Genomic DNA, 56,097 nt, shown 5'->3' with positions numbered 1-56,097 from the left:
CCTGCTGCCGCTGCTGCCGCTCGACGGTGGACACATCGCGGTCACTTGGTACGAACGGGTCAGGGACTGGGTCCGGAAGTTGGCAGGGAAGGCCGCCGGGGGCCCGGTGGACTACACAAAGTTGTCCGCGATCACGATGGTCCTGGTGTTCATCGGCGGAGCGGTAACGTTGCTCACCGTGACGGCTGACATCGTCAACCCCATCCGTCTGCAGTAGGTAGGCTGGTCGCGTACGCATTCCTTCGCAGCCGTAGAGGATTCGATGAGCGTCGCGCTTGGCATGCCTGCCCTCCCGCCCCCCGTTCTCGCCGAGCGCCGGCCCACCCGGCAGCTGATGGTCGGTTCCGTCGGGGTCGGCAGCGACTACCCGATCTCCGTCCAGTCGATGACCACCACGTTGACGGCGGACGTCAACGCGACGCTGCAGCAGATCGCGGAGCTGACCGCCGCGGGCTGCGACATCGTGCGCGTCGCGTGCCCGTCGGCGGACGACGCCGCCGCGCTGCCCGCCATCGCGAAGAAGTCGCAGATCCCGGTGATCGCCGACATCCACTTCCAGCCGAAGTACGTGTTCGCCGCGATCGAGGCCGGGTGCGCGGCGGTCCGCGTCAACCCGGGCAACATCAAGAAGTTCGACGACAAGGTCAAGGAGATCGCGCAGGCCGCGAAGGACCACGGCACGCCGATCCGCATCGGGGTCAACGCGGGCTCGCTCGACCCGCGGCTGCTCAAGAAGTACGGCAAGGCCACGCCGGAGGCGCTCGCGGAGTCGGCGCTGTGGGAGGCCTCGCTGTTCGCCGAGCACGACTTCCACGACATCAAGATCTCGGTCAAGCACAACGACCCGGTGGTCATGGTGCGGGCGTACGAGATCCTCGCCGAGCAGTGCGACTACCCGCTGCACCTCGGCGTGACCGAGGCCGGCCCGGCGTTCCAGGGCACGATCAAGTCGGCCGTGGCGTTCGGTGCGCTGCTGCGGCAGGGCATCGGGGACACGATCCGCGTGTCCCTGTCGGCGCCGCCGGTCGAGGAGGTCAAGGTCGGCACGCAGATCCTGCAGTCGCTGAACCTGCGGCCGCGGAAGCTGGAGATCGTGTCGTGCCCGTCGTGCGGGCGTGCGCAGGTCGACGTGTACAAGCTGGCCGAGGAGGTCACCGCCGGGCTCGAGGGCATGGAGGTGCCGCTGCGGGTCGCGGTGATGGGCTGCGTCGTGAACGGTCCCGGTGAGGCGCGCGAGGCCGACCTCGGCGTGGCGAGCGGCAACGGCAAGGGCCAGATCTTCGTCAAGGGCGAGGTCATCAAGACCGTGCCGGAGCACCAGATCGTCGAGACGCTGATCGAAGAGGCGATGCGCATCGCCGAGGAGGCGGGGGAGCAGGGCGAGGGCTCGCCGGTCGTCAGCGTCGGCTGACGCGGAGTGGGGTGGCGGGCCGCGGCCAGGGCCTGGTCGCGGGCGGTTCAGCCTCGGGGCGGTGAGCAGCTGGAACGGCCTGCTGGACGTCTGGCGTGAGCTGGAGGTCCCCAGGGGATGGCGGCCGGAGGCGGCGGTCGAGGGCATTTCGCGAGGTGATTCCGCACGGCGTCGACCCGGGACCGGCTGAGCAGGTGCTGCTCGCTGTCGAGATCACCTCGAAATGCACGGCCTGGCGCGATCGATCGAAGCGCCGGGCCTACGAGCCGATCACGATCGGTGCCCCCTTCGACGTCGTCCTCGACACGGCGCGGTTCTGATCACGCCCTCGGTTTCCCGTAACCGGGGTTCATCTGGCAATCTGGACCACGTGTTGCGGCTTGCCGGTGCACGGCTGCTCGGTGATCGGGACTACCCGGCGGTGCGTGCCGTCCTGGATGCCGATCCGGTGGCCAGCTGCATGGTCAGCGCCCGGGTCGAGGTTGCCGGTCTGGACCCCTGGCGCCTCGGCGGCGAACTGTGGGCCGCCGACTACCGGGGCACCCGCTCCAGCCGCCTGCCGGGCCTCTGCTTCTCCGGCCCGAACCTGATCCCCTTGCGCGGCAACGCTTCCGCGATGCGCTCGTTCGCCGACCGGGCCCTGCGCAGGCAGCGCATCTGCTCCTCGCTCGTCGGCCCGGCCGAACAGGTGCTGGCGCTGTGGGACGAGCTGGCTCCCGAGTGGGGACCGGCCCGTGAGATCCGGCCGGACCAGCCGTTGATGGCGATGGACGGCCCCCCGGCCATCGCCGCGGACCCGCTCGTGCGGCCCGTGCGACCGGACGAGCTGGACCGGTACCTGCCCGCCGCGATCTCCATGTTCATCGAGGAGGTCGGCGTCGACCCGCGTGCCGGTGACGGCGGTGCCAGCTACCGCGCCCGCGTGGCCGAGCTGATCGCGGGCGGCCGGGCGTTCGCGCGCTTCGAGGGGCGCGAAGTCGTGTTCAAGGCCGAAATCGGGGCGTTGTCCCGCAGCGTCGGGCAGATCCAGGGGGTGTGGGTGCACCCCGACCGGCGCGGCCAGGGCCTCGGCACGGCGGGCACCGCGGCGGTCGTGAACCGGCTCGTGCACGGGATGGGCCGCACGGCGAGCCTCTACGTGAACTCCTTCAACAGCCCCGCGCTGGCCGCGTACCGGCGGGTCGGGTTCCACCAGGTCGGCCGCTACGCCACGGTTCTGTTCTGAGTCGTAGGCTGGACGCATGTCCTTGCGTGCTCCACTGAAGCCCGGCGTGCAGACGCCACGTCGTCCCGTTCCGGCCAGCATTCCCCGTCCCGAATACGTGGACAAGCCGGCGCCGAAGCGGGACACCGGCAACGGGGTGCGCACGCCGGAGCAGATCGAGGCGATGCGCGTCGCGTGCCGCATCGCCGCGCAGGCGCTGGAGGAGGGCGGCAAAGCCGTCAAACCGGGCAACACCACCGACGACGTCGACAAGGTCGTGCACGAGTTCCTGCTGGACCACAAGGCGTACCCGTCGACCCTGGGCTACCGGCACTTCCCGAAGTCGTGCTGCACCTCGCTGAACGAGGTGATCTGCCACGGCATCCCGGACTCGACGGTCATCGAGGACGGCGACATCTGCAACATCGACGTGACCGCGTACATCGGTGGCGTGCACGGCGACACCAACGCCACGTTCCTCGCCGGTGACGTGTCGGAGGAGGCGCGGCTGCTCGTCGAGCGCACGCACGAGGCGACGATGCGCGCGATCAAGGCCGTCCGCCCCGGCCGTCAGCTGAACGTCATCGGCCGCGTCATCGAGTCCTACGCCAAGCGCTTCGGCTACGGCGTGGTCCGCGACTTCACCGGCCACGGCGTCGGCCCCGGCTTCCACACGTTCCCGACCGTCCTGCACTACGAGGACCCGTCCGTCACCACGGAGATCGTGGAGGGCATGACGTTCACGATCGAGCCGATGATCACGCTCGGCTCGATCGACTACGACATCTGGGACGACGACTGGACGGTCACGACGAAGGACAAGAGCTGGACCGCCCAGTTCGAGCACACGATCCTCGTCACGCCGACGGGTTCGGAGATCCTGACCCTTCCCTGAGCAGCAGCTGGTCCAGGAAGCCGCCGGCCTCGGCCACCGCACGCGCGGGGTCGCGGTCGGCGATCGCCTCCAGCAGGCCGTGGTGCCCGATCGGCACGTGTTCGGTGAGGTGGTCCTCCGACGTCGCGGCCACGCTCGCCGTGATCGCCTCCGTCAGCCCGCGGTACAGCTCGGTCAGCAGCTCGTTCCGTCCACATCGGACGACCGTGAGGTGGAACTCCGTGTCGGCGCGGACGAAATCCGCCAGTGAGCGTTCGTGCTGCGCCCGGTCCCGCTCGTCGAGCAGCTCACGCAGCCGGGCCAGGTCCTCCTCCGTGCGCTCGGTCGCCGCCAGCCGCGCGCCCTCGACCTCCAGGCCGCGCCGCACCTGCAGCACCTCCCGCAGCTCCGAGCCGCACAGCCGCCGGATCGCCCCGGATACCTCGCTCGTCGCGCGCACATAGGTGCCGTCGCCCTGCCGGACCTCCAGCAGACCGCTGTGCGCGAGCGCGCGTACCGCTTCCCGCACCGTGTTGCGGCCCACGCCCAGTGTCTCCGCCAGCGCCCCCTCGGTCGGGATCCGCTGGCCCACGGCCCATTCGCCCTGGCTGATGGCTTCGCGCAGCTGACCGATCACCTGGTCGACGAGCCCGGTGCGGCGCGTGGTGGCTAATGGCACAACAAATGTCCCTTCACCCAATCATCCGACGTCTGCGATAGTAACGGGCGTGGTTGAAACACCGGTGAAACAAACTTCGCGTGTCCTCGTCGGCGGCGGCTTGCTGGGCTTCGCCGTCGTCCTCGCCGCCCTGAACCTGCGGCCCGCGGTCACCGCGGCCGGTTCGGTGCTCGACGAGATGCGCGAGACGCTCGGCGCGACCTCCACCTGGGCGGGCGCACTGACCACCATGCCGGGCCTGTGTTTCGCCCTAGCCGGTTCGACCGCGCCGTGGGTCGCCAAGAAGATCGGGATCGGCGGCGCCGTCGCGGCCGCACTGGCCCTGCTGACCGCCGGGCTCGTCATCAGGGTGCTGGACGGGCAGCTCGTCGTGCTCGGCGGCACCCTCGTCGCGACCGCCGGTATCGCGCTGGCCAACGTGCTGATCCCCGTCGTGGTCAAGGAGTCCTTCACCACGCGGATCGGGTTGATCACCGGGCTGTACACCGGTGCGCTGCAGGCGGGAGGTGCGCTGGGGTCGGCGGTGACGCCGCAGCTCGACGGCGCCTTCGGTGGCTGGCGCCCCGGCCTGGCGAGCTGGGCGGTGTTGTCGGGGGTGGCGCTGGTCGTGTGGCTGGTGTCGGTCCGGACGCGACCGGGTGCGCCGGCGGGCGCCGGTTCACCGCAGAGCACCGGGCGGTCGCTGTTGCGCAGCCCGCTCGCCTGGATCGTCACCCTGTTCTTCGGGCTGCAGGCGTGCCTGGCCTACGTCGTGATGGGCTGGCTGCCGGAGGTGTTCATCGACGCGGGCGTCAGCCGCGGCGACGCGGGCCTGCTGCTCGGCCTGATCTCCATCATCGGGCTGCCGGTGAGCCTCGTCGTGCCGCCGCTGGCCGGCCGCGGCGGCAGTCAGAGCTGGTGGATCGTCGGGCTGGCGGCGTTCGGCTTCGCCGGGGTGGTCGGCGTGATGGTCGCGCCCGCGGCGGCGCCGGTTCTGTGGGCGGTGCTCATCGGGCTGGGCATGAGCGTTTTCTCGCTCGCGCTCACCACGATCGCCCTGCGGGCCCGCACCGGCGGGGACACCGCGCGGTTGTCGGGCATGGCGCAGGGCTTCGGGTACCTGCTGGCCGCGCTCGTGCCGTTCCTGTTCGGCCTGCTGCACGACCTGACCGGCGCCTGGACCGTGCCGTTCCTGATGCTGCTGGTCCTGGTCGTCGTGCAGATGGTGTTCGGGTTCCTAGCGGGACGCCCCAGGTACGTTTAGGTTCAGCAGCGCGTTCTCGACCAGCTCCGGCATCGCCGGGTGGATCCAGTACTGGCCGCGCGCCATGGTGTGCGCGTCGAGGCCGAAGCTCATCGCCTGGATCAGCGGCTGGATCACCGTGGGCGCCTGCGGGCCGATGATGTGCGCGCCCAGCAGCTGCCCGGTTTCCGGGTCGGCCAGCAGCTTCGCGAACCCGGTGGTGTCCTCCATCGCCCAGCCGTACGCGATCGCGGCGTAGTCCTGTTTGGACGTCGTGTACTTGAGACCCCGTTGGCGCGCCTGCTGTTCGGTGACGCCGACGGAGGCGATCTGTGGTGAGCCGAACACGGCGTGCGGCACGAACCGGTGGTCTGCCTCAATGCGCTCGTCCGGGTGCAGCAGGTTGTGCTGCACGACACGGGCTTCGTGGTTCGCGACGTGCTTCAACTCGTACGGCGACGACAGGTCACCCAGCGCGTAGATGCCCTCGACCGACGTCTGCTGGTAGGCGTCCACCTTGACGTGGCCACTGTCCAAAGTGGCCACCCCGGTGGCGGCGACGTCGAGCAGGTCCGAGTTCGGCCGGCGGCCGACGGCGATGAGCAGCTGGTCGGCTTCGACGGTCTCGCCCTCGGCGAGGTCGAGCGCGAGGCCGGTCTCGGTCCGCCGCGCCCGCAGCACCTTCCGGTTGAGGCGGACGTCGTAGCGCTGGGTGGCCAGTTCCGTGTAGCGCGCGCTGATGTCCTCGTCCTCGCTGCGCAGCAGGGCGCCGGACCGCGCGATCACCGTGACCTCGACGCCGAACGACGAGAACACGTGCGCGAACTCCGCGGCGACGAACCCGCTGCCGACGATCACGAGCCGCCGGGGCAGCTCGTCGAGCCGCATGATCGAGTCCGACGTGTGGTACGGCACCTGGTCCAGACCTTCGATGTCCGGGACGACCGGACGGCCGCCCGCGGCGAGCACGAAGCGGTCCGCGGTGATCGTCTCGGTCCGGTCGGGCAGCGAGACGGTCAGCTCCTTGTGTCCCGTGAAGCGGCCTTCGCCCTCGTACACCGTCACGTTCGCGTTGTCGGCGTGGCTGGTGCGGTACTCGCGGCCGCCCTCGGCGATCGGGTCGATGCGCCCGAAGATGCGGTCGCGCACGTCACGCCACCGGACGTTCAGCAGCTCCTCGTCCACCCCGAACCGGCCGCTGATCGACGGCGTCGCGGCGAGGTCGGCGGTGTGCACGAACATCTTCGTCGGGATGCAGCCCACGTTGAGGCACGTGCCGCCGAACACGCCCTTTTCGACGATCGCCGTCTTCCAGTCGGCGAAGCGCGGGTCCAGTATCGAGTTCCCGGAGCCGGTACCGACGATCACCAGGTCGTAGTGGGGCACTGTGTCTTCCTTCGCCGTGTGGGGTTCTCCTTGCAAGAACCCGAGTTTCGCGGGAGTTGTTCCCTCAGCCGCCGGTCGCGGTGAAGTGCATGCGGTCGGTCGGGCTGTGCCACGCCCCGCCCCAGCTCCACCCGATCGCCGCGAAGTCCCGCACCGTGGCGTCTCCCGCTTCCACCATGCCGGGCCGCCGCCACGACCGGTCCAGGTACGCCGAGGCGAGTTCGGGCAGCACCAGGTCGTCCTTGGTGTAGGGGTTGCAGAACGGGTTCAGGTCGATCGCCAGCCCGTACGCGTGCGCCGACCAGTTCTGCTGCCCGCGCACGGGGCGGCAGACGAACGCGCTCGTGTTGTTCCCGTCGCCGGTCGGCGGGGCGTCGAGTTCGGCGGGAGCGGTGACCCGCATCTCCTCGATGGGGAACTTCGCGGCGTACAGCTGCCCGAACACCCGTGTCACGTCCTCCGCGACCGAGGCGTTCACCAGCATCTCGCCGGTGTGCGCCCGGCCGTCGAAACCCCAGAACGACATCGTCAGGTACCGCAGGTCGCTCGCCTTGACCGGGCACGCGGGCTGCCACGTGCTGCGGGCGAGGACGTCGGCGGGCACCGGTGCGACGGTCGAGGCGTAGCGGCCGTCGGCGGGTGGCGGCAGGAGGTCCCGGGTGGGCAGGCTGCGGTCCCGCAGCACTGCCGGTGTCGGCTCGACGCGGCCGTAGCCGTCGGGGCGCAGCGGCAACGGGTGCGCGCCGACGACCCACTGCGGCACCGCTGAAGTGCTGGTGGCGGGTGCCGGGGCGGGCGGCGGTTGCTGTTCCGGCGTGCCGCACGCGACCAGTCCGAGGAGGGCCGTCAGCGCGGCGAGACGGGACATGCGCACGTCTGCCAGCTTGACAGACGGACGAGACCACCCGATCAAGTGACACCACGGGAGGTCGATGTCCACTAGGGTGGCCTGTGCACTCTTACGCGCTGGAGTCCGTCGAACGCGGCGCGTGACATCACGTGGCTGAATTCCAGGGGAGAGAAGGGCACACCCATGGCTAAGCACGCCCGCCGCAACCGCAAGGTCCGCTTCCTGCTCGCGGCGGCCGCTGCCCTGGCCACCTCGCTGCCCGTCGCGGCCATCGCCGCCACCAGCGGGTCCGTCCCGGAGGCCCAGCCGCGGATCGTGGGCGGCGGTGAGGCGTCCGTCCGTGACTACCCGTACGCGGTGTTCCTCACCGACGCGAACGGCAACCAGTTCTGCGGCGGCACGCTCGTCACGTCGTCCGCCGTGGTCACCGCGGCGCACTGCGCGGCCGCCGTGTCGCAGTCCGACCTGCGCGTGGTCATCGGCCGTCAGCAGAAGACGGGCACCGACGGCGTGGTCGCGAACGTCCGGCGGGTCTGGAAGGACCCGAACTTCAGCGACCCCGGCAAGGGGGACGACGTGGCGGTGCTGAACCTCGACCGCCAGGTGTCCTACCGCCCGGCCTCGCTGCCCAAGAAGTCCGACACGTCGCTGTACGCGGAGGGCACCAACGCCACCGTCCTCGGCTGGGGCCGCACCGCCGACGGCGGCGCCCGCGCGACCTCGCTGCGCAGCGCGGTCGTCCCCGTGGTCAGTGACGCCAGCTGCTCGTCCAGCTACGGCAACTACAACTCCACCAGCATGGTGTGCGCCGGCTACCCGGACGGCGGGATCGACGCCTGCCAGGGTGACTCCGGTGGCCCGCTCGTGGTCGGGGACACCCTCATCGGCATCGTGTCGTGGGGCGACGGCTGCGCGAAGCCCGGCAAGCCCGGCGTGTACACGCGCGTGAGCACCTACGCCGACGACATCAGGGCGCAGTCCCAGCAGCGATCCCTGCTCTGGTAGCAAGGACCGGTGAACGTCGCCGGAACCGAGCTGACCCCGAGCCAGCTGTACGACATCCTCCACCTGCGCGCCGACGTGTTCGTCGTCGAGCAGGACTGCCCCTACCTCGACCTCGACGGCCGTGACCTGCTGCCGGACACCCGGCACCTGTGGCTGACCGACGACCGGGGCATCTCGTCCTACCTGCGCCTGCTGACCGAGCCCGGCCACTACCGGATCGGCCGGGTCGTGACCGCGCGCCACGCCCGCGGGCAGGGGCTCGCCGCCCGGCTGATGACCGAAGCGCTCGAAATCGTCGGTGACGCCGACAGCGTCCTCGACGCGCAGACTTACGCGCAGGGCTTCTACGCGAAGTTCGGTTACGTGCCCGAGGGCGACGAGTTCGACGAGGACGGCATCATGCACATCACGATGTGGCGGCGCGTGGCGGCGCGGACGCGCTGACCACCTTCACCGCGGTGTCCACATCGGACTCGCTGAGGTCGGCGCGGGCGGTCAGCCGCAGCCGGGAGATCCCGTCGGGCACCGACGGCGGCCGGAAGCAGCCGACCCGCACGCCGTTCTCGGCGCAGCGGGCCGCCCACGTCACCGCGTCCTCCGGCGACGGCGCCTGCACCGAGACGACGGCGGCATCCGGCCTGCTGGCGCGGAAACCCGCGTCGGTCAGCTGCTCCGCCAGCCGCGTCGCGTTGGCCAGCACCTTCCCCGGCAGCTCCGGTTCGGACTTGAGCACGCCCAGCGCGGCCAGCGCGGCGGCGGCGCTGGCCGGGGCGAGGCCGGTGTCGAAGATGAAGCTGCGCGAGGTCTCGACGAGGTGCCGGATGACCCGCCGGGACCCGAGCACAGCGCCGCCCTGAGCGCCGAGGGACTTCGACAGCGTCACCGTCATCACGACGTCCGGCTCGCCGGCGAGCCCGGCGGCGTGCACCGCGCCACGGCCGCCGTCGCCGAGCACGCCGAAGCCGTGTGCGTCGTCCACGAGCAGCGCGGCGCCGTGTTCCCGGCACGCGGCGGACAACTCGGGCAGCGGCGCGAGATCACCGTCCACCGAGAACACCGAGTCCGTCACCACGAGGGCGCGCTGCGTCCGGCGTGTCGCCAGCGCGTGCTTGATCGCGGCGACGTCGTTGTGGCCGATCGCGGCGATGCCCGCACGGGACAGGCGGCAACCCTCGATGAGCGACGCGTGGATGTACTTGTCGGTCACGATGGCCGAGTCCTTGCCGGAAAGCGCTGTCACGGCGCCCAGGTTCGCGGTGAAGCCCGACGAGAACACCAGCGCGGCCTGGAACCCGCAGAACCGCGCCAGCTCGTGCTCCAGCTCGGCGTGCAGCTCCGTCGAGCCCGTCACCAGCCGGGAACCCGTCGAACCGGCACCCCACCGCAGTGCGGCGGCGGCAGCGGCACCGGCGACGCGCTTGTCCCGCGCCAGGCCGAGGTAGTCGTTGCCCGCGAGGTCCAGTTCCGTGCTCGTCGCGGGCCGGGGCCGCAGCCTGCGGGTCAGCCCGGCGTCCGCCCTGCGTTCGGCTTCCGCGTCCAGCCAGTCGAAAACCTGCTCGGGCGGCACGGCCGCGGGCTTCTGCGCTGCATCCACCCCGGCAGTCTCTCAGGCCGGACCCGGAACGCAGTGGAGGCCACCGTCACAACGGACGATGGCCTCCCTGAACTGCTGCGATCAGTCCCGCGCGCGTCGCGAGGGACCGCGGCCGTCACGCCGCGGCGGACGAGCGCCGCCTTCGCGGTAGCCGCCCTGGCGGTGGCCGCTGCCGAAGCCGCGGGCCCTGCCCTGCCGGTCACCACGGGGACCGCCGGCGCGCCGCGGCTGCGGCTCACGGCGGCGCTCGACGACCGGCTCACCGCTCGGCTCGCGGGCACCGGTGATGCGGGCGAGGTCGGCGTCACCCGGCCGCACGGTGGCGGACTGGGCGCGCACGCCGGCCTTCTCCGTCATGCGGCGCACGGTGCGGCGCTGGTCGTGCGTGACCAGCGTGACCACGGTGCCCGACGCGCCCGCACGGGCCGTGCGGCCCGCCCGGTGCAGGTAGTCCTTGTGGTCGGCCGCCGGGTCGACGTGCAGCACCAGGCTGACGTCGTCGACGTGGATGCCGCGCGCGGCGACGTCCGTGGCGACCAGCACCGGGGTGTGGCCGTCCTTGAAGTCCGACAGCACGCGGTTGCGCTGGCCCTGCGTCTTGCCGCCGTGCAGCGCACCGGCCGCCACGCCCTTGGCGCGCAGCCGCTCGGCGAGCCGGTCGACGTGGTGCTTGGTGCGCACGAACATGATCGTGCGGCCCTCGCGGGCGCCGATCTCGGTGACGATGGCCTGCTTGTCCTGGTGGGTCACCTGGAACACGTAGTGGTCCATCGTGTCCACGCTCGCCGTGGCGGGCGCGACCGAGTGCTCGACCGGGTCGGTCAGGTAGCGGTCCACCAGCTTCTTCACGTCACCGTCGAGGGTGGCCGAGAACAGCAGGCGCTGGCCGCCGGGCGGGGTCAGGTCCAGGATCTCGCGGACCTGCGGCAGGAAGCCCATGTCGGCCATCTGGTCGGCCTCGTCGAGGGCGACGAAGTTCACGTCGGAGAGCACGCAGGTGCCCTGGCGGACGTGGTCGGACAGCCGGCCGGGGGTGGCGATCAGCAGGTCCACGCCCCGGTTGAGGACGTCGGCCTGGCGGGTGAAGGCCATGCCGCCGACGGCGACGCGGCACCACAGGCCCATCGCCTTGGCAAGCGGGCTGAGCGAGTCGGCGACCTGCATCGCCAGCTCACGGGTCGGCACGAGCACGAGGGCGCGTGGCCGCTTCGGACGGGCCTTGCCGCCGCCGAGCCTGCCCAGCAGCGCCAGGCCGAAGGCCAGCGTCTTGCCGGAACCGGTCTGGGCGCGGCCCAGCACGTCACGCCCGGCGAGCGCGTCGGGCAGGGTGGCCGACTGGATCGGGAACGGGGCGTCGATGCCCTGGTCGCGCAGCGCCGTCAGCAGCGGCTGCGGAAGGTTGAAATCTTCGAACGAGGTCACCGAAGTGGACTCGAGGGTGATGCTCACTAACTGCCTCTCGGACGTGGCACGTCGCAAGGAGGCCCAACTGCCCGCTTGGCGCAGGGCGCAGTGTTGTCCTGGGCGTTCACAAGGACGGACCCGGCGCATTCCGTGCGCCGTTGGTGGGTGGATTACCGCGAGCCGTGTCAGTCGGCTTGGCCGCGAAGAACAACACTTGTCCACGCCGCCGGTTGCGGTCTGTGATGAGTCTACCCGAACATCCGCGATCACCGGAGCCCGGCCCGTTCGGACAGCTCCGAAGTGAGCGAAGGCACGTCGACGTCCAGGCCGCGGGCGGTGAACCAGCGGGCCAGGTTCGCCGCGTCGCGCGCCAGGAACTCGGGGCCCGCGGGGTTGGCGAACAGGTCCACCACCTGCGGCAGGTCGATGAGCACGAGCCTGCCGCGGTGCACCAGGACGTTGTACGGCGAGAGGTCGCCGTGCGCGAGCCCCTCGCCGGCGAGCAGTTCGAGCGCCCGGCGCGCCTGGAACCACAGTGACTCCAGCTCGTCCGCGTCCGGGCGCAGCTGTTCGAGGCGTGGCGCGGCGGTACCGTCCTCTTCGCCGAGGAACTCCAGCAGCAGTTCCGTCCCGTTGCGCTGCACCGGGTACGGCACCGGGAGCCCGACCGTCCACAAGCGACACAGGTACCCGAACTCGGCGACCGCCCACTGCTCGGCGATCAGGTTGCGGCCGAAGGACGTCCGGTTGGCCATCGCGCGGGTCTCGCGTGACCGGCGCATCCGGCGCCCTTCGAGGTAACTCGCGTCACGGTGGAACTGCCGGTGCTCGTTCGAGCGGTACCGCTTCGCGGCGAGCAGGCACGCGCGGGAACCGTCGGGCAGACCGCGCCGCAGCAGGTGGACGTCGGCCTCCTTGCCCGCCTTGAGCACACCCAGCTCGGTGTCGACGGCGGCCAGCTCGGTCACCAGCCAGTCCGGGTACGGCCGCGGGCCGCGTTCGCCCGTGTCCCACGTCGAGTAGCGGTCACCGGGAATCTCGGGTTCGTAGGCGTCTTCGCGCAGTGCGGCCAGGCGGGCGCGTTCGTGCTCGGTCAGGCGGCCGCGGCGGGCGTACGGGGTTTCGTCGTCGAAACTGCGACGGTTGGCCATCGGTGGGTTCTCCTCGGGAAGGTGCCCCACCGGCTGCGGTCAGCCGCGGGGCGGACGGAAAAGGGCACGGTTCAGCACGGGGACAGCCATCGTGTGCCTCCTTCCTTCCGTCGGAGCTTCGGATTCTGGCCGGGCACGGGTGCGGGGGCAACTGAATTACCGGCAGACTCGTGACCATGCGGGTAGTGGTCATCGGATCGGGGATCGCGGGCGCGAGCACCGCGTACCAGCTGGCGCGCCGGGGCGCGGAGGTCGTCGTCGTGGACGCGGCGCGGACGGGGGTCGCGACGGCGGCCGGAGCGGGCATCGTGAGCCCGTGGACGTCGCGGGCGGAGGAGGAGCACTTCCGCGCGGCGTCGGCGGCGGCCGTGTACTACCGCACGCTCGTGGCGGAGCTGGCCGAGGACGGCGAGGCGGACTCGTCGTTCGAGGTGGTCGGCGCCATGGTGGTGTCGGCCGACGAGGGTGAGCTGTCCGAGGCCTTCGAGCGGGTGAGCCGGCGAGCGGCGGCGGTACCGGAGGCGGGCGCGGTGCGGCGGCTGGACCCCGGGCAGGCGCGGGAGCTGTTCCCGGCGCTCGCCCCGGACCTCGGCGCGGTGCACGTGGAGGGCGGTGGCCGGGTCGACGGCCGCCGCCTGCGGGAGGCGCTGCTCGCGGCGGCCGCCCGGCGTGGCGCGTCCAGCGTGTCGGGACAGGCGGAGCTGTCGTCCGAGGGCGCGGTGCTCGTGGACGGCGAGCCGCTGGCGGCGGACAAGGTGGTGGTAGCGGCGGGTGCGTGGAGCGGTGAACTGGTCGCCCCGCTCGGCGTGCGACTGGGTGTGGAGCCGCAACGTGGGCAGATCAGCCACTTCGAGCTGCCCGGCGTGGAGACGGGGCCGTGGCCGGTCGTGCTACCGGTGTCGAGCCACTACCTGCTGGCGTTCCCCGGTTCGCGGGTGGTCGCCGGTGCGACGCGCGAAACCGGTTCCGGCTTCGACTACCGCGTGACGGCGGCAGGGCAGCGTGAGGTGCTGGACAACGCGCTCGCCGTCGCGCCGGGCCTCGCGGACGCGACCCTGCTGGAGACGCGCGTCGGCTTCCGCCCGGCCTCGGAGGACGGGCTGCCGCTGCTCGGCGCGCTTCCCGGGACGCCGGACGTCCTGGTGGCGACGGGGTTCGGCGCAGGCGGCCTGACGCTGGCGCCGTTCGCGGGTGCGCTCGTCGCGTCACTGGCCCTGGGCGAGGAACCCGCGCTCGACCTGGCGCCGTACGCGCCGGACCGGTTCAGGGCTCGATGACGAGGTCGAGCTCGCGCTCCCCGGTTCGCCGCACGTCGAACCCGGCCTTGGCCGCCACGCGCAGCAAACCCTCCACAGTGGACAGTTCACGGGGAGCCTTCGCGAGTGCGGCCGCGAGCCTGCCCTTGTAGGCCTTGTTGAAGTGGCTGATCGTCTTGCCGCTCGACGTCACCACGCGCACGCTCACCGCGCCGGGGATGCGCGCAAGCGCGGCGTAAGCGCCGGAGCGGAGGTCGACGACCAGTTCGTCCAGACCGGCCAGCACGGGTTCCAGCGCCGGGCGCCAGAGCGTGCGCAGGGCGCCGAGTGAGGGCAGCGACGTGCCACCGGAGAGGCGGTAGGCGGGGATCCGGTCGTCGCCACGCGCGATGCCGAAGAGCGCGGACGCGACGGCGAGGCGGCGCTGTGCCTTGGCCAGCTGCGCCTTGGTGAACCCGCCGATGTCCAGCGCGTCGTAGAGCACGCCGGTGTAGCGCTCCAGCGCGGGAAGCGTCGGCGACGACCACAGGACGGCGTTGCGCGCGACCTCGTCCTCCTGCCGCGGCGAAAGCCCCAGGGCGTCGAGGCTCGCCGGGACGTCGGCCGCGAGGTCGACGAGGGCGTCGGCGAGCTTGCGGCGGACCGGGTTCAGCTCGGGGTAGGACAGTTCGTCGAGCTGCAGCGGCGGTCCGTCCCCACCGGGGGCCTTGGTTTCGGAAGGGGGCAGCAGCACGAGCACGACCAGCAGGTTAACGGTTGCCGGAAAATCGATGGGACGGGTGTCCGGCTCCCCATAGGCTCGTCCGGTGGACGAGATCTGGCGGCCGTTGACGGCCGGCGACGCGGAACCGGTGGCCGGGCTGCTGCGGGCGGCGGAGGCGGTGGAGCCGACGCACGAGCACCACAGCGTCGAGGACGTGCGCGAGGAGCTGACCGCCCCCAACGTGCGGCTGCGGGATGGGAGCACCTCCGTGTGGAGCGGCGAGCGGCTGCTCGGGTACGCGATGGCCGTGCCACGGGTGGAGGCGAACCCGGAGCACCGGATGCGCGTCGAACTGCAGCTGCACCCCGATCACCGCGAGTCCGGGCTGGGGGAGAAGCTGGTCGGATGGCTGCTGCGCACCGGTCCTCAGCTGCACGCGCAGACGTTCCCCGACGCGGACCTGGAGCTGCACGGGCGTGCTCACGAGAACCAACGGTGGTACGCCCGGCTGCTGGAAGCGAACGGTTTCGCCAGGCTGCGTTCGTTCGCGACCATGCGGATGGACCTGGGGGAGCAGCCCGTCCCGCGTCCGCTGCCCGGGGAGCTGCGCCTGGTGGGCTACGCGCCGGAGCACGACGAGGCGATCAGGGACGCGCTGAACGACACCTTCGCCGGGCACTGGGGCATGACGGCGTACTCGCCGGAGCTGTTCCGGCACCGGGTGACGGGCAGTCCGGCGTTCCGGCCGGAGACGTCGTTCCTGCTTCTGGGTGAACATGGCGAGGTCGCGGCGTTCGTGTTGTCGGCGTTCTACGAGTCCGACGCCGCGGCGACGGGTGTCCGCGAGCTGCTGGTGTCGTACGTCGGGACGCGCGGCGAGCTGCGTGGACGCGGCATCGCGACGGCTCTGCTGACGCACACGGTCACCGTCGCCCGGGAGCAGGGTTACGAGCGCGCGACGCTGGGGGTCGACGAGAGCAACGCCCACAACGCCTTGGGCGTCTACCAGCGTGTCGGTTTCGAGGTGACCGACCGCGCCTACGCGTACGTCCGTCCGGTGCCGTGACGGCCGTCGCCCGGGTCGATAATGTCTCGCCGGAGAGCCGGGAGGGGTGGCGACGACGTGACAACGGGAGAGGAACAACGCGTAGGTGGGCCGTATTCGCCGAACGCCCACTGCTTTACTTCACCTATGGAACCCAGTGGGTCACTGACGCTCCGGTATGCCGTCGCGACCGATGTCGGCCAGCGGCGGGATGCGAACGAGGACTCGGTCTTCACCAGCTCGCGGCTGCTCGCGGTCGCCGACGGGATGGGCGGGCACGTCGCCGGTGAGGTCGCCAGCTCGGCGGCGATCGCGGCGGTCACCGACCTGGACGGGCGGCTCGCCGAGGAGGACGCGGACCCGGCCGAGGCACTCGAGGAGACGGTGACCGACGCCGTGCGGCGGCTGACGTCGCTGGCGGAGGAGGACCCTGCGCTGCAGGGCATGGGCACCACGTTGACCGCCCTGCTGTGGCGCGGCAAGGAGTTCGTGGTCGCGCACGTCGGTGATTCGCGGGCCTACCGGCTGCGGAGCGGGGAACTGGAGCAGATCACCCGCGACCACACGGTGGTGCAGGAGCTGGTCGACCAGGGCCGGATCACGCCGGAGGCGGCCATGACCCACCCGAGCCGTTCGGTGCTGACGCGGGCGCTGCAGAGCGGCGGCCAGGCGGACCCGGACGTGTTCGTGGTCGAGGCCCAGCCCGGCGACCGGTATCTCATCTGTTCGGACGGGCTGTCCGACGTCGTCCCGCCGGAGCTGATCGCGGAAACGCTGACCACGGTCACCGACCCGGACGCCACGGTGCAGAAGCTCGTCGAGCTGGCCAACGCCGGCGGCGGTCCGGACAACATCACCTGCGTCGTCGCCGACGTCAGCTGAGCTGTCCGTAGCTAGACTCGGCGGGTGTGGGGGCAGCCTCAACCTGCCCCCACACCCTCGTGCCCCGATCAGGCGGCGGCGAACCTCATCCTGCGCCGCAGGACGTCGATCTCAGCCACCCGGACCCGCACGGTCGAACCGGGTGCCGGCTCCGCGGGCCACTCGTCGGACGGCAGCAGGCCGTGCACGCCTGGTGCGACCTCGAGGAGCGCGCCGAAAGGCAGCACCTTCGTCACGGTCGCTTCGACGGCTCCGCCTTCACTGCTGTTCGCGACGAACTCGTGCCACGTCGTGGACTGGGACATCTTTCACCTCCTTCCGCTGTCCCGGAGAAACATCGAGGAACGCGAAGGAGGGCGGCGGGCCCCTGGCCCGCCGGAGGATCACGGAGCGGCCGGGAAACCTGTCCGCTCGCGGCTTGTCGCCGACCCGGCAGTCACGCGCCCATGATAGCAGCGCGCCACTGCGGCATCAACGAGTCGCGCGGGCTTCTCCGGTTGTAGGGTGCCGAGCGTGATCGACGCCGAGCCCGAAGAAGTCTGCCCCCGCCCGCAACTGGTCCGGCAGGACTGGATCACCCTCTGCGGCCCGTGGGGTTTCGCGTTCGACGACAGCGACCGTGGCCTTGCCGAATGCTGGCAGCACGGCGCGGACGCGTTCGACCGCACGATCGTCGTGCCGTACCCGCCGGAGTCGGAGCTGTCCGGGGTGCACGAGCCCGAACCGCACGCCGTGGTGTGGTACCGGCGCGAGTTCGACGCTCCCCGGCCGGCTCCCGGGCAGCGGTTGCTGCTGCACTTCGGCGCTGTCGACTACCGCGCGTCCGTGTGGGTCAACGGCGCGCTGGTCGGTACGCACGAGGGTGGCCAGACCCCGTTTTCCTTTGACATCACGGGAGTTCTCGGCGCGGGAGCACAGTCCATTGTGGTCCGCGCGGAGGACCGGCCTGCGGATGTGGCGCAGCCGCGCGGAAAGCAGGACTGGCGCGCCGAGCCGCACGACATCTGGTACCACCGCACGACCGGCATCTGGCAGCCCGTGTGGGCGGAGGTGGTGCCGGAAGTGCACCTGCGTGAGCTGCACTGGACGCCGGACCTCCTGCGGGCCTCGGTCACGTGTGAAGGCGAACTTTCCGGCCCGGCGGCCACTGTGCGGGTCGTCCTCAGGCACGACGACGAGGTGCTGGCGGACCAGTCCGTCCGGGTCGAGGACAGCGCTTTCCGGTTCGACATCGCGATTCCCGCGCTGCGTCACGGGCAGGACCGCAACCGTCTGCTGTGGTCGCCCGAGCACCCGGCGCTCGTCGACGCGACCGTGACGGTGGAGTCCGGGGACGGGCAGGTGGACGAGGTCGCGAGCTACCTCGGCCTGCGCGACGTGGGTACCGCCGATGGCCGGTTTCTGCTCAACCACCTGCCGTACTACCCGCGCATGGTGCTCGAACAGGGGTACTGGCCGCAGTCCCATCTGACCGCTCCGGACGCGAAGGCGCTCCGCAGGGAAGTCGAGTTGGTGAAGGAACTCGGCTTCAACGGCGTGCGGGTGCACCAGAAGGTCGAGGACCCGCGGTTCCTCTACTGGTGCGATCGGCTGGGATTGCTCGTCTGGGGTGAAACGGCGAACGCGTACGAGTTCGGGCCCACCGCCGTCGAGCGGCTGACGCGGGAATGGCTGGAGATCCTGAGGAGGGACCGCAGCCACCCGTGCATCGTGACGTGGGTGCCGATCAACGAGAGCTGGGGAGTGCCGGACATCGCGTCGTCGCCGTCCCAGGAGCATTTCGCGCGTTCGCTGTACCACCTGACGAAGGCCGTCGATCCGAGCCGTCCCGTCATAGGCAACGACGGTTGGGAATGCCCGGAGGCGGATGTGTACGGGGTGCACGACTACGCGCCCACGGGTTCCTCGCTGCGCAGTCGTTACGGGGACAAGGCGACGGTGACGGAGAGCCTGCGCGCCGGACGCCCCGGCGCGCGCAGGCTCGTCCTCGGCGAGCCCGATCCGGACCGTCCCGTCATGCTGACCGAGTTCGGTGGCCTGACCTACGCTGAAGGTGAGAACTGGTTCGGCTATTCAACGGTCGCCGACGGCGAAGACCTCGTCCACAAGCTCGACGATCTGGTGAGCGCTGTGCTCGATTCCCCCGCGCTGGCGGGTTTTTGCTACACGCAGCTTACCGACACGGAGCAGGAACGCAACGGCCTGCTCACCGCGGACCGAACGCCAAAGGCCGACCCGGCCCGGATCCGGGCGGTGCTGAGGAAACCGACAAAGGCATTGGCGGATGACGAACTCCGGCACCTCCGGGAGAATCCGGCGGGGTAGTGGGGTTGGGGGGTTGCGGGGTAGCGGGGTTGGGGTTTGCCGCCTGTGCGGGCCTTCGCGCGGCTCGCTGCGGGCGGCCGCAGACCTCAGCGTGGGTCGCGCCGAGCGGACGCTGATCTCCGCCTGGACCCGTGCGGGCGGCCGCTGATTTCCGTGCGGGCGCTGCGGTAGCCGCTGGCTTCCGCGTGGGGCGCTGCAGTGGCCACTGGCTTCCGCGCGGGGCGCTGCGGTGGCCGCTGGCTTCCGCGCGGGTCGCGATGAGCCCCCACCGACCTCGCACGGGTCGCGATGAGCCACCGCCGACCTGCGCGCGGCTCGCGCCACGCCTCCGCCGACCGGCCACCGCTGACCTTCGGGCGAGCCGCGCTGAGCCGCGGCTGCCATCTCGGCGCATACGAGCCCTCGCTGGCGGGATCCTGCGGATCGCCGCCACGTCAGATGGTTCGTCCCGTACCGCGCGCTTCTGCCGATGAATACGAAGTAGTGATGCCCCTCAGGACCAAGCCGATGCCGGTGAGGAACTGCCGACGGTCGTCGTGGTTGCGCATCTGCTCGGCGATGGCCGTGACGAACGGGTAGTCATCGGGATCGAGGTCCTGCCATGCCTTGGACGCGGCAGCGAGGAACTCGGCACGATCGACTTCGTTTCGCGGCGTCTCGCCGTCGTGCGGGGTCTGGGCGTTCTGGGTCGTGGCACCGAGGATGTAGTGGACCAGCGCCGACGTCGCGGCGAACCAGTCGGGTTGCGGCACGCCGAGCGAACGCACTGGCCGGCCGATGCTCTCGAAAACCCTTACCGTGACCGGCCCCCAAGGGCTGCGCGTGAGCTGCACGGCGAGCTGGGCGGCGAGCCAGGGGTGCTTGGTGACCGCGTCGAACAGGCCGAGAGCAACCGCGCGAATCTCCTCTTCTGGCGTGCGCGTAGCCCCGGAGCCATCGGCGGGCAGCGCGGCCAAGGCGTCGGCGATGACGCTGTCGATCGCGACCTGGAGCAGCTCGTTCATGTTGCCGACGTGGTGGTAGATCGCGCCGGAACCGGTGGCGAGGCGCTCGCTCAGCGCCCGGACCGTCAGCGCGCCCTCCCCGGCCGCGTCCAGCAGCTCGATGGCCGCGGCGACGATGCGCTCGCGGGACAGTACCTGCCTGCGCCGCTGGGACTGACGTAGCTGTGTGGCCATGCCTGCATCCTGCCAGAATTGGAACGATGCTCCAAGTTGGAGTACTGTTCCAACTTGGAGCGATGCACCAAACCTCCTCACGATCTCGCGACCGAGGTCTTGATTTGAAGCGCCCTGGCACTAACGGGGCCCCTGCCTGAAAGGCGGTTGGAAGATGTTCGACGTCGTCATCGTGGGGGCGGGTCCCGTGGGCCTGTTCCTGGCCGGCGAACTCGCGCTGGCGGATTGCTCGGTGCTGGTGGTGGAGCGGGATCAAGAGGCGACTTCGCCGTTCAAGGCGCTGCCGTTGGGTTTGCGGGGTCTGAACGCCGGGTCCGTCGAGGCGTTCTACCGCCGGGGAATGCTGGACGCGTTGCTGAAGGCATCCGGCGCCGACAAGGAGCAGGTCGGCACTTCGTCCGACGCGGACGAGCCACCCGCTCCGCGGGACGTGAGCCACTTCGCCGGAATGCGCCTCAACCCCGCCAACATCGCCCCCTCCGCTGTCGAGTACCGGCTGCCCGGGCCCGCGATGGAAGGCATCATGACCAGCCTCGACGCGGTGAGCACGGTGCTGGAGGAGCGCGCGGCCAACCTCGGCGCGCAGATCCTGCGAGGTGCTCCCGTCGAAGCCATGACCCAGGACGACGACACGGTCACCGTTCAGGCCGGCGGGCGTGACTACGAAGCGCGCTGGCTCGTGGGATGTGACGGCGGACGCAGCACCGTGCGCCGGCTCGCCGGCTTCGACTTCGTCGGCACCGAGCCGCTGTTCACGGGCTACACCGCGCGCGTCACCTTCGATGATCCGCAGCAGTTGAAGCTGGGCTTCAACCTGACGCCCACAGGCATGTACCTGCGGACGCCCTTCGAAGGCCACGTGGGCATGATGGACTTCGACGGGGGCGCCTTCGACCGCTCGCAGCCGCTGACGCGTGAACACCTCCAAACTGTTCTTCGCCGGGTTTCCGGTACCGATGTGACGATCAGCGAGCTCCACCTCGCCTCCAGCTTCACCGATCGCGCGATGCAGACCACGAGCTACCGCAACGGCCGCGTCCTGCTCGCTGGCGATGCGGCCCACATCCACTCGCCGCTCGGTGGCCAGGGGCTCAACCTCGGCATCGGTGACGCCATGAACCTCGGCTGGAAGCTCGCTGCGACTGTGCACGCGACCGCGCCCGAGGGCTTGCTCGACACCTACACGGCCGAGCGGCACCCCGTCGGCGCGGCGGTCCTGGACTGGTCACGCGCCCAGGTGGCCACGATGAACCCGGGCCCCAACGCGCCGGCCTTGCGGCGATTGATCCACGACGTCCTCGGCACCCGCGACGGCACAACGCACGTCTTCCGCAACACCTCCGGACTTTCCCATCGCTACGACCTGGGCAGTGACGACCCGCTGGTGGGGCGTACCGCACCGGATTTCCGGTTCCGCGACGACACCCGCCTCGGCGACCTGCTGCGGGACGGACAGGGCGTCGTGCTCGACTTCACCAACGACCACCGCCTCCGCGACACGACCACGGCTTGGAAGGGCTTGCGCTACGCGGCAGGACCGGTGAGCAACGACCTCAGGTTCGGCGCCCTGCTGATCCGGCCCGACGGTGTTGTCGCCTGGACCGGTGACCACACCCCCGACCCCGAAGCCCTCACGCGTGCGGCGCACCGCTGGTTCGGCGAACCTGCCTCCTGACAGGACCTCCTCGACTCACCACCTCCTGCCTACTTGACCGAACGTTGTTGCCTGCACAGAAAAGGAATCCCTGTCATGTCGAGAGAACGTCCCACTCAGGCCGAGCTGAACAAGGACGTGGTCCGCCGCTTTTACGAGGCCGTCCTCCGCGCGTCCGGTGGCCCGGACTTCGCCACCATCAAGGAGCTGAGCGACGAGCACGAAGTCGAACTCAACTGGGGTCACCCCGACAGCGGTGTCCACAAGGGAGCAGCCATCGGACCGGCCCGCGAGCGGATGCACGAGCTGACCGGACTGGACGTCGGAGCGATCAGCATCGACGAGCTGATCGCCGAAGGTCCGACCCGTGTCGTGGTGGTGGCCACCAACAGTGGCACCGACGTCCACGGAACCCCCTGGACGATGACCGTCCTCGAACTGGTCGACGTCGTCGACGGCAAGATCACCAAGAAGCGTTCGTTCTACCAGGACACCGCCCTTCTGCGGGACATCGCACTTGAACGGGAGGCCGTGCTCGCCCAGCAGCGCGGACGAGTGCCGTTGACAAAGTGATCACAGGGTCTCCAAGAGGAGGCACCCCTAGACGCCTACAACACCCGTGAAGCTCTCCTTTCTGCCGCAGTGGGGGAAGGTCTCCTCCGGCGGCACCCCCTGAAAAAGCCGCCGGAGGAGACCCGCGGGTGCACCGGTATCGGGGCGGAAGGGTGCACCCGCGGGGTGGGGCCGCCCGCAGGCAAGGCCCCGGACGGCGCGGCCACGGACTCGACGTCCCCAGGAGCGCGGCCGGCCGCCACATCGATGGGCTAAACCATGTCCCAGATCTGTATCGCCCGGACCACGAACGGCGCTCGAGGCACGAAGGTGCCCTTGCCCGGATAGGTGGTGAAATCGCCTTCCGTGCTGCACTTCGCGTCCTGGTAGACCGTCACGTCACGGTCCAGCTGGTTGATGAACGAGCGCGCCTCGATCCCGCCTGGCAGGAGCAGGCATTCCCCGGGATTCGCCGTGCGCAGGTCGAGCCGCTGCCCGGCGTCGGTGTACGACTCGCCCGTCCAGGCGCAGAATTCTCCTGCCTCGCAAGCGTTTCCTGGCTTGCCGGGATCCGCCTGCGCGGCTCCGGCTCCGCAGAGCAGGCTGAGCGCGGCGAACACCAGAGCGCCCGACAGATGTGCACGCAGTTTCATGTTTCAGACTCCCCCTGGAAATGGTGTGCGGCTTCGTGCCGCTGATGCACTTCAGAATGGCGCATCACGAGGGGATTGTCAGCAGGCAATTCCACTTCTGTGGATAAGTAGAATTCGCTCGCTCGATCGGGTCATGGTTGTCCACAGTTCGCCGAAATCCGTGGCACGCGTGCCGTCGCTCTGCTATCGCACGCGTGCGGTCGAACCGCGGACGACGAGCTTGACGTCCAAAGTGGTCGGTTTCGGTGGCCGGTTCCCCGCGAGCAGGTGCAGGGCGAGTTCTCCGGCAAGTCTTCCCTTGCCGACCAGATCCTGGTGTACCGTGGTCAGCGACGGCTCCGCCCACTGCGCGGCGGGTGTGTCGTCAAAGCCCACAATGGACAGATCGGCCGGCACCGAAAGCCCCCGCTCCCGAGCCGCCGTCATCGCCGCCATCGCCAGTTCGTCCGACATGCACAGCAGCGCCGTCGGCGGCTCGGCGAGGCCCAGCAAACCGAGTGCACCCGCTTTCGCGTCCTGCCGCGAAAGACCGGACGCCTCCCAGATCGGCACCGAGTCCGGAGAAATCCCGGCTTCGGCCAAGGTGTCGAGATAACCGCCCAGCCGCTCCCGGTTGTCGCGGAACCGCGAACGCGCCGCTTCCGAGGCGCTCAGCGGACCGCCTCTCGGGGCGGAAAGACATTGCGCCGAAAGGATTCCGAACCGACGATGCCCTAGTTCCAACAGGTGGCGGGCGGCCGCGGCCGCTCCACCCCGGTCGTCCGTGCTCACGCGGGCGGCGCCGGGGACGAAAGGCTGGTCGATCACGACCAGTGGCAGACCGCGCTGCTTCACCGCGCGGAGTGCGGGCGCGCCGTCGGCGAGGGAGTAGGCGACAGCCAGGTCCGCCTGCGCGGCGAGCACGCGGTCCGCCCGTGGCCCGCCGTCGTCGCCACCGGGCAGCAGGAGCAGTGCGTGCCCCTCGGGGTCAACGGTCGCGGCGAGCGCGTCCAGCGTGATCGACAGCGCCGGATCGGAGAAGGCCGCGGAAAGTCCGGCGTCCAGCATGAAGGCGATGGCGCCCGTGCGGTTGGTCGCCAGGCTGCGCGCGATCGGGTTCGGTCCGGCGTAGCCGAGGCGCTTCGCGGCACGCAGCACTTCCTCGCGCAAGTGCGCGGAAAGCTGGTCCGGGCGGTTGTAGGCGTTGGACACGGTCGCCCGGGAGACACCGACGGCGTCCGCGACGTCGTCCAGCGTGGGGCGTCGCCGGCCTGTCATCGGGACAGTATAAAGCGCTGGACTTTCTGAAGCGCTTAAGTCACTGTGGGGTAAGGAGGTGTCACATGGTGGGCGACCGGGTCGCGGTCTTCGTCGTGTTCGGGCTCAACGGGGCGGTCTACGGTTCCTGGGCGCCCAGGGTGCCCGCGCTGGCCGAACGGCTGCACGCCGCGCCGGGCTCGCTCGGGCTGGCGCTGCTCGGGTCGAGCATCGGGATGGTGTTCGCCGCCTCGATGTCGGGCAGGCTCGTCGAACGCTTCGGCGCCAGGGCAGCGATCGTCGCCTCGACACTCCTCTCGTGCGTGGTCCTGCCGTTCGTCGGAGCCGCTGACTCGGTGCTCGCGCTCGGCTTCGTCATGTTCGGTGTCGGCGTCTCCGTCGGCGCGCTCGACGTGTCGATGAACATCGGCGCGGTCGGCGTCGAGCGCCGGGTGGGGCGCGCGATCATGCCGGTCTTCCACGCGGGCTTCAGCTTCGGCGGTCTCCTCGCTTCGGCGGCGGCCGGCCTCGCGGCGGCGCACCACTGGTCCCCGCTGCGCCATTTCCTGGTGGCCGCCGTCGTCGTGCTGGTCGCGCTCCTGCTCGTCCTGCGAGGGCTGCCGAAGGCCGCGCCGCGGACAGAGCACCCCCACGCCGCCACCCGTGTCGCCCCCATCCGGCGCCCGGTGCTGTGGCTGCTCGCGGCGATAGCCCTGTGCTCGGCGCTCGCGGAAGGCGCGAGTTCGGACTGGTCGGCGTTGCTGCTGGTCACAGTGCAGCACCTCGACCAGGCGGCCGCCGCGCTCGCGTTCGCCGGGTTCTCCCTCACCATGGCCCTCACCAGGCTCGGCGGTGCGTGGGTGCAGAACAGGTTCGGGCCGACCCGCACGCTCGCCGTCGGCGCGCTCCTCGCCGGCTGCGGGCTCGTCGTCGCCGCCGTCGTGCCGGTGGCCTGGCTCGCGTTCGCCGGCTTCGGGCTCGCGGGCGCCGGGCTGGCCGCTTCCTTCCCGATCGCGCTCAGCCTCGCCGGTGCCGCCGGCAAGCGGGACGACGACAGCGGCGGCGAACGCGAGATCGCCTTCGTCACCACGATCGCCTACAGCGGCTTCCTCGCCGGGCCGCCGGTTGTCGGAGGGCTCGCGCAGGTGACCTCGCTGTCCGTTTCGTTCGTCGTGGTCGGACTGCTCGCCGCGCTCATCGCTCCCGCCGCCGTCGGCGCAGGTCGCGCACGTCACCGTGAACTCACCGCGGCGGGCGTCACGTCCTGAGCCGGGCCTACCCTCGTAGCGTGGAGTCTGAAGCCCCCTCCCGTCGCAAGGTGAGCGTGGTGCCGCTGCTCGCGGTGAGCGTGATCCTCGCGGCGGTCCTCGCGGTCGCACTCATCGCGGTCACCGGCGGTGCCACCTACGTCATCGCGGGCCTGCCCGATCCGGGGGTCGTGACGCACTACGGCATCGCGGTCGTGCGGGTGATCGCCGACGCCGCGTCCGTGGTGTGCGTCGGCTCACTGCTGCTGGCCGCGTTCCTCGTGCCTCCCCAGCCATCGGGCACGGTCGCCCGTGACGGCTACGCGGGGTTGAGGACGGCGGAGGTCTCGGCCTGGGTGTGGTTCGCGTCTGCGATGGCGTCCGTCTTCTTCACCGCGGCGGACGGCGCGGGCAAGCCCGTGACGGAGATCTTCTCGCCCGTGGTGCTCGTCGACCTCATCGACGCGATCGAGCAGCCCAAGGCGTGGTTGTTCACCGCGGCGATCGCGCTCGTGCTCGCGGTGGGCTGCCGCATCGTGCTGTCGTGGGGCTGGACCGCGGTGCTGTTCTTCGTCTCCGTCGCCGGACTCGTGCCGGTCGCGCTGACAGGTCACTCCGCCAGCGGTGGTTCGCACGACATGGCGACCAACAGCCTCCTCTACCACCTCATCGCCGCGTCGCTGTGGGTCGGCGGGTTGTTCGCGGTGCTCGCCCTCGGCTGGCGCCGCGGCGAGCACCTCAAGCTCGCCGCGACGCGGTTCTCGAAGCTGGCGCTGGTCTGCTGGATCGTGATGGCGCTTTCCGGCGTGATCAACGCGCTGGTCCGGATCTCGTTCGCCGACCTGTTCACCAGCGACTACGGCCTGCTGGTGCTGGCGAAGATCGTGGCGCTGCTCGTGCTCGGCGTGTTCGGCCAGCAGCAGCGCAGCCGCGGGGTCAAGGCGCTGGTGGACGGCCAGGGTGGCGCGCAGCTGCTGCGGCTGGCCGCCGTGGAGCTGCTGATCATGTTCGTCACGATCGGCATCGCGACCGCCCTCGCCCGCACGCCACCACCCGCGGACGCCGTGACGCAGCCTTCGACAACGGAAGTGCTCATCGGTTACGACCTGCCGGGCGCTCCGACGGTGCTGCGCCTGCTGTTCGACTGGCGCTTCGACCTGGTCTACGGCACGGCCGCGCTCGTGCTCGCGGGGCTCTACCTCGCCGGGGTGCGCAGGCTGCGCCGCCGAGGTGACGAGTGGCCGGTCGGTCGCACGGTGGCCTGGGTGGCCGGGTGCGCGGTGCTGCTGCTCGCCACGTCCTCCGGGCTGGGGCGGTACTCGCCGGCGATGTTCAGCACCCACATGGGCGTGCACATGCTGCTGTCCATGGTGGCGCCGGTGCTGTTCGTGCTCGGCGGACCGGTGACGCTCGCGCTGCGCGCACTGCCGGCGGCGGGGAAGGACGCTCCGCCCGGGCCACGGGAGTGGCTGCTGGCGTTCGTCCACTCCCCGGTGGCACGCGTGCTCACTCATCCGGTTGCGGCGCTCCTGCTTTTCGTCGGCTCGTTCTACGTTCTGTATTTCTCCGGTCTGTTCGACAACGCGCTCGACTACCACTGGGCACACCTTCTGATGAATGCCCATTTCCTGCTGTCGGGTTACGTCTTCTACTGGCCGGTGATCGGTGTGGACCCGTCGCCGCGGCGCCTGCCGCACCTCGGGCGGTTGGGCATGATGTTCGCCGCGATGCCGTTCCACGCGTTCTTCGGCGTGATCCTGATGTCCAAGCAGACGGTGATCGGCGAGACGTTCTACCGGCAGCTGAACCTGCCGTGGGTGTCGGACCTGCTCGCGGACCAGCGGCTCGGCGGGGGGATCGCGTGGGCGTCGGGTGAGCTGCCGGTGCTGCTTGTGCTCATCGCGCTGCTGGTCCAGTGGGCGCGGGCGGACGAGCGGGAAGCCAAGCGCAAGGACCGGCGCGCCGACCAAACCGGCGACGCGGATCTCGCGGCGTACAACGCGATGCTGAAGCAGCTCGCGGATCAGGGCGAACCGCGCGGCTGAGCCGCGAGTTGTCCACATACCCCCAGTTGTCCACAGCTTCGTCAACTGGGTCTTTTCACCGCTCGCTCGCCCGGGCAGGCTGGTGTCACGGCAGGAAAACCGGGACACGGCAGGGGGGACGAGATGCAGGAGTGTGTGTGGGGATGTCGTGACGGTCCGGGGGTGGCCCGTCCTCGGGAGTCTCGCTCTGTACTTGAGGTTGAGGGGTGACCGTCCGGCGCTGCAGTGGAGCTGAACGGGCAGCCCGTATCGGACCTGGGCGGCGGCGAGTGGAGCGATGCGGGCACGGCGGCGGGATCGCTTCCGCGTGCTGGAGCGGTGGTGGTCAGCGCACCGCGACGAGAAGTGTTCGTGCCGTGAACGGGGGGTGACGCTGGGTCGCTGGATGGTGACCGCCGTTCGGCCGGGTAACGCGCGGCTCTACGATCGACGTCATGGCCGAGTTCATCTACACCATGAAAAAGGTGCGCAAGACCGTCGGGGACAAGGTCATCCTCGACGACGTCAGCACCGCGTTCTACCCGGGCGCCAAGATCGGCGTCGTGGGTCCGAACGGTGCCGGCAAGTCCACCGTGCTGAAGATCATGGCCGGACTCGATCAGCCGAGCAACGGGGAGGCCTTCCTCCAGCCCGGCGCCTCGGTCGGCATCCTCCTGCAGGAGCCGCCGCTGAACGAGGACAAGACGGTGCGCGGCAACGTCGAGGAGGGCCTCGGCGACATCAAGGTGAAGCTCGACCGCTTCAACGAGATCGCCGAGCAGATGGCCACCGACTACAGCGACGAGCTGATGGAGGAGATGGGCCGGCTCCAGGAAGAACTCGACCACGCCGACGCCTGGGAACTGGACTCGCAGCTCGAGCAGGCGATGGACGCGCTGCGTTGCCCGCCGCCGGACGAGCCGGTCACGCACCTGTCCGGTGGTGAGCGGCGCCGGGTCGCGCTGTGCAAGCTGTTGCTGTCCAAGCCCGACCTGCTGCTGCTCGACGAGCCCACCAACCACCTGGACGCCGAGAGCGTGCTGTGGCTGGAGCAGTTCCTCTCGACGTACCCGGGAGCGGTACTGGCGGTCACCCACGACCGGTACTTCCTGGACAACGTCGCCGAGTGGATCATGGAACTCGACCGCGGCCGGGTCGTGGGCTATGAGGGCAACTACTCGACCTACCTGGAAAAGAAGCGGGAACGATTGGAGGTGCAGGGCAAGAAGGACGCGAAGCTCGCCAAGCGGCTCAAGACCGAGCTCGAGTGGGTTCGCTCCAACGCGAAGGCGCGTCAGACCAAGTCCCGCGCCCGTCTGGACCGCTACGAGGAGATGGCCGCCGAGGCCGAGCGCACCCGGAAGCTCGACTTCGAAGAGATCCAGATCCCGCCGGGGCCCCGGCTGGGCAGTGTGGTGGTCGAGGTCGAGCACCTGCACAAGGGCTTCGACGACCGGCTGTTGATCGACGACCTGTCGTTCACGTTGCCGCGCAACGGGATCGTCGGTGTCATCGGCCCGAACGGTGTCGGCAAGACGACACTGTTCAAGACCATCGTCGGGCTGGAGAAGCCGGATTCGGGCGAGGTCAGGATCGGCGAGACGGTCAAGCTGTCCTATGTGGACCAGAACAGGGCCGGGATCGACCCGGACCGCACGGTGTGGGAGGTCGTGTCCGACGGGCTCGACTACATCAACGTCGGGCAGACCGAGATGCCGTCGCGGGCGTACGTCTCCGCCTTCGGGTTCAAGGGGCCGGACCAGCAGAAGCCGGCGGGGGTGCTCTCCGGTGGTGAGCGCAACCGGCTGAACCTCGCGCTCACCCTCAAGCAGGGCGGGAACCTGATCCTGCTGGACGAGCCGACGAACGACCTGGACGTCGAGACCCTGGGCTCGCTGGAGAACGCGCTCGAGCAGTTCCCGGGCTGCGCCGTGGTGATCTCGCACGACCGGTGGTTCCTGGACCGCGTGGCCACGCACATCCTGGCCTGGGAGGGCGACGACACGAACCCGGCGAAGTGGTTCTGGTTCGAGGGCAACTTCGAGGGCTACGAGAAGAACAAGATCGACCGCATGGGAGCGGAGGCGGCCCGGCCCCACCGGGTGACTCACCGCAAGTTGACGCGCGACTGACGCGCGCCCGCGAGCACGCTTGAGCCGGAACTGAAGCGGAGTCCCCATTGGTAGCCATCAAGCACATCCGATCCAGCCCGCCCGCGACAGCGGGGTGGACCACGGCCGGTACGGGTGAGCACCCAGCGATCGAGAACCTGCTGCGGCAGGCTGCTGTTCTCGGTCTGCGAGCCCCGGAGCTGACCGTGGTGTTCGGCGAGCGAGCCGCGTCGCTCGCCGAAACCGCTGGATCGGACGAGCTGTGGGTGCGAGCCGAAAGCTCCGTCGTGTCGGCGAGGGTGCGGCTCGGCTGGCGGGCCGGGACCGTCGGACGCGCGGTCGCCGTGCTCCGGGCAGCGGAGGACGCCGGTGAGGCGGCGCTCGCCGCGGGCCTGCGCACGGACTTGGCGCTCTGTGCTCGCAGCGTCGGCGTCCCCCTGACCGGGCTGGCCGCGCTGCGACCCGTGCTGGACATGGCGGAGGTCGGCGGCGTCAGCAAAGCGGCGGCTTTGTGCCAGTTGGTCGGCTGCCTGTCGCAGTTCGGGCGCAAGCCCGAGCTGGACCGGACGCTCGCCGAGGCGGATCGGCTCTGTGGCGCGGACGACGACCTGGACGGCGACGACCGGTTGCTGGCCCGCGCGCTGGTTCGCGTCGCGATGTCGGCGCACCGGCGGCGGCACGCGGACATCATGGGGGCCGCCGACGCGGCGCGCACCGGGCTCGGGTTGCTCGAGCAGCTCGAAGATCCGGGCTGCGACGGCGGTGTCGTGCGGGTGCGGTTGATCCTGCAACTGGTTTGCTCGCTGCTCGACCGTGGTGACACGGAAAACGCCGCCGAGATCGCGGAATCGGTGCTCGTGGAACCCGAGCGGGCGGCCTCTGTCGCGCCGCTGGGCTGGCTCCGGATGGCGGTGGCGACCCGCGTGCTGCTGCCGGCGGGCTCGGTGGAGGCGGCGGCCGTCATGCTGCGCGACGCCGTGCACAGCACCGACCGGCACGGGCTGCCCGCGCTGACCGCACGGCTGTGGGCGGAGCTGGCGCACGTCGAAGAACGGCTGGGCCGTGCGTCCGAGGCGATCGAGTGCCTGCACCACAGCCGGGCGGCCGAACACGTGCACGCGCGTGCCCGGCGGCAGGCGATGGGGATGCTCGCCGGCGAGTTCGGCAACGGCGGGCACGCGACCCTGGACCTCGACGACGTGCTGCGCGTGATCTCCGGAAGCGACGTCGACACGCGCCCCACCGTGGACATGCACGCGGTCGCCGACGCGGAGCACGCCGCGCCGGGGCGGAACGCGGAGAATGCCGGGACGGGGCGGAACGTGGAGCACGGCGGGGCCGGGCGGAACGGGCAGGTCGTGGCTCATCCTGCCGTCGACCAGGGTCGGCGGCAGGGCGGGCACACGCGACCTGAGCCCGATGCCGCCGAGCACACGGTGATCATCCCGCGCATCGTCGCTCCGGTGCACGAAAAGCAGGCGGAGACCCGGCATCTGACTCCGGCCGGCAGTGAAAGCGACACACGTGCGCCCGAAGCGGGCGGGAAGCGGCGTGCCGAGGAGCCCTCGTCGAGCGGCACCGGCAGGCGGGCCGCCACGGGCGCGGTCGGAGAACGACAGCTGGACGCTGAGCCGAAGAGCGGGCGGCGCGCCGCGACGGGAGCTCCGGGAGAGCGGCGCGTGGACGTCGAGTCGACGGGCGGGCGCCGTCGGGCGGCTGAGGGAGCGTCGGCTGAGCGGCTGGCCGGTGTTGATCCTGCTGGCATCGGTGAACCGCGGCCAGTGACCGAGTCCGCGGGTGGCACGCAGGCGCTGCCGAAGCGCCGCCGGGCGGACGAAAGCCGTTCCGAGGACGACAAAGCGCGCCGTGCCGCTCGCCCCGAGATCAGGCTCGCCCCGGTCCCGGCCGACTCGGCGGACGTTCCTGATCTGCCACTCGCGCCGCCACCTGCCGACGAGCCCGCGACGCCACGGGTGTCGCTCGTGCTCGACCGTGAATCGGAAAGCCGTGCGGCACAGGACGTCGCCGACGACCGGCCCACGGCTGCCGCGGACGCCGACTTCCGCGAGGAGCCCGAACCGGCTTCGGCCCAGGTCGTGGACGACGAGCAGCGCAAGGCGACGACCCGGCACGACGCCGAGCACGGTTCGGTCGCCGCCCGGTCGGTACTGGACCGGCTCGGCATCTCCGCGGGGTCCGGAGGCGGCCGTCGACGGGCGGCGAACGAGGACGACGAATCTGCGTCCGCGTCGAAGCTTGCCGAGGCCGCACGGGAAGACGACTCCCAGGAGAGCAAGCTGGACGTCGCGCTCGGCGTGAACGGGCGGAAATCCACGACGGACGGGAACGCTCGCCACGCCGGCGCCCCGGATGTTCAGGAAGAGTCCTCGGGCAGCGCGCGTCACGGTGCAAGCGACCGTCCGCGCCACGGGACGGCCGAGGACTCCGGTCACGGTGCCGCCGAGGACGAGGGACACGAGCGTCCGGACGAGCCGCGTCTTGAGGCTTCTGAAGACTCGACTCGCGGATCTTCCGCCGACGATGCCGGGGCACCGGTTTCGGCGGAGCCGGAGGTCGAGGACCGCTCCGTCGTGGTCAACGACCCGTGGCTGCCGAGGTTGAAGCTGCCGCCGTCGCTGGAACCGTTCGAGGACTTCGGCGACGACATGGCCTCCACCTCGACGCACTTCACGAGCACCCCGGCCTTCGAGGACGACGGGCTCGGGGAGCCTTTCCGCAGCGAGTACAACGGATCACCGCTCCCGGACGACGACCTCCCCGAGGACGCCGGACTCGCCGACCTGCTCGCCCGCGCGCTGGCGGAGCACCAGGCAGGCACCTCGAGCGCGGCGGCCCTAGTGAAGCGGCTGGGGAACCAGGGCTCGGACGAACGTCGCACCGTGAACGGTCACAGTCGCAACGGCGAGTCCCCGAACGGCCGTCACCGCGGCGATCGCTGAGCACATCCGGGGCGGAGCGGCGGCGCTGGCCCGCGGGCCGCTCTGAAGCGGAGATCGTTGCGGGGCTTGTGCATGGGTATCCCGCGCCTGCGAGTGGCCCTGACGGGGGTGCGTGGCGCCCGCCTCACAGACCTGGGGAAGCGCGATGCGGTTCATCGCGGCAGCCTCGCCCGCCGCCCACGCCATGGCGTCGGACTCGCCTGGCGCCCGCCCACGGTCCTGGTGAAGCCCGGTGCCTGCCCACTGCCCCGGGGAAGCGCGCTGCCTGAGCCACGACGCCAGACTCGAACGTCGCCCATCGGGCGCCACAATCGCCCGTTGCCCGCCGCCCACCCCACGACGGGAGTCGCCCGCGCCCCGGCGCGAGGGGACGCAGACCCTCGCCACCCCGGGCTCTGAGCCGGGCACTCCCGCCGCCCCGGCCCTTGAGCCTGGCACCGCCGCCCCCCGCCCCCCGGCACCCGAGCCGGGCACTCCCGCCGCCCAGGGGCGCCCGCGCCGCGCACCGCCGCCGCCCCGGGCGCCCGAGCCGGGCACTCCCGCCGCCCCCGGGCCCGAGCCGGGCACCCCCGCGCCCGGGCGCCCGAGCCGGGCACCACCCCGCCGCGGGCGTGATGTGCCCCACCCGCGCCTCGCCACCCCCGCCCGTGTGGGGGAGGGCACCAGGGCCTAGCAGCGGGGGCGGGGATCGGTGCGTCCCCATAGCCGAAACGGGTTCGCGAGGTCGCACTATGGTGAGGCTGTTCGGCGTGATCGCGTGATCAAGGCTCAGTGGAGAGTTGCCTGAAATGAGTTCGACCGGTGTTTCGTCCCGTCCCGGCGTGGCCTCCGGGCGGGAGACCCTTCAACGGCGACCGGCCAGCCCCGAGCAGATCCGGGACGAGCTGATCGAAGCTGCCGCCCAGCAGGCACCCGACATCGCCGACCTCATCCGCCTCTACTACCGCCACCTGCCCGCCGAAGAAGTCCTCGGCGACGACCCCGTCGACCTCGTCGGCGCCGTCCGGTCGCACTGCCAGTTCGCCGAACAGCGCGTCCCCGGGAGACCGGGCGTCCGGCTGTTCAACCCCACCACCGCCGAAGACGGCTGGACCCGCGACGCGACCGTCGTGCAGATCGTCACCGATGACATGCCCTACCTGGTCGACTCGATCACCGCCAAGCTCGCCCGCGACGGGCTGCAGGTCCAGCGGCTGGTCCACCCCATCGTCGTCGTCAGCAGGGACATCACCGGCAAGCTCCTCGAAATCCACCCCACCGCCGACGCCGCCCAGCCCCCCGAGGGCGCCGCCGCGGAATCGTGGATGTACGTCGAGGTCGACCGCATCACCGACCCCACCCGGGCGCGGGAACTGGACACCCGCCTGACCTCCGTCCTCGCCGACGTGCGCGAGGTCGTCGAGGACACCGAGAAGATGGTGCAGGCCGCGAACGACGTCGCCCGGGAACTCGACGACAACCCGCCGCCGCTGCCCGCCGACGAGATCGCCGAGAGCGCCGCGCTGCTGCGCTGGCTCGCCCGCGGTCACTTCACCTTCCTCGGCTACCGCCGCTTCGAGGTCACCGAAGGCGAACCCGGCGACGACGAACCCGCCTTGCGCGCCTCCCTCGCCTCCGGACTCGGCGTGCTGCGGCAGGACAACCTCGCCGCCCGTAGCCTCACCGCCGGCCCTGACACGGCGGGCAACGCCCTCAAGCCCGAGCTCCTCGTCCTCACCCAGGCCAGCGCCCCCTCCACGGTGCACCGGCCCGTCTACCCCTACTACGTCGGCGTGAAGACGTTCGACGAGCGCGGCCAGGTCACCGGCGAACACCGCTTCCTCGGCATGTTCACCACCAGCGCCCTGCACGAGGATGTCCTCGACATCCCCGTCGTCGCGCGCAAGGTCCGCGACGTCATCCACCGCGCCGGCTACCCGATGGAGTCCTTCTCCGGCCAGCGCATGCTGGAGGTCCTGCAGAACTGGCCGCGGGCCGACCTGTTCTCCGCCGACCGGGACTCGCTGTACTCCACGGCGATCGGCGCGATCACGCTGTCCGACCGGCGGCGGCTGCGGCTGTTCCTGCGGCGCGACCCCTACGGCCGCTTCTACTCGTGCCTCGTCTTCCTCCCGCGCGACCGCTACACGACCCGTTCGCGCCTGGCGATGCAGGAAGTCCTGCTCGCCGAACTCGAAGGCACCCACCTCGAGTACGGCACGCGCGTCGGCGAGACCGCGCTCGCCCAGGTGCACTTCATCGTCCACACCGACCCCAGCCGCCAGCTGGAACCGGACACGCTGCGCATCCAGGAACGCCTCAACGCGGCCGTGCGCAGCTGGGACGACCTGATGGTCGACGCGATCCTCGCCGAGCGGCGTGAGGGCGGCCGGGCCACGACCGTCGGCGAGGAGTCCGCCACCGAGCTGGGCCAGCGTTACGCGGGCGTGTTCCCCGAGGCCTACAAGGAGGACTTCAGCGCCGTCGACGCGCTGGCCGACCTCCGCAGGCTGGAGTCGCTGCGCGACGAGCAGGACCTGGCGATGTCGTTCTACGTGCCGGCGGACGCCGAGCCGGGGGAGCGGCGCTTCAAGCTGTACCTGCTGGGCGAGGGCGTCACGCTCTCGGCCGTGCTGCCCGTGCTGCAGCGCATGGGTGTCGAGGTCGTGGACGAGCGGCCGTACGAGCTGCGCCGCGAGGACGGCACCCGCTCGTGGATCTACGACTTCGGCCTGCGCATCCGGCAGCAGGCGCTCGACGACCTCACCGAGCAGGACGAGCAGGACCTGCGGGTCCGCTTCCAGGACGCGTTCGCCGCCGCCTGGCGCGGTGACTGCGAGATCGACGGCTACAACTCGCTGGTCCTGCGCGCGGGGCTGACCTGGCGGCAGGCGTCCGTGCTGCGGGCCTACGCGCGCTACCTCCGCCAGGCCCGCACGCCGTACTCGCAGGAGTACATCGAGGACGCCGTGCTGGCGCACACGGACATCGCCACCAAGCTGCTCGAACTGTTCGAGCACCGCTTCGACCTGGCGACCGACCCGGAGTCCGACGCGCAGTCCCAGACCCTCGTCGACGAGATCACCTCGATGATCGACGGGGTGACGAGCCTCGACCAGGACCGCATCCTGCGGCGCCTGCTCGCGGTCATCTGCGCGACCCTGCGCACCAACTACAGGGTGACCGACGACGACGGGAACCCGCGCCCGTTCCTGGCGATCAAGCTCGACCCGCAGAGCGTGCCGGACCTGCCCGAGCCGCGCCCGCGGTTCGAGATCTTCGTGTACTCGCCGCGCGTCGAGGGTGTGCACCTGCGGTTCGGCGCCGTCGCCCGCGGTGGGCTGCGCTGGTCGGACCGGCGTGAGGACTTCCGCACGGAGATCCTGGGCCTGGTCAAGGCGCAGGCCGTGAAGAACGCGGTCATCGTGCCGGTCGGCGCGAAGGGCGGGTTCGTCGTCAAGCGCCCGCCGGCGCCGACGGGCGACCCCGGCGTGGACCGCGACGCGCAGCTGACCGAGGGCATCGCCTGCTACCGCATGTTCATCTCGGGCCTGCTGGACCTGACCGACAACCGCGTCGAGGGCCGGACGGTGCCCGCGAAGGACGTGGTGCGCTACGACGCCGACGACACGTACCTGGTGGTCGCGGCGGACAAGGGCACCGCGACGTTCTCCGACATCGCCAACGAGGTGTCGGCGAGCTACGGCTTCTGGCTCGGTGACGCCTTCGCCTCCGGTGGTTCCGTGGGCTACGACCACAAGGCCATGGGCATCACCGCGCGCGGCGCGTGGGAGAGCGTCAAGCGGCACTTCCGCGAGCTGGGCGTGGACACGCAGCGGCAGGACTTCACGGTCGTCGGCATCGGTGACATGGCGGGCGACGTGTTCGGCAACGGGATGCTGCTCTCGGAGCACATCCGGCTGGTGGCCGCCTTCAACCACCTGCACATCTTCCTGGACCCCGACCCGGACGCGAAGACGTCGTTCGCCGAGCGCAAGCGGTTGTTCGCGCTGCCGCGCTCGTCGTGGGAGGACTACGACCGTTCCCTGATCAGCGAGGGCGGCGGGATCTACTCGCGCAGCGCCAAGACGATCGCGATCACGCCGCAGGTGCGCCGCGCGCTCGGTCTCGCCGAGGACGTCACGCACCTGTCCCCGGCGGAGCTGATCAAGGCGATCCTGCTCGCCCCGGTGGACCTGCTGTGGAACGGCGGTATCGGCACCTACGTCAAGGCCGAGGACGAGACGCACGCCGACGCGGGCGACAAGGCCAACGACGCCGTCCGCGTCAACGGCAAGGACCTGCGGGTGAAGGTCGTCGGCGAGGGCGGCAACCTCGGGCTGACCCAGCGCGGCCGCATCGAGTTCGCCCGCACGGGCGGCAAGATCAACACCGACGCGCTGGACAACTCGGCCGGCGTGGACTGCTCGGACCACGAGGTCAACATCAAGATCTTCCTCGACCACCTGGTCGCGGCGGGGCAGCTGGACCGCGAGCAGCGCAACAGCCTGCTGCACGAGATGACCGACGAGGTCGCCGAGCTCGTGCTGGCCGACAACTACCACCAGAACTCGGTGCTCGGCGTGAGCCGGGCGCACGCTCCGGGCATGGTGAGCGTGCACGAGCGGCAGGTCGCGGCGCTGGAGGCCGCGGGCGCGCTGGACCGGGAGCTGGAGTCGCTGCCGACGAAGGCCCAGTTCCGCGAGCTGGAGAAGGCGGGCCGCGGCCTGACCTCCCCGGAGCTGGCGACGCTGCTCGCGCACGTCAAGCTCGACCTGAAGGACGAGCTGCTGGCCAGCGAGCTGCCCGACGCGGAGGTGTTCGCGCGGCGGCTGCCGGAGTACTTCCCGAAGCCGTTGCGGGAGCGGTTCTCCGACGCCATCGCCGAGCACCCGCTGCGCAGGCAGATCATCAGCACGATGCTCGTCAACGAGGTCGTCGACGGCGCGGGGATCACGTACGCGTTCCGCCTCGCCGAGGAGATGAACGCGACCGCCACCGACGCCGTGCGCGCGTACACGGTGGTCACGCGCGTCTACGAGTTGGACTCCCTGTGGAGCGCGATCCACGCGCTCGACAACGTCGTGGACACCCGCATCACCGACGCGATGATGCTGGAGTCGCGGCGGTTGCTCGACCGCGCGGCCCGCTGGTTCCTGGCGAACCGCCCGCAGCCGATCGCGGTCGGCGCGGAGATGAGCCGCTTCGGCGACAACGTCGCGAAGCTCGCGCCGAAGGTCCGCGAGATGCTGGGCGGCCGGGAGGCGGAGACCGTCGCCGAGCGCACCAAGCGGTTCTGCGGCGAGGGCGTGCCGACGGAGCTGGCGGACCGCGTCGCGGTGCTGCTGGACTCCTACGGGCTGCTGGACGTCATCGAGGTCACCGAGCTGGCGGAGCGGGAGGCCAGGGTCGACGCCGAGCGCAGCCCGCTGGAAACCGCGCAGCTGTACTACGCGCTGTCGGCGCACCTCAACGTCGACCAGCTGCTGACCTCGATCAGCGCGCTCGAACGCGGCAACCGCTGGCACGCGCTCGCGCGGCTCTCGCTGCGTGACGACGTGTACTCGTCCCTGCGGGCGATCACGCTGGACGCGTTGCGGCACAGCGACCCCGAGGACTCCACCGAGGAGAAGATCGCCCAGTGGGAGAAGGCGAACGCGTCGCGGCTGTCGCGGGCGCGGGTCGCGCTGGACGAGATCGGCCGTTCGGGCAGGCTGGACCTGGCGACGCTGTCGGTGGCGGCGCGCCAGCTGCGGAGCACGGTGAGGTAGCGGGTGTACGTGGCGATGGTCCGGCCGCGCTGGTCGGACATGGACGTGTTCGGGCACGTGAACCACGCGCGGATGGTGACGCTGCTCGAAGAGGCCCGGGTCCCGCTGTTGTTCGGCGAGGCGGGCGAAGCCGGGCTCGCGGAGTTCGCCAAGGGTATGGTCGTGGTGAAGCTGTCCGTGCACTACAAGGTGCCGATCGTGGTCGCCGGGCAGGAGATCCGCGTCGAGGTTTCCTTGCGGGAGCTGAGGTTCGCCTCGGCCACCCTCGACTACCGGGTCCACAGTGGACCTTCCGAGGCGGATCCCGTCGCGGTCGTCGCGGACACCGTGCTCGCGCCCTACGACGTGGCGACGGGGCGGCCGCGCCGGTTCACGGACGAGGAACGTAAGTTCCTGCGCGACAGGCTGGCGGAGGGGACCGATGACTGACAGCGTCCGGGGCACGGCCACCGAGCTGCGCATCGCGGACAGCGCGGACCGCGAGACGCTCAGCGCGTTCGTCGCCCGCGCGGTCCGGCTGGACGGGCAGTGCGCGGTGCGGCTGCGCAACCGCGGCGAGGAGGTCGTGGAAGCGTGGGTCGCGACGCCGTTCGAGGTGCTCGCGACCCGCGCCGTCTCCGGGCAGAGCACTCCGCGTGACGTGACGGTGTCCGGCAACGAACTGCTCGCCGCGCTCACCGTCGCGCCGGGGGAGCGGATGGACCCCGGCCCGGCGCGGGACCTGCTGTGGCACGCCGAACTGCCCGCCGGCGGGCAGTGGCAGCACGTCGACGACGTGCCGGTGCGCGTGATCGGCGAGCTGACCGACCGCGGCGTCGGGCTCGCGCGGGAGCACGTCGGCCCGCACGGCACGCCGCCCGCGTCGCTGATGGACCAGACGGTGCTCACCGTCAGTGGGGACGGCATCGAGGTCAAGATCCCGATGCGCTGCCTGTTCGCGTTGTCCGGCATGGGTTTTGTCGATTCGTCGATCGAAGAGGACGTGGTGCGGGTGACCGCGACAAGCTCGTGGCTCCGCCTCGACGGCCGTTATGGAGCGGTCTTGCGGCGACGCCAGGCGTTGTTGCCCTTGCTGTTCTGAGAGGAGCCCGGGATGCGGAAGCCGACCAGCCACGAGCGGATGACCGGACAGCACTGGGACGCGTCCTACCAGAGGGACGAACCGGCGCCGTGGGACATCGGCGGCCCGCAGCCCACGGTGGTGCGCCTGGCGGCCGGGGGCGGGTTCACCGGCTCCGTGCTCGACGCCGGTTGTGGCACCGGGGAAAACGCACTGCACCTCGCCTCGCTGGGGCTGCCGGTGCTGGGCTTCGACGTGGCCGGGACGGCGCTGGCGATGGCCCGGCAGAAGGCCGCGGACCGGCGGCTGGCAGCGGAGTTCGTGGAGGCGGACGCGCTCCGGCTCGATCGGCTGGGGCGCCGGTTCGACACCGTGCTCGACTGCGGGTTGTTCCACACCTTCGACAGCGACGAGCGGCGGGAGTACGCGGCGAGCCTGGCGACGGCGACGGCGACGGAGCACGGGGGCACGCTGTACGTGCTGTGCTTCAGCGACGAGGGCACGGACACCGGCCCGCACCCGGTCAGCCGGGAGGACCTCACCGCGGCGTTCGGGGTGGGGTGGACCGTGGCCGCCATCGTGCCGGAACGGGTGCGGACGACCTTCCACGACGAGAACGGCGCACCGGCCTGGCTCGCGACGATCAGGCGGAGCTGAGGACGTGACCGCGGTACTCGGGACCGAGCGGGCGCACCGTGGCCTCGCCGGGGTTCCTTGACCACCGATCAGGGGGCGACGATCAGCAGCTGCCCGGAGCACCCGCGTGGCCTCGTCGACCGCGCGGTACCGCTGCCCGGGCGACGACCCGGCGGCCGACGCGATCAGCCGGTTCTTCGGCCTCAGCTGGCAGCTCCCCCGCCGGTACCCGCTGCTGTTGGACCCCGCCCTGAACCGGAGCCTCCGAGTCGACGGCAGCGACCCGCACCGGCGATGAGCGCCTGGCTCGCCGCCGTGATTCTCGAACTCGGCCGCACCGCGGCCGCCCCAGCTGCCGCAGGCCGCAGCACCGCCGACGAGGCGAAGGTCGTGCTGCGGAAAAGCGCGTTGCGGCTCTGTGAGGCGGGCTAGAGGCTTCGGTCCGTGACGTTCTTGATGACGTTCTCGGGGCCGCCTGCCCAGCCAATGCCGCTGACGCCCGAGTTCACGTCCGAGACCTACGAGTCTTCGTCATGGAGGCGTGCGCCGTTCTCGCCGAAGTGGGATGCCGCCTGCGGATAATCCCACAACAGCCGTTCGTCCCGATCGGGGTCGTCGACTGGGGTGCTGACGGTGTCGAACAACATCGTGGTGCGGGTCGACGGGGTGTAGCGCGGCCAGGACGGCTCGCCGTGGACGAAGCGGACCCACGCGTCGTGCATGGTGGTGGTGATGGGTCGCGCCCGGGCGGTGTCGCGGCCGAGGAACAGCCGGAAGAACGGGTTGTCCAGATCGTCGAAGACCAGGGGTACGTCGAGGCCGTGGCAGGCGCCCATGCCCCGCACCCCGCTCCGCCAGTCCAGCCGGTACATCCACACCTCGCCACCGGCCGCGTGCTGCGCCTCGGCGAAGCGGATCGCCGGCAACCACCAGTCGGCCGCCGTCGTGACGCGCGCGGTCAGCTCGTCCTCGGACAGGTCCGGGAACCGCTCCCGGTAGTGGGCCAGCGCGCCGTCGTACGCGCGCCGGTCGAGCGTGAGCGGGCCGGAGGACTGGCCGAGCGCGCGGAACAGGTCCTCCTCGTCGTGGTTCGTCCCGATCAGCAGCCGCACCTCGGCGGCACTGCCCGCGGCGACGGCGTCCAGCGGCGGCCGCGTCAGCTCCGCGCCGTCCACCACCACCCGGTACGGCACCCGGTTCGACGACCGGCGGACCTGGGCTTCGACGATCCGCTCGGCGGGCAGCTCCCGCAGCTTTCCGGCCGTCTCCGGCGTCAAGTCCAGCTCCGCCAGCAACTCGCCCGCCGTGCGCCGCGCCGCTTCCGGCGTGTCCACCAGCGAGCCGACCCCGGTGCCGCTCTGCACGATCGCCTGCTGGAACAGGCCGCGCGCGGCTGGGGCGGCCAGCAGGGTGCCCACCGTGCGGCCGCCGTTGGACTCGCCGGCGAGCGTCACCCGCTCCGGGTCACCGCCGAACTTCGCGATGTGGTCCCGCACCCAGCGCAGGGCCGCGATCTGGTCCAGCAACGCGAAGTTCCCACCGCCGAACACCTCGGGCAGGTAGAGCAGGCCCAGCGCGCCCAGCCGGTACGCGATCGTCACGACGACCACGCCGTGCTCGGCGAACCTGGTCCCGTCGTAGTCGTGCGGGGAACCGGTGACCCCGCCACCGCCGTGGATCCAGACCAGCACCGGGTGCGGCCCGGGCGCCTCGGGCGCGTACACGTTCAGGTACAGGCAGTCCTCGCTGCCGGTCAGCCCGCGGCCGAGGATGTCGGGCTGCAGCGAAGAGGGGGCCGGGGCGTCCTCGCCGGACCACGGACCGGGCGGCTGGGGCGGCGCGAACCGCAGCTCACCGACCGGCGGGGCCGCGTAGGGGATGCCGCGGAAGACGCGGGCCATCAGTCCCAGCTGTTCAGCATGCTGTGGGCGGCCATCTCCAGGTAGTTCCACAGCTGCTGCTCCAGGTGCGGCGGCAGGTCGGCCTCGTCCACCGCGATCCGCATCGCGCGGAGCCACGCGTCACGCTCCAGCGGGCCGACCTTGAACGGCGCGTGCCGCATCCGCAGCCGGGGGTGACCACGCTGCTCGGAGTAGGTGTGCGGGCCGCCCCAGTACTGCATGAGGAACAGCCGCAGGCGCTCCTCCGCCGGCCCGAGGTCCTCCTCGGGGTAGAGCGGCCGCAGCACCTCGTCGTCCGCCACCTCGGCGTAGAAGCGGGCGACGATCTTGCGGAAGGTCGGCTCGCCGCCGACGGCCTCGTAGAAGGACTGGGGTTCGGACACGACTCCTATTGTGCCGCGTTCGCCGGACCCACGAACCGGCCCATGGGCGGTTCGAAGCCCGCCTCCTCCAGTCCCGCGATCACGCGGGCCCGCAGCGCGCGCTGCACCGACCACTGCTTGCCGGGCCGCACCTTCGCCGTCACGCGGATCGTGATGCCCTCCGGTGTGACGCTCTCCACGCCCAGCACCTCCGGCGGCTCCAGCACGTCCTCCGACAGCGGCTCCTCCGCGACAGCCGCGGTCACGCTCGCCGTCAGCACGTCGACGGCGCGGTCGACGTCCGCGGTGTAGCTCAGCGGCACGTCGACGACCGCGTTCGCGTAGCCCTGGCTGGAGTTGCCGACCCGCAGCACCTCGCCGTTGCGGACGTACCAGACGGTGCCCTTCATGTCCCGCAGCGTCGTGATGCGCAGCCCGACGGACTCGACGGTGCCGCTGGCCGGGCCGATGTCGATCACGTCCCCGACGCCGTACTGGTCCTCCAGCATCATGAACATGCCGGACAGGAAGTCCTTGACCAGGTTCTGCGCCCCGAAGCCCAGCGCGACACCGACGATCCCGGCCGACGCGATGATCGGCCCCAGGTTGATGCCCAGCTCGCCGAGGATCTGGATGAACGCGAGCCCGAACACCACGAACGACGTCAGCGACTTGAGCACCGAGCCGATGGTCTTCGCCCGCTGCCGCCGCCGCTCCAGCACCACGGGACCGAGCAGGTCGGGCGCGCGCTCACGCAGGGGGCGCAGCAGCGCGGGCAGGCGACGGCCGTTGCCGCGCGGGATCTCGGTGACCCGGTCGATGAGCTTGCGCAGCAGGAACCGGATCAGCACCGCGACGGCGAGGATGAGCAGGATCTTGATCGGCTTGGCGATCAGCCAGCCCGCCGACGCCGCCAGCCACTCGTTGTGGGTCAGCTGGAACACCTGGTAACACCAGGTGCCCTTGTCGGTCACGCACTGCGGGGTCTCGGTCAGCAGCGGGTTCACGGGGCCCTTCCTAGCCTGGACCGCCCTCGTTCACGTGAACTTCGGACGGATCTCACAGGACACGTCTTCTAACACGGTCGCATTTCCGGGGTGATCTGTGGTCTGCTATGACCGCACCGGTGGAGGTGGTCGAGTGCCAGACCGACAACCGATCCCCCTCGGCGCCGCCGACCACGATCCCGTGGCGGGACAGGCGCCGGAGGTAGCCCTGCGCGCCTATCCGGGTGGGGTCTCCCACCCGAGTGGGCCGCCCCCGCGGAGCGGAGGCCGGACGGCCCGCCCGCCGGGACAGCGTAGAGGCCGGGATCCCGCGGTCGGCACGGCCCCCGGGTGGGGGCGGCGCAGGGTGCTCCTGCTCAACGCCACCTACGAACCGCTGACGGCGCTGCCGCTGCGGCGGGCCGTGGTGCTGGTGATGTGCGGGAAGGCCGACGTGGTGCACGGAGATCCGGCGGGGCTCACGCTGCACGCGGCCACGACGTCGCTGCCCGTGCCCTCGGTGATCCGCCTGTCCACCTACGTCCGGGTGCCCTACCGCGCCCAGGTGCCGCTCACCCGTGCCGGGCTCATGCACCGGGACCGCTACCGCTGCGCCTACTGCGGTGGCAGGGCCGACACCATCGACCACGTCATCCCGCGCAGCCGGGGTGGCCCCCACAGCTGGCAGAACTGCGTCGCCTGCTGCGCCAAGTGCAACCACCGCAAGGCCGACAAGCTGCTGTCCGAGCTGGGCTGGCACCTGCGGGTGGTGCCGACCGCCCCGCACGGTCCGCACTGGCGGCTGCTCGTGCACAGCGGAGACGCGGATCCGCTGTGGCGGCCCTATCTCGGCGCCGCAGCTTAGCAAGATCCCCCGCCCACACCTTCGCCCCGGTCGTCGTCTCGACGGCCGGGGCGCTGTGGTGCGTGAAGGTGTGGTTCAGGCGGCGGTCACGCGGGTGCCCGCGGTGACGCGCGTGCCACGGGTGACCCGGGTGCCGCGCGTGACGCGGGTGCCGGCGGTCACGCGGGTGCCGCGGGTGACGCGCGTACCCCTCGTGACGCGGGTCCCCGCGGTGACACGGGTACCCCTCGTGACCCGAGTACCCCTGGTCACACGGGTACCGCACGTGACGCGGGTGCCGGCGGTCACCCTCGTGCCCCGCGTGACGCGGGTGCCACGACCGCTCTCGGTGGCGATCAGTGACGGAACGTGGCCGACGTTGGGCTGAGCGGGGGTAAGCGCGAGGTTCATGACATGTCCTCCGGGGACCCAGTGCGTTACATTGCGGGAAGGGGAGCGAGGCGCAAGGCCCGTACAGGTGAAAAAGCTACGAGGATTTGTCCCCGGGAACAACCCGAATTGCGGTGAGTGCGGCCGGCCGTACGGCGAGTTGCCATCATTCGCGCAAGGGTCTTTCGGCCCATTGTGTGAACGGACGGACGGCACACGGCGGACGGCGGCCCCGAAGCGGCGAACGGGCTTGACCCTCCGCACACGAACGGGCTGATGCTCCTCCCGTGGGATGAAGGCGTATCGGCTAAGGTTCTCCCTCGTGAGCATCGTCGAGACAATCCTGGTCTTCGCGCTGATCCCGGCGGCCATCTACGGCGTGGTCGCACTGGTGACGTTGCGGTCGAAGTTCGCCGGGAACCCCCGCTACCGTCCGGGCCAGCCCTGGGAGTACCCGCCGATGTGGTGGAGCGGTAACCCGGAGGGCGTCGGCGCGCATCGGCAGGTGAACTCCGGCGAGGCGTCGGGGACGGCAGTGGGAGGTGCCCGTGGCAGCTGGTGAGCTGGTCCAGCAGACGGAGTCCGGCGAGGCGGAGTTCGGCGTCGGCATTACGTCGACCGGACGCCGGTCGATCGCCCGGATGTACGAACCCGCTAAGCCGTCCGTCCCGTTCAGCGTGCCCCAGCTCGCCCGTCTCGACGAGGCGCTGACGCTGGCGAGCCGGGAGACGGGCATCGACTTCAGCGTGTACCTCGGCGAGCTGGGTGGCGACACCCGCGAGGCCGCCGAGCGGCTGCACGCCTCGATCGGCGCCGCCGCGGCTCACTCGGTGCTCATCGCGGTGTCGCCCGGCGAGCGCGTCGTCGAGGTCGTCACCGGCGCCGAGGCGTTCCCCCGGCTGCCCGACCGCGCCGCCAAGCTCGCGGTGATGAGCATGGTCGCGTCCTTCAAGGAGGGTGACCTGATCGGCGGCCTCGTCTCGGGCCTCCGCATGCTCGCCGACCAGGCGGGGCACGCCCCGGCCTGATCCGCGGAACACGAAGAACGGCCGGCCTCCCGAGCGGGAGGCCGGCCGTTCTCGTATCCGTCAGCTCTCGTCGAACTCGCGCGCGGCCAGTGCGCGCACGATCCCGGCCCGGCCCTCCGACACGAGGCGGCGCAACGCGGCGGGCCGCTCCTGCGCGAGCCACGCGTCCGCGGCGTCCACAGTGGACTGGTCCACGGCCCACGCGGGGAACAGCCCGACGACCGTGGGCTGGGCCCGCTCGCTGGAGCGGCGGCGCCACACGTCATCGATCACGTCGAAGTACTTCGCCACGTACTCGCCGAGCAGGTGCTTCTGCCCCGGGTGGGAGAAACCGCCGATGACGGCGTTGCTCATCGCGTTGGGCAGCTCGTCGTCGTACACCGCGCGCTGCCACGCCTCGGCCTTGCTCTCGGCGGTCGGCCGCATCGCCCGCGCGTACTCCGCGTGCCGCCGCCCCGTCGCGGTGTCGTCGCGCGCCAGCTCCGCGTCGATCTCCGCGTCGCCTGCCTTGCCGTGCGCGACGAGCGCGTTGAGCAGCCGCCAGCGCAGGTCCGCGTCGACGGTCAGGCCCTCCAGCGGGGACGAGCCGTCGAGCCAGCCCGCCAGCACCGCGAGCTTCTCGTCGTCGAGCACCGAACCGGTCAGCGAATTCACGAAGGCCAGCTGGTGGTCCGAACCCGGCTCGGCCGACCGGGCCAGCTCCAGCAGCCGCGTGGTGAACTCGGGCCAGCCCTGCTCGGCGGCCCAGCCCTGCTCGGCGTAGGAGTTCAGCGCGGTCTGCGCCTGCAGCAGCAGCCGCTGCACGACGCCGACCTCGGTCTCGGCGTGGATGCCGTGCGAGACGATCGCCACGAAGTCCCGCGCCTTCAGCTCGGCTTCGCGGGTCATCTCCCACGCGGCCGACCAGCACAGCGTGCGGGGGAGCGGCTCGGTGATGTCGGCGATCCGGTCGACCAGCGTGGTCAGCGAACCCGCGTCGAGGCGCATCGTGCAGTAGGTCAGGTCGTCGTCGTTGACCAGCACGAGCTTGCCCGCGGGCGCGCCCACGAGGTCGGGCACCTCGGTGACCTCACCCTCGACGTCCAGCTCGACCCGCTGGATGCGCACCAGGTTGCCGCTGGAGTCGTCGTCGTAGATCCCGACCGCGATCCGGTGCGTGCGCAGCTCGCCCGCGCCCGGCTTGGCGCCGCTCTGCACCACCGCGAACGACGTGAACCGGCCCTCGCCGTCGGTGTCGAACCGCGGGCGCAGCGAGTTCAGGCCCGTGGTCTCCAGCCACTGCGCGCTCCAGCCGGACAGGTCGCGCCCGGACGCCTGCTCCAGCGCCGCCAGCAGGTCCGCCAGCGTCGCGTTGCCCCACGCGTGCTTGCCGAAGTACACCCGCAGGCCGGCGAGGAAGTTGTCCAGGCCGACGTAGGACACCAGCTGCTTGAGCACGCTCGCGCCCTTGGCGTAGGTGATGCCGTCGAAGTTCACCTCGACGGCCTGCAGGTCCACGATGTCCGCCGCGATCGGGTGCGTCGAGGGCAGCTGGTCCTGGCGGTAGGCCCAGGACTTCTCGATGTTGGCGAAGCTGGTCCACGCGTGCTCGTACTCGGTGGCCTCGGCCTGCGCCAGCACGCTCGCGAACGTCGCGAACGACTCGTTCAGCCACAGGTCGTCCCACCAGCGCATGGTCACGAGGTCGCCGAACCACATGTGCGCCATCTCGTGCAGCAGCGTCTCGGCGCGGCGCTCGTAGGAGTAGCGGGTGACGCGGCTGCGGAACACGTAGTCCTCAAGGAACGTGACCGCGCCCGCGTTCTCCATCGCGCCCGCGTTGAACTCGGGCACGAACAGCTGGTCGTACTTGGAGAACGGGTACGGGGTCGCGAACGCCTTGTGGTAGAAGCCGAAACCCTGCTTGGTCTCGGTGAACAGGCGGTCGGCGTCCATGTGCTCGGCGAGCGAGGCGCGGCAGTAGATGCCGAGCGGGATCGTGCCGTGCTCGTCGGTGTACTGGTCGTGCCACTCGGCGTACGGGCCGGCGACGAGCGCGACGAGGTAGGTGGAGATGCGCTCGGACACGGCGAACACCGTCTTCGTCGCGCCCTCCGCCGTCTTCTCGGTGGACTCGACCTGCGCGTTCGACACGACCTTCCAGTCGCTCGGCGCGATCACGGTGAGGCGGTAGACCGACTTGAGGTCGGGCTGGTCGAAGCAGGCGAACATGCGCTTCGCGTCGGCGGTCTCGAACTGGGTGTAGAGGTAGACCGCGTCGTCGACCGGGTCGACGAACCGGTGCAGGCCCTCACCGGTGTTCATGTAACGGCAGTCGGCGCGCACGACGAGTTCGTTGGTCTCGGCGAGGTCCGGCAGGGCGATGCCGTCGTCCTCCACGTAGCCGGAGACGTCCAGCTCACGGCCGTTGAGCGTGGCCGAGCGGACTCCGGCGGCGACGATGTCCACCCAGGAACTCGCCCCGGCGCGTGCGCTCGCGAAGCGGATCGTGGTGGTCGACTCGAACGTCCGCTCGCCGGGGTGGCCGTTGCCGTCCGTCAGGTCGAGCAGGATGTCGTACGACTCGACGTCCAGCAGTTCCGCGCGCTGCTTTGCTTGGTCGCGGGTCAGGTTAGGGGCGGGCACAGGCACCTCGTAGCACTAGCGATGGTCATTGGGCTGTCTTGCTATCCAATCACGGATGGCCCGGGGAACAAGCGGAACGCGGCGGCTGTTGCCCTGGTTACCGCCAACTGTTGGCACGGCACAAGGAGCTTTCATGTCCGCTGAGCGCACGCGCGTCGACTTCTACTTCGACCCCGTCTGCCCGTTCGCCTGGATCACGTCCCGCTGGATCCTCGAGGTCGAGAAGCAGCGGGACCTCGACCTGCACTTCCGGGTGATGAGCCTGGCCGTGCTGAACTCGGGCCGTGACCTGCCGGAGCAGTACCAGCAGCTGATGGAGAAGGCGTGGGGCCCGGTGCGCGTCGCGACGGCGCTGGCGCAGGCGAAGGACGAGAGCGTGCTGCGCGACTTCTACACGGAGTTCGGCACGCGCTACCACAACCAGGACAACAAGGACATTCCGGCGGTGCTGAAGGAGGCGCTGGCGGCCGTGGGCGCCCCGGCGGAGCTGCTGGCGGCCGCGGAGTCGACGGAGTACGACGAGGCGCTGCGCAAGAGCCACCACGAGGGCATGGACCCGGTCGGCATGGACGTGGGCACCCCGACGATCCACATCGACGGCGTGGCGTTCTTCGGCCCGGTGCTGTCGTCGATCCCCCGCGGCGAGGACGCGCTGAAGGTCTTCGACGGCGCCCGGCTGCTGGCGTCGTACCCGGACTTCTACGAGCTCAAGCGGACCCGCTCGGGCGAGCTGAACTTCGACTGAGCTCGTCGCGCTGCCGCCGCACGAAGGCGGCGTCCACGGGGTCTCCGTGCCCCGGCACGATCGTGCCGGGGCGCAGGGCCAGCAGGCGGTCCAGCGCGTGCGGCCATTCGGCCGCGTGGGAGTCCGGGCCGATCGACGGGGGCGCGCCCTGCTCCACCAGGTCACCGGCGAACAGCACGGCGGCGTCCGGCACGTGCACGGCGACGTCGTGATCGGTGTGCCCGCGGCCGGGGTGGAGGAGCGTGACGCGGCGCCCGCCGAGGTCGAGGGCCACCTCCGTGGCGAGCGTGTCGGTCGGCGGGACGAGCTCGGCCTCCTCGAGGCGCGCGGCCAGTTCCCCGGAGCCCTCCTGGCGGAACTTCGTGGCCCACTCGGCGCGGTCGGCGCCCATCGCCGGGCGGCAGCGCTCGTGCGCCCACACCCGGCACGGCAGGAACGCGCGGGTGCCGAAGTGGTGGTCGAAGTGGGCGTGCGTGAGCACGACGAGCCACGGCAGCGCGGTGATCTCCCGGATGGCGGCGGCGAACTCCGCTCCCTGCACCTCGTCCCCGCTCGTGTCGACGACCAGGCAGCGTTCACGGCCCACGACGAGGCCGAGCGTCTGGTCGAGGTGCTCGTACCGCCGTGCCAGCACCCCGTCGGCCAGTTCGAGCCATCGCGTCATACCCAGAGCATGCCCCGCCCGGACCGGGATGGCAGACTCCAGACGTGCGTGTCTACTTGGGATCCGACCATGCCGGTTTCGAGCTGAAGAACCACCTGGTGAGCTACCTGAAGGGCCAGGGGCACGAGGTCACCGACATCGGCCCGTTCGTCTACGACGCGGCCGACGACTACCCCGCCTTCTGCATCGAGACGGCGCGGCGCGTGGTCGCCGACGAGGGCAGCCTCGGCATCGTCATCGGTGGTTCCGGCAACGGCGAGCAGATCGCGGCCAACAAGGTGCCGGGCGCGCGCGCCGCGCTGGCCTGGAAGCCGGAGATCGCGCAGCTCGCCCGCGAGCACAACCACGCCCAGCTGATCGGCATCGGCGCGCGGATGCACACGGTCGAGGAGGCCACCGCGATCGTCGACACCTTCCTCGCCACCCCGGTTTCGCCCGACGAGCGGCACGCCCGGCGGGTGCAGCAGCTGCTGGACTACGAGCGCACCGGTAACCCGCCCGCGCTGCCCGCCTGATGCCCGAAGGCCACACCCTCCACCGGCTCGCCCGGTTGCACCAGCGCAGGTTCGCGGGTGCGCCGGTGGAGGTGACCAGCCCGCAGGGCAAGTTCGCCGAAGCGTCCCGTGTGGACGGTGCGGTGCTGGTGAAGGCTGAGGCGTACGGGAAACATCTGTTCCACCACTACACATCCGTCGGCGCGGTGCACGTCCACCTCGGGCTGTACGGCACGTTCACCGAGGCGAAACTGCCCGTGCTGGCCCCCGTGGGGCAGGTCCGCATGCGGATGGTCGGCAAGACACATTGGACGGACCTCCGCGGCCCGACGCGGTGTGAACTGCTGACACCCGACCAGGTGGACGCGATCAAGGCGCGCCTGGGGCCGGACCCGCTGCGCCGCGGCGCCAAGCCGGAGCAGGCGTACGAGAAGATCTCCGCCTCGCGCACGTCGATCGCCGCGTTGCTGATGGACCAGTCGGTGCTCGCCGGCGTGGGTAACGTGTACCGCGCCGAACTGCTGTTCCGCCACGGGGTGCCGCCGATGCGGCCCGGCCGCCTGCTCGACCACGAGACGTGGCAGGAGATGTGGGCGGACCTGGTGGCGCTCATGCGGCACGGCGTGCGCGTCGGCCGCATCGACACCGTCGCCGACGAGCACCTGCCGCACGTGACGGGCCGCGCGCCGCGTGAGGACCGGCACGGCGGCGAGGTCTACGTCTACCGCCGCACCGGTCAGCCGTGCCTGGTGTGCGGCACGCCGATCGCGCACCGCGAGCTGGCCGGGCGCAACCTCTACTGGTGCCCGGTGTGCCAGCCGGGGGAGTGACCCGGCTCCCGCGCGGGAGCCGGGCCGGGGGTCAGAAGTCCCCGAAGTCCCCGCCGCCGAAGTCACCACCGAAATCGCCGCCGAAGTCGCCACCGCCGTAGTCGCCGCCGCCGTCGAAATCGCCGCCGGCGTCACCCGCGTCGCCGCCGTCGGCGCCCGCGTCGGCCATGGCGTCCTCCTGGCCGGCGTCGTAGCCGGACTCCCAGGCCGCCGCGCTGGCGATGCCGCTCATGCCCGAGAACATCGCGCTGAACAGCAGCATCGAGCCGAGTCCCCACGCGCCCGCAACGAGTGCCGGCTTCCACCACGGCTCGCTGTACCAGCCCTGCGGCACCGGCCGCCCCGCGACGCGGCCGCCGGGGTAGTAGTACGGCGTGTTCGAGCCCGGGTCGGGCGAGGCCTCGTACGTCTGGCCCTCGACGTCGACCTTGCGGTGCTCGCTGACCTTGCCCGCGCGCTCGCGCTCGGCCTCCTCAGGCAGCTGGGGGCCGGGGTCCATGCCCATCGCCTTGCGCGCCGCGCGCACGTAGTAGAGGCCTTCGAGCGCGGTCTCCTTGACCAGCCGGGCCTGCTCGGCCGTCTGCGCCTGGTCCAGCTGCGAGCCGGCGGCGTTGTAGCGCTCCGACGCGTCGGCGAGCGCCTGCTTCGAGGCGGTGTCGGTGCCGGTCAGGTTGAGCACCTGCCCGCCGAGCCGCTCGACCAGCCGCCGCGCGTCGGCCTTGGCGTCCTCCAGCTGGCGCTGGCGGTTGCGGCCCTGCGCCTTGGCGAAGTACGCCACCCCGCCCACGATGACGAGGAGGAGCACGATCAGCGTGATCGTGGTGCCCATCGGTAACTCCCACGGTTTCGGAATCCTGAACCGGACAACGCGGACACTAACCGGGAAGTTCCCGGGTGCCCTCCAGCACCCTCACGGAAACCTCCTCTGTGAAGACACCGTCGGGCTGGGCCGCGAGCAGCGCTTCGCGGAGTTCCCGGTCGTAACGGGGAAAATCGGTGAGCCGCTCCAGTGGTGCCGCCGAGTGGAACGACCCGGCGAGTTCGTCGAGCGTCAGCCGATCGGTGTGGTCGAGACGGCGTTCGTGTACGCCGGTGAAGCCCGCTTCGCGCAGCTGTCTGCCGTAGCGCGCGCGTTCCTCGTCGCTGGTGCCGCAGGTGGGAAAGTCCCGAGTGCCGAACCATTTCGCCGCCACTTCGCGGATCGCTTCGCCCCACGCGGTGTCGGCCGTCCACACCGGCACGCCGTTCGAGATCACCGCCACCCGGCCGCCGGGGCGGAGCAGAGTGGTCAGCGCCGTGAACAGCCGCGGCGCGTCCATCCAGTGCAGGGCCTGGGCGATCGTGACGAGGTCGAGGCTGCCGCCGAGCAGCGGGGCGAGCGCGGGTACGTCGGTGTCGGCGCCGACCACCCAGACGGCGTTCGGGGTCTCCGTCGCCCGGGCTTCGGCGAGCATGTCGGGGGAGGGGTCCATGCCGACGACGGTCGTCGCCCTGGCCGCCAGTGAGAGCGTGAGCTGACCGGTCCCGCACCCGAGGTCGAGCACGCGCGGCCCGGGGCGCAGCGCTTCGAGCAGGTCCGCCCGGTAGCCGCGGCGGTAGCGCGCGTAGTAGCGGGCGCCGTCCCCGGCGAATTCCTGGATCACCACGCCAGCGTGGCCCCGTCCCGCGGACGCCGCCACCGCTTCCGCTCTCGACGAAAACTAGAACACGTTATAGTCTCCCGCGTATGAAGTTCAGCCTCTCGGTCGCGATGAACCCCCTCGAACAGTTCACCGAGCTGGCCCGCACGGCCGAGGAGTGCGGCTTCTCCTCCGTCGTCCTGCCCGACTCGCTCTTCTACTCGGAATCGGTGTCGGCGGAGTACCCGTACACCCCCGACGGCAGCCGGTTCTGGACCGCCGACACCCCGTGGGCGGACCCGCTCGTGGCGGCCGCGGCGATGGGCGCGGTCACGAACGAGATCGAGTTCTACACCTCCGTGATGAAGCTCGGCTCGCGCAATCCCGTGCTGCTGGCCCGGCAGGTCGGTTCGGTGGCCGTGCTGACCGGCAACCGGTTCGGCCTCGGGCTCGGCGTGGGCTGGTCACCCGAGGAGTTCGAGTGGTGCGGCGCGCCGTACGCGCAGCGGGGCAAGCGTGTCGACGAGGCGATCGACGTGCTGCGCCTGATCCTCGACGGCGGGATGGTCGAGTACCACGGGAAGTTCTTCAACTTCGACAAGCTGCAGATGAGTCCCGCGCCCAGCCGGCGCGTGCCGTTCTACATCGGCGGTCACACCGAGGTCGCACTGCGCCGGGCCGCGCGGGTCGGGGACGGCTGGTCCAGCGCGATGATGAAGTTCGAGGACCTGCGCACCACCATCGAGCGACTGCGGGAGCTGCGTGCGGAGTACGGGCGCGCGGACGAGCCGTTCGAGATCCAGGCGGTGTGCATCGACCGGTTCGGCGCGGACGGCTACCGCGAGCAGGCCGAGATCGGCGTGACGGACGTCGTGACGCAGCCGTGGGTGTTCGAGGGCATCGGGTTCGGCGACGCGCTGGAGCCGAAGAAGGACGCCATCAAGAAGTTCGCCGACGAGATCATCGCGAAGGTGGGGTCATGAGCATCGACGTCTGCTGGGACACGTCCGCGGAGCAGCCGCCCGCGCGGCGGGCCGCGTGGAACTCCATGAACGCGGTCGTGCGGGGCGCGAAGGACGAGTGGCTCGCGTTGTTCGCGCCGGACGCGGTGATCGAGGACCCGGTCGGACCGTCGATGTTCGACCAGGAGGGCAAGGGCCACCACGGGCACGACGGGATTTCGGCGTTCTGGGACCTCACGATCGCGAAGGTCGAACGGTTCGAGTTCGTCATCCGCGACTCGTTCGCCGCGGGCGACGAGGTCGCGAACTACGGCACGATCACGACGTTCCTGCCCGGCGGTTACCGCGTGGACACCGACGGGGTGTTCGTCTACCGCGTCGGGGCGGACGGCCTGGTGAAGTCCATGCGGGCGTTCTGGGAGACCGAGCGGGCGATGGCGACGGCGCGGCAGGTGGGGTAAACATCGCGCGCACGTGCGTAAGCGCTGTGTTACCCGCGGAGCGTCGGCGTGCCGCGGCGGTGCCGGAGCGCGACCATCCGCGCGCATGGACAGATCGTGCTGGGGCTGGCTGCCGGACATCGACGCGGACGCGACGCACTGGGTGCCGCCGGTGCGGGAGTACCACCCCCGCACCGGGTTCCGGTCCCGGTGCGGGCGGCGGTGCATCCCCTCGGAACGCACACACCAGTGGCGGAAGCTCCCACGTTGTGCGGAGTGCGTGCTCGCCGTCGGCGGTTGAGACGACAGCAAGCGCTTTCACACGGACGCTGCGGCTCGAGGTCGTTCAGCCGGCGTAGGCCTTCTCGACCGCGGCGATGTCGATCTTGTGCATGCCGTACATGGCCTTGGTAGCGCGGGTGGCCTTGGCGGGGTCGGGGTCGTTGATCAGTTCGAGGAGCCGGTCGGGCACGACCTGCCAGGCGACGCCGAACTTGTCGCGGAGCCAGCCGCAGGGGCCTTCCTGGCCGCCGTCGGCGGTGAGGGTGGTCCAGTAGTAGTCGACCTCGTCCTGGTTCTCGCAGGGGATCTGGAACGAGATGGCCTCGTTGAACTTGAACTCGGGGCCGCCGTTGAGGCCCACGAACCGCTGCCCGTTGATCTCGAACTCGACGGTGATGACGGAGCCGGCGGGGCCGGGGCCCGCGTCGTTGTAGTAGCTGGTCGGGCCGAGCTTGAAGTCCTTGAAGACGGTCCCGTAGAACTTCGCGGCGTCCTCGGCCTGGCCGTCGAACCAGAGGCACGTGGTGAGACGCTTGTCGGACATGGCTCCTCCTTCGGGTGTGGATGCGTGGGTAGACCCGAGCGGGAGGGAAAAGTCATCGGTGGGAGCGGCTTGATGCGGTGAGCGGCGGTTCCCTGGAGTGGGACCGCCGCTCGGTTTGTGCCGCTGACCTGCTGTGACGCGCTGGAGCGGGCGACGGGAATCGAACCCGCGTAGCCAGTTTGGAAGACTGGGGCTCTACCATTGAGCTACGCCCGCATGCGCCCTGGTGACCCGGGGTGCGCGACCAGTTTAGCGGGTCAGGCTAGAGTGATCGCAGCGCCCCATCGGGGCGGCCGGGATGTGGCGCAGCTTGGTAGCGCATCCGCTTTGGGAGCGGAGGGTCGCAGGTTCAAATCCTGTCATCCCGACAAACAGGCGTTGACCTGCGGTTTTACCCCTTCTTTGGGTCGGCGGATCCGGTCGGGGAGCGCTGGTTCTACCTGTGAACGGCGGCCCCTGTCGCGCCTCCCGACGTCGGGGACCCGCAGCCTGGTTGGACGCGCTTCCAGCGCCGGGGAGAAGGCGCTTCGTCGGCAGCTCGCACGGCCTATTGCCCGGCGCCTGCGCCTGGTGGGCATGATCGAACCGGGCATGGTGGACACCGAGTTGCCAGGGTGCGGGAGTTCATCGCCGCACATCACGGCTGGCTGACCGTGGTACGGCTGCGGTCTGCCGAGGGCGTGGGCGAACCCCCAAAAAACGGGTTGAGCAACCTCGCCGTCCAGGGCCTGAACGAACTGGCGGCCGTGGTGAAGAACCGGCTCAAACGGATCCAGTACCGACCTGTGCCCATCGACGGATTCCTTGCCCAGAGTGGACTCCTGCTGAAGTCTCGGCCCTCATGAACAGGCCCCGGCCTGTCAACCTCTGGTGTGTCACCACGTCCACTTCATGATCGGGTCGCAACGATATTTCCAGTTTTACCTTGCGACACTTTTTCCGGAAGCACTGGAAATGATTCCTCCAGGGGAAGGCTTTCGAGTATTTCGCGCGACGCTCGCTGTCATCCTGAACGGTGACTGGTTCCCACTGGTGCAGCCAGCTTTCGCCACCGCGGCGGGTTTCGTCGATCCCGGCTCCGGCTTTCCAGGCAGCACCGGGACGAGCAGTCTTGGTCAACGCAAGTTGGCGGACTTGCCAGGTCCTTTTCGCTTGGTCATCCGGGAGTGGCTGATCGGTTCGGGGGGCCGAGATGCTGGTATTGATCACGATGGCCCTAGGTGTGGTGTCCAGGGAGGTTGGTCAGGCGGGTGATCGGGGGTTTGCCGCTGGTTGCGCTGTGGGGTCGGTGGTGATTGTAGAAGTGCAGCCAGGGCGGTAGTGCTGCCC

Annotated in this window: 54 protein-coding genes, 2 tRNA genes and 1 pseudogene (1 of these 57 only partly in view); 35 read left to right on the top strand and 22 right to left on the bottom strand. The window is 70.7% G+C overall.

Annotation, left to right across the window (positions count from 1 at the left end; translation table 11 throughout):
* The 5 genes from BMZ92_RS27700 to map all read left to right on the top strand — a co-directional run.
* On the top strand, positions 1-217 hold the end of the coding sequence (locus BMZ92_RS27700) for a M50 family metallopeptidase (protein WP_091513407.1). The gene continues 998 nt to the left of window position 1, outside the view; the window shows 217 of its 1,215 coding nt (coding positions 999-1,215); its start codon lies beyond the left edge, outside the window; it ends in the stop codon at positions 215-217.
* A gap of 45 nt (positions 218-262) precedes the next feature.
* On the top strand, positions 263-1,411 hold the full coding sequence (gene ispG / locus BMZ92_RS27695) for a flavodoxin-dependent (E)-4-hydroxy-3-methylbut-2-enyl-diphosphate synthase (RefSeq protein WP_091513405.1): 1,149 nt from the start codon (positions 263-265) through the stop codon (positions 1,409-1,411).
* Between the two features lie 155 nt (positions 1,412-1,566).
* Complete coding sequence (locus BMZ92_RS38335; protein ID WP_245783287.1) at positions 1,567-1,731, top strand: hypothetical protein; 165 nt, start codon at positions 1,567-1,569, stop codon at positions 1,729-1,731.
* A gap of 50 nt (positions 1,732-1,781) precedes the next feature.
* On the top strand, positions 1,782-2,636 hold the full coding sequence (locus BMZ92_RS27690) for a GNAT family N-acetyltransferase (RefSeq protein WP_091513402.1): 855 nt from the start codon (positions 1,782-1,784) through the stop codon (positions 2,634-2,636).
* A gap of 16 nt (positions 2,637-2,652) precedes the next feature.
* Complete coding sequence (map, locus tag BMZ92_RS27685; protein ID WP_091513401.1) at positions 2,653-3,510, top strand: type I methionyl aminopeptidase; 858 nt, start codon at positions 2,653-2,655, stop codon at positions 3,508-3,510.
* On the opposite strand, the gene BMZ92_RS27680 is transcribed toward map, so the two are convergent.
* A complete protein-coding gene (locus BMZ92_RS27680; RefSeq protein WP_091513398.1) occupies positions 3,473-4,168 on the bottom strand; it encodes a FadR/GntR family transcriptional regulator in 696 nt (231 codons plus the stop codon). The genes map and BMZ92_RS27680 overlap by 38 nt on opposite strands.
* Before the next feature lie 64 nt (positions 4,169-4,232).
* Between BMZ92_RS27680 and BMZ92_RS27675 the strand changes: the two genes are divergently transcribed.
* Positions 4,233-5,411, top strand: coding sequence for a CynX/NimT family MFS transporter (locus BMZ92_RS27675; RefSeq protein WP_245783286.1), 1,179 nt, complete (start codon positions 4,233-4,235; stop codon positions 5,409-5,411).
* On the opposite strand, the gene BMZ92_RS27670 is transcribed toward BMZ92_RS27675, so the two are convergent.
* Both BMZ92_RS27670 and BMZ92_RS27665 read right to left on the bottom strand, forming a co-directional pair.
* Complete coding sequence (locus tag BMZ92_RS27670; RefSeq protein WP_091513395.1) at positions 5,385-6,776, bottom strand: mycothione reductase; 1,392 nt, start codon at positions 6,774-6,776, stop codon at positions 5,385-5,387. The two genes, BMZ92_RS27675 and BMZ92_RS27670, sit on opposite strands and share 27 nt — an antisense overlap.
* A 64-nt stretch (positions 6,777-6,840) precedes the next feature.
* Positions 6,841-7,644, bottom strand: a complete 804-nt coding sequence (locus BMZ92_RS27665; RefSeq protein WP_091513393.1) for a M15 family metallopeptidase — start codon at positions 7,642-7,644, stop codon at positions 6,841-6,843.
* Positions 7,645-7,809: 165 nt separating this feature from the next.
* Here BMZ92_RS27665 and BMZ92_RS27660 point away from each other — a divergent pair, with 165 nt between their 5' ends.
* Positions 7,810-8,631: a S1 family peptidase gene (locus tag BMZ92_RS27660; RefSeq protein ID WP_091513391.1), complete on the top strand. Its 822-nt coding sequence runs from the start codon at positions 7,810-7,812 to the stop codon at positions 8,629-8,631.
* Positions 8,632-8,640: 9 nt separating this feature from the next.
* Positions 8,641-9,075 (top strand): GNAT family N-acetyltransferase, encoded by a 435-nt coding sequence (locus BMZ92_RS27655; RefSeq protein WP_091513388.1) that lies wholly within the window; start codon positions 8,641-8,643, stop codon positions 9,073-9,075.
* Here the strand turns inward: BMZ92_RS27655 and BMZ92_RS27650 are convergent.
* From BMZ92_RS27650 to BMZ92_RS27640, 3 genes are all read right to left on the bottom strand, one after another.
* Positions 9,038-10,225, bottom strand: a complete 1,188-nt coding sequence (locus tag BMZ92_RS27650) for an 8-amino-7-oxononanoate synthase (RefSeq protein WP_091513386.1) — start codon at positions 10,223-10,225, stop codon at positions 9,038-9,040. The genes BMZ92_RS27655 and BMZ92_RS27650 overlap by 38 nt on opposite strands.
* Before the next feature lie 81 nt (positions 10,226-10,306).
* Complete coding sequence (locus tag BMZ92_RS27645) at positions 10,307-11,674, bottom strand: DEAD/DEAH box helicase (RefSeq protein ID WP_245783285.1); 1,368 nt, start codon at positions 11,672-11,674, stop codon at positions 10,307-10,309.
* A 221-nt stretch (positions 11,675-11,895) separates the two neighbouring features.
* Positions 11,896-12,780 (bottom strand): serine protein kinase RIO, encoded by an 885-nt coding sequence (locus BMZ92_RS27640; RefSeq protein ID WP_091513381.1) that lies wholly within the window; start codon positions 12,778-12,780, stop codon positions 11,896-11,898.
* A 176-nt stretch (positions 12,781-12,956) separates the two neighbouring features.
* Between BMZ92_RS27640 and BMZ92_RS27635 the strand changes: the two genes are divergently transcribed.
* Positions 12,957-14,057: an NAD(P)/FAD-dependent oxidoreductase gene (locus tag BMZ92_RS27635; RefSeq protein ID WP_091513380.1), complete on the top strand. Its 1,101-nt coding sequence runs from the start codon at positions 12,957-12,959 to the stop codon at positions 14,055-14,057.
* Here BMZ92_RS27635 and yaaA read toward each other — a convergent pair.
* The gene (yaaA, locus tag BMZ92_RS27630) at positions 14,044-14,775 is read right to left on the bottom strand and encodes a peroxide stress protein YaaA (RefSeq protein ID WP_091513377.1); all 732 of its coding nucleotides are present in this window, start codon (positions 14,773-14,775) and stop codon (positions 14,044-14,046) included. The genes BMZ92_RS27635 and yaaA overlap by 14 nt on opposite strands.
* A gap of 67 nt (positions 14,776-14,842) precedes the next feature.
* Between yaaA and BMZ92_RS27625 the strand changes: the two genes are divergently transcribed.
* On the top strand, positions 14,843-15,805 hold the full coding sequence (locus tag BMZ92_RS27625; protein ID WP_091513375.1) for a GNAT family N-acetyltransferase: 963 nt from the start codon (positions 14,843-14,845) through the stop codon (positions 15,803-15,805).
* A 126-nt stretch (positions 15,806-15,931) separates the two neighbouring features.
* Positions 15,932-16,666, top strand: coding sequence for a Stp1/IreP family PP2C-type Ser/Thr phosphatase (locus BMZ92_RS27620; RefSeq protein WP_091513373.1), 735 nt, complete (start codon positions 15,932-15,934; stop codon positions 16,664-16,666).
* 68 nt (positions 16,667-16,734) lie between these two features.
* Here the strand turns inward: BMZ92_RS27620 and BMZ92_RS27615 are convergent, their stop codons facing one another.
* Positions 16,735-16,971 (bottom strand): S1 RNA-binding domain-containing protein, encoded by a 237-nt coding sequence (locus tag BMZ92_RS27615; protein WP_091513370.1) that lies wholly within the window; start codon positions 16,969-16,971, stop codon positions 16,735-16,737.
* A gap of 208 nt (positions 16,972-17,179) precedes the next feature.
* On the opposite strand from BMZ92_RS27615, the gene BMZ92_RS27610 reads away from it, so the two are divergent.
* Entirely contained in the window at positions 17,180-18,991 is a 1,812-nt protein-coding gene (locus BMZ92_RS27610; protein ID WP_091513573.1) for a glycoside hydrolase family 2 protein, read from the top strand.
* Positions 18,992-19,425: 434 nt separating this feature from the next.
* Here BMZ92_RS27610 and BMZ92_RS27605 read toward each other — a convergent pair whose 3' ends face one another.
* The gene (locus BMZ92_RS27605; protein ID WP_091513367.1) at positions 19,426-20,169 is read right to left on the bottom strand and encodes a TetR/AcrR family transcriptional regulator; all 744 of its coding nucleotides are present in this window, start codon (positions 20,167-20,169) and stop codon (positions 19,426-19,428) included.
* Positions 20,170-20,323: 154 nt separating this feature from the next.
* Between BMZ92_RS27605 and BMZ92_RS27600 the strand changes: the two genes are divergently transcribed.
* On the top strand, positions 20,324-21,844 hold the full coding sequence (locus tag BMZ92_RS27600; protein ID WP_091513365.1) for an FAD-dependent monooxygenase: 1,521 nt from the start codon (positions 20,324-20,326) through the stop codon (positions 21,842-21,844).
* A 75-nt stretch (positions 21,845-21,919) separates the two neighbouring features.
* Positions 21,920-22,396, top strand: coding sequence for a nuclear transport factor 2 family protein (locus BMZ92_RS27595; RefSeq protein WP_091513362.1), 477 nt, complete (start codon positions 21,920-21,922; stop codon positions 22,394-22,396).
* Positions 22,397-22,647: 251 nt separating this feature from the next.
* On the opposite strand, the gene BMZ92_RS27590 is transcribed toward BMZ92_RS27595, so the two are convergent.
* Complete coding sequence (locus tag BMZ92_RS27590) at positions 22,648-23,028, bottom strand: peptidase inhibitor family I36 protein (RefSeq protein WP_091513360.1); 381 nt, start codon at positions 23,026-23,028, stop codon at positions 22,648-22,650.
* Positions 23,029-23,211: 183 nt separating this feature from the next.
* Positions 23,212-24,285: a LacI family DNA-binding transcriptional regulator gene (locus BMZ92_RS27585; protein ID WP_091513357.1), complete on the bottom strand. Its 1,074-nt coding sequence runs from the start codon at positions 24,283-24,285 to the stop codon at positions 23,212-23,214.
* Positions 24,286-24,350: 65 nt separating this feature from the next.
* Here BMZ92_RS27585 and BMZ92_RS27580 point away from each other — a divergent pair, with 65 nt between their 5' ends.
* The 10 genes from BMZ92_RS27580 (at position 24,351) to BMZ92_RS37560 (ending at position 40,484) form a co-directional block, all read left to right on the top strand.
* Positions 24,351-25,532, top strand: a complete 1,182-nt coding sequence (locus BMZ92_RS27580; RefSeq protein WP_091513355.1) for an MFS transporter — start codon at positions 24,351-24,353, stop codon at positions 25,530-25,532.
* Positions 25,533-25,552: 20 nt separating this feature from the next.
* A complete protein-coding gene (locus BMZ92_RS27575) occupies positions 25,553-27,556 on the top strand; it encodes a bifunctional copper resistance protein CopD/cytochrome c oxidase assembly protein (RefSeq protein WP_245783284.1) in 2,004 nt (667 codons plus the stop codon).
* Positions 27,557-27,990: 434 nt separating this feature from the next.
* Complete coding sequence (gene ettA / locus BMZ92_RS27570; protein WP_091513350.1) at positions 27,991-29,667, top strand: energy-dependent translational throttle protein EttA; 1,677 nt, start codon at positions 27,991-27,993, stop codon at positions 29,665-29,667.
* Between the two features lie 47 nt (positions 29,668-29,714).
* Complete coding sequence (locus BMZ92_RS27565; RefSeq protein ID WP_245783283.1) at positions 29,715-32,606, top strand: hypothetical protein; 2,892 nt, start codon at positions 29,715-29,717, stop codon at positions 32,604-32,606.
* Between the two features lie 788 nt (positions 32,607-33,394).
* Entirely contained in the window at positions 33,395-38,356 is a 4,962-nt protein-coding gene (locus tag BMZ92_RS27560) for an NAD-glutamate dehydrogenase (protein ID WP_091513348.1), read from the top strand.
* A 15-nt stretch (positions 38,357-38,371) separates the two neighbouring features.
* Positions 38,372-38,785 carry an acyl-CoA thioesterase gene (locus BMZ92_RS27555; RefSeq protein ID WP_177228896.1) on the top strand — a complete coding sequence of 138 codons (414 nt, stop codon included), beginning with the start codon at positions 38,372-38,374 and terminating at the stop codon, positions 38,783-38,785.
* The gene (locus BMZ92_RS27550; protein WP_091513342.1) at positions 38,778-39,437 is read left to right on the top strand and encodes a DUF8010 domain-containing protein; all 660 of its coding nucleotides are present in this window, start codon (positions 38,778-38,780) and stop codon (positions 39,435-39,437) included. The genes BMZ92_RS27555 and BMZ92_RS27550 overlap by 8 nt, the downstream gene beginning before the upstream one ends.
* A gap of 12 nt (positions 39,438-39,449) precedes the next feature.
* Complete coding sequence (locus tag BMZ92_RS27545) at positions 39,450-40,073, top strand: class I SAM-dependent methyltransferase (RefSeq protein WP_218153563.1); 624 nt, start codon at positions 39,450-39,452, stop codon at positions 40,071-40,073.
* A gap of 106 nt (positions 40,074-40,179) precedes the next feature.
* The gene (locus BMZ92_RS37565) at positions 40,180-40,350 is read left to right on the top strand and encodes a hypothetical protein (RefSeq protein ID WP_177228890.1); all 171 of its coding nucleotides are present in this window, start codon (positions 40,180-40,182) and stop codon (positions 40,348-40,350) included.
* On the top strand, positions 40,347-40,484 hold the full coding sequence (locus BMZ92_RS37560) for a hypothetical protein (protein WP_177228889.1): 138 nt from the start codon (positions 40,347-40,349) through the stop codon (positions 40,482-40,484). Before BMZ92_RS37565 ends, BMZ92_RS37560 begins: the two co-directional genes overlap by 4 nt.
* Positions 40,485-40,570: 86 nt before the next feature.
* Here BMZ92_RS37560 and BMZ92_RS27540 read toward each other — a convergent pair whose 3' ends face one another.
* From BMZ92_RS27540 to BMZ92_RS27530, 3 genes are read right to left on the bottom strand one after another with little or no spacing between them, the layout of a single operon-like run.
* The gene (locus BMZ92_RS27540; protein ID WP_091513341.1) at positions 40,571-41,953 is read right to left on the bottom strand and encodes a carboxylesterase/lipase family protein; all 1,383 of its coding nucleotides are present in this window, start codon (positions 41,951-41,953) and stop codon (positions 40,571-40,573) included.
* Entirely contained in the window at positions 41,953-42,336 is a 384-nt protein-coding gene (locus BMZ92_RS27535; protein ID WP_091513338.1) for a globin, read from the bottom strand. The genes BMZ92_RS27540 and BMZ92_RS27535 overlap by 1 nt, the downstream gene beginning before the upstream one ends.
* Positions 42,337-42,341: 5 nt before the next feature.
* The gene (locus tag BMZ92_RS27530) at positions 42,342-43,322 is read right to left on the bottom strand and encodes a mechanosensitive ion channel family protein (RefSeq protein WP_091513337.1); all 981 of its coding nucleotides are present in this window, start codon (positions 43,320-43,322) and stop codon (positions 42,342-42,344) included.
* Between the two features lie 346 nt (positions 43,323-43,668).
* On the opposite strand from BMZ92_RS27530, the gene BMZ92_RS27525 reads away from it, so the two are divergent.
* Positions 43,669-44,166 (top strand): HNH endonuclease, encoded by a 498-nt coding sequence (locus tag BMZ92_RS27525; protein ID WP_091513334.1) that lies wholly within the window; start codon positions 43,669-43,671, stop codon positions 44,164-44,166.
* 75 nt (positions 44,167-44,241) lie between these two features.
* Here the strand turns inward: BMZ92_RS27525 and BMZ92_RS27520 are convergent, their stop codons facing one another.
* Positions 44,242-44,556 carry a hypothetical protein gene (locus BMZ92_RS27520; protein WP_091513332.1) on the bottom strand — a complete coding sequence of 105 codons (315 nt, stop codon included), beginning with the start codon at positions 44,554-44,556 and terminating at the stop codon, positions 44,242-44,244.
* A gap of 301 nt (positions 44,557-44,857) precedes the next feature.
* Here BMZ92_RS27520 and ctaJ point away from each other — a divergent pair, with 301 nt between their 5' ends.
* The gene (gene ctaJ, locus BMZ92_RS27515; protein WP_091513330.1) at positions 44,858-45,097 is read left to right on the top strand and encodes an aa3-type cytochrome oxidase subunit CtaJ; all 240 of its coding nucleotides are present in this window, start codon (positions 44,858-44,860) and stop codon (positions 45,095-45,097) included.
* Positions 45,084-45,563: a DUF5130 family protein gene (locus BMZ92_RS27510; RefSeq protein WP_091513327.1), complete on the top strand. Its 480-nt coding sequence runs from the start codon at positions 45,084-45,086 to the stop codon at positions 45,561-45,563. The genes ctaJ and BMZ92_RS27510 overlap by 14 nt, the downstream gene beginning before the upstream one ends.
* A gap of 60 nt (positions 45,564-45,623) precedes the next feature.
* Here the strand turns inward: BMZ92_RS27510 and pepN are convergent, their stop codons facing one another.
* Positions 45,624-48,188, bottom strand: a complete 2,565-nt coding sequence (gene pepN / locus BMZ92_RS27505; RefSeq protein ID WP_091513324.1) for an aminopeptidase N — start codon at positions 48,186-48,188, stop codon at positions 45,624-45,626.
* Positions 48,189-48,321: 133 nt separating this feature from the next.
* On the opposite strand from pepN, the gene BMZ92_RS27500 reads away from it, so the two are divergent.
* Positions 48,322-48,933, top strand: coding sequence for a mycothiol-dependent nitroreductase Rv2466c family protein (locus BMZ92_RS27500; RefSeq protein ID WP_091513323.1), 612 nt, complete (start codon positions 48,322-48,324; stop codon positions 48,931-48,933).
* Here BMZ92_RS27500 and BMZ92_RS27495 read toward each other — a convergent pair.
* The gene (locus BMZ92_RS27495; RefSeq protein WP_091513320.1) at positions 48,896-49,597 is read right to left on the bottom strand and encodes an MBL fold metallo-hydrolase; all 702 of its coding nucleotides are present in this window, start codon (positions 49,595-49,597) and stop codon (positions 48,896-48,898) included. The two genes, BMZ92_RS27500 and BMZ92_RS27495, sit on opposite strands and share 38 nt — an antisense overlap.
* A 44-nt stretch (positions 49,598-49,641) precedes the next feature.
* Here BMZ92_RS27495 and BMZ92_RS27490 point away from each other — a divergent pair, with 44 nt between their 5' ends.
* Positions 49,642-50,112, top strand: a complete 471-nt coding sequence (locus BMZ92_RS27490) for a ribose-5-phosphate isomerase (RefSeq protein WP_091513318.1) — start codon at positions 49,642-49,644, stop codon at positions 50,110-50,112.
* A complete protein-coding gene (locus tag BMZ92_RS27485) occupies positions 50,112-50,921 on the top strand; it encodes an Fpg/Nei family DNA glycosylase (protein WP_091513316.1) in 810 nt (269 codons plus the stop codon). Before BMZ92_RS27490 ends, BMZ92_RS27485 begins: the two co-directional genes overlap by 1 nt.
* A 31-nt stretch (positions 50,922-50,952) precedes the next feature.
* Here BMZ92_RS27485 and BMZ92_RS27480 read toward each other — a convergent pair whose 3' ends face one another.
* The gene (locus tag BMZ92_RS27480; RefSeq protein WP_091513313.1) at positions 50,953-51,750 is read right to left on the bottom strand and encodes a hypothetical protein; all 798 of its coding nucleotides are present in this window, start codon (positions 51,748-51,750) and stop codon (positions 50,953-50,955) included.
* 46 nt (positions 51,751-51,796) lie between these two features.
* The gene (locus BMZ92_RS27475; RefSeq protein WP_091513567.1) at positions 51,797-52,564 is read right to left on the bottom strand and encodes a class I SAM-dependent methyltransferase; all 768 of its coding nucleotides are present in this window, start codon (positions 52,562-52,564) and stop codon (positions 51,797-51,799) included.
* Positions 52,565-52,647: 83 nt separating this feature from the next.
* Between BMZ92_RS27475 and BMZ92_RS27470 the strand changes: the two genes are divergently transcribed.
* The 3 genes from BMZ92_RS27470 to BMZ92_RS27460 all read left to right on the top strand — a co-directional run bounded on the left by BMZ92_RS27470 (position 52,648) and on the right by BMZ92_RS27460 (position 54,243).
* Positions 52,648-53,523, top strand: coding sequence for an LLM class F420-dependent oxidoreductase (locus tag BMZ92_RS27470; protein ID WP_091513311.1), 876 nt, complete (start codon positions 52,648-52,650; stop codon positions 53,521-53,523).
* Entirely contained in the window at positions 53,520-53,963 is a 444-nt protein-coding gene (locus tag BMZ92_RS27465; RefSeq protein ID WP_091513309.1) for a nuclear transport factor 2 family protein, read from the top strand. Before BMZ92_RS27470 ends, BMZ92_RS27465 begins: the two co-directional genes overlap by 4 nt.
* A gap of 85 nt (positions 53,964-54,048) precedes the next feature.
* Positions 54,049-54,243, top strand: a complete 195-nt coding sequence (locus BMZ92_RS27460) for a hypothetical protein (RefSeq protein WP_091513308.1) — start codon at positions 54,049-54,051, stop codon at positions 54,241-54,243.
* A 45-nt stretch (positions 54,244-54,288) separates the two neighbouring features.
* Here BMZ92_RS27460 and BMZ92_RS27455 read toward each other — a convergent pair whose 3' ends face one another.
* Positions 54,289-54,768, bottom strand: coding sequence for a VOC family protein (locus BMZ92_RS27455; protein ID WP_091513305.1), 480 nt, complete (start codon positions 54,766-54,768; stop codon positions 54,289-54,291).
* A 142-nt stretch (positions 54,769-54,910) separates the two neighbouring features.
* A tRNA-Gly gene (locus BMZ92_RS27450) sits at positions 54,911-54,984 on the bottom strand.
* Between the two features lie 78 nt (positions 54,985-55,062).
* Here BMZ92_RS27450 and BMZ92_RS27445 point away from each other — a divergent pair.
* Together BMZ92_RS27445 and BMZ92_RS37025 are read left to right on the top strand one after the other, a co-directional pair.
* Positions 55,063-55,136, top strand: a tRNA-Pro gene (locus tag BMZ92_RS27445).
* Between the two features lie 246 nt (positions 55,137-55,382).
* Positions 55,383-55,613, top strand: a complete 231-nt coding sequence (locus BMZ92_RS37025) for a hypothetical protein (protein ID WP_143249956.1) — start codon at positions 55,383-55,385, stop codon at positions 55,611-55,613.
* Between the two features lie 371 nt (positions 55,614-55,984).
* Here the strand turns inward: BMZ92_RS37025 and BMZ92_RS37020 are convergent.
* Positions 55,985-56,097 (bottom strand): annotated as a pseudogene (locus BMZ92_RS37020) (IS481 family transposase); the annotation flags it as partial.

It is taken from the genome of Amycolatopsis sacchari, from assembly GCF_900114035.1.
Taxonomy (GTDB): domain Bacteria; phylum Actinomycetota; class Actinomycetes; order Mycobacteriales; family Pseudonocardiaceae; genus Amycolatopsis_E; species Amycolatopsis_E sacchari.
The sequence above is the reverse complement of the archived record's forward strand: the minus strand, read 5'-3'. Positions and strand labels throughout refer to the sequence as shown.

Coding starts and splice junctions, on each gene's coding strand:
- ispG (WP_091513405.1), top strand. CDS start 263: ATGAGCGTCGCGCTTGGCATGCCTGCCCTCCCGCCCCCCGTTCTCGCC.
- map (WP_091513401.1), top strand. CDS start 2,653: ATGTCCTTGCGTGCTCCACTGAAGCCCGGCGTGCAGACGCCACGTCGT.
- BMZ92_RS27665 (WP_091513393.1), bottom strand. CDS start 7,644: ATGTCCCGTCTCGCCGCGCTGACGGCCCTCCTCGGACTGGTCGCGTGC.
- BMZ92_RS27660 (WP_091513391.1), top strand. CDS start 7,810: ATGGCTAAGCACGCCCGCCGCAACCGCAAGGTCCGCTTCCTGCTCGCG.
- BMZ92_RS27640 (WP_091513381.1), bottom strand. CDS start 12,780: ATGGCCAACCGTCGCAGTTTCGACGACGAAACCCCGTACGCCCGCCGC.
- BMZ92_RS27635 (WP_091513380.1), top strand. CDS start 12,957: ATGCGGGTAGTGGTCATCGGATCGGGGATCGCGGGCGCGAGCACCGCG.
- BMZ92_RS27620 (WP_091513373.1), top strand. CDS start 15,932: ATGGAACCCAGTGGGTCACTGACGCTCCGGTATGCCGTCGCGACCGAT.
- BMZ92_RS27615 (WP_091513370.1), bottom strand. CDS start 16,971: ATGTCCCAGTCCACGACGTGGCACGAGTTCGTCGCGAACAGCAGTGAA.
- BMZ92_RS27605 (WP_091513367.1), bottom strand. CDS start 20,169: ATGGCCACACAGCTACGTCAGTCCCAGCGGCGCAGGCAGGTACTGTCC.
- BMZ92_RS27600 (WP_091513365.1), top strand. CDS start 20,324: ATGTTCGACGTCGTCATCGTGGGGGCGGGTCCCGTGGGCCTGTTCCTG.
- BMZ92_RS27595 (WP_091513362.1), top strand. CDS start 21,920: ATGTCGAGAGAACGTCCCACTCAGGCCGAGCTGAACAAGGACGTGGTC.
- BMZ92_RS27590 (WP_091513360.1), bottom strand. CDS start 23,028: ATGAAACTGCGTGCACATCTGTCGGGCGCTCTGGTGTTCGCCGCGCTC.
- BMZ92_RS27585 (WP_091513357.1), bottom strand. CDS start 24,285: ATGACAGGCCGGCGACGCCCCACGCTGGACGACGTCGCGGACGCCGTC.
- BMZ92_RS27580 (WP_091513355.1), top strand. CDS start 24,351: ATGGTGGGCGACCGGGTCGCGGTCTTCGTCGTGTTCGGGCTCAACGGG.
- ettA (WP_091513350.1), top strand. CDS start 27,991: ATGGCCGAGTTCATCTACACCATGAAAAAGGTGCGCAAGACCGTCGGG.
- BMZ92_RS27560 (WP_091513348.1), top strand. CDS start 33,395: ATGAGTTCGACCGGTGTTTCGTCCCGTCCCGGCGTGGCCTCCGGGCGG.
- BMZ92_RS27555 (WP_177228896.1), top strand. CDS start 38,372: ATGGTCCGGCCGCGCTGGTCGGACATGGACGTGTTCGGGCACGTGAAC.
- BMZ92_RS27550 (WP_091513342.1), top strand. CDS start 38,778: ATGACTGACAGCGTCCGGGGCACGGCCACCGAGCTGCGCATCGCGGAC.
- BMZ92_RS27545 (WP_218153563.1), top strand. CDS start 39,450: ATGCGGAAGCCGACCAGCCACGAGCGGATGACCGGACAGCACTGGGAC.
- BMZ92_RS37560 (WP_177228889.1), top strand. CDS start 40,347: ATGAGCGCCTGGCTCGCCGCCGTGATTCTCGAACTCGGCCGCACCGCG.
- BMZ92_RS27540 (WP_091513341.1), bottom strand. CDS start 41,953: ATGGCCCGCGTCTTCCGCGGCATCCCCTACGCGGCCCCGCCGGTCGGT.
- BMZ92_RS27520 (WP_091513332.1), bottom strand. CDS start 44,556: ATGAACCTCGCGCTTACCCCCGCTCAGCCCAACGTCGGCCACGTTCCG.
- BMZ92_RS27500 (WP_091513323.1), top strand. CDS start 48,322: ATGTCCGCTGAGCGCACGCGCGTCGACTTCTACTTCGACCCCGTCTGC.
- BMZ92_RS27495 (WP_091513320.1), bottom strand. CDS start 49,597: ATGACGCGATGGCTCGAACTGGCCGACGGGGTGCTGGCACGGCGGTAC.
- BMZ92_RS27485 (WP_091513316.1), top strand. CDS start 50,112: ATGCCCGAAGGCCACACCCTCCACCGGCTCGCCCGGTTGCACCAGCGC.
- BMZ92_RS27480 (WP_091513313.1), bottom strand. CDS start 51,750: ATGGGCACCACGATCACGCTGATCGTGCTCCTCCTCGTCATCGTGGGC.
- BMZ92_RS27470 (WP_091513311.1), top strand. CDS start 52,648: ATGAAGTTCAGCCTCTCGGTCGCGATGAACCCCCTCGAACAGTTCACC.
- BMZ92_RS27465 (WP_091513309.1), top strand. CDS start 53,520: ATGAGCATCGACGTCTGCTGGGACACGTCCGCGGAGCAGCCGCCCGCG.
- BMZ92_RS27460 (WP_091513308.1), top strand. CDS start 54,049: ATGGACAGATCGTGCTGGGGCTGGCTGCCGGACATCGACGCGGACGCG.
- BMZ92_RS27455 (WP_091513305.1), bottom strand. CDS start 54,768: ATGTCCGACAAGCGTCTCACCACGTGCCTCTGGTTCGACGGCCAGGCC.